Origin of the sequence: Micromonospora halophytica, from assembly GCF_900090245.1 — a bacterium.
GTDB classification, from domain to species: domain Bacteria; phylum Actinomycetota; class Actinomycetes; order Mycobacteriales; family Micromonosporaceae; genus Micromonospora; species Micromonospora halophytica.
In genome coordinates this window covers 178,845-231,516 of sequence record NZ_FMDN01000008.1, presented here as the reverse complement: position 1 = coordinate 231,516, position 52,672 = coordinate 178,845, and the positions used below count along the sequence as shown (strand labels likewise).

The window sequence follows — 52,672 nt, the reverse complement described above, 5'->3', positions numbered from 1 at the left end:
GCCTGGTACGTGCTGGTGAACCGGAACAGCGGCAAGGCGCTCGACGTGTACAACCTGGCCACGAACGACGGGGCGCGGATCACCCAGTGGTCACGCAACAACGGCAACTGGCAGCAGTGGCAGTTCGTCGACTCCGGCGGCGGCTACTACCGGATCAAGTCGCGGCACTCCGGCAAGGTCCTCGACGTCTACAACTTCTCCACCGCCGACGGCGCCGCCATCGTCCAGTGGGCCGATCACAACGGGACCAACCAGCAGTTCCGGCTGGCGGACTCGGCCGGTGGGTACGTGCGGCTGATCAACCGGAACTCCGACAAGGCGGTGGAGGTGCAGAACGCCTCGACCGCAGACGGCGGCAACATCGTGCAGTACGACGACTTCAACGGCAGCCACCAGCAGTGGCAACTCGTCCGCGTCGGCGACACCGGCACGCCTGGCGGCACCTTCACCAACCCGGTCGTCCGGCAGGACTTCGCCGACGTCGACATCATCCGGGTCGGCGACGTCTACTACCTGTCCGCCTCCACCATGCACTACTCGCCCGGTGCCCCCGTACTGCGGTCGTGGGACCTGGTGAACTGGGAATTCGCCGGTCACTCCGTGCCCAGGCTGGACTTCGGATCGAAGTACGACATGGCCAACGGCAGCCATGCGTACGTGGACGGGATCTGGGCCTCGACACTGAACTACCGGCCGAGCAACCGGACCTTCTACTGGGCCGGCTGCATCGACTTCGCCCAGACGCACATCTACACCGCGTCGGCCGTCGACAGCACCTGGAGCCGGCACGCCACCATCCCCAACTGCTACTACGACGCCGGGATGCTGATCGACGACAACGACACCATGTACGTCGCGTACGGAAACGGCACGATCAGCGTGGCCCAGCTGTCCGCCGACGGGCGTACCCAGGTGCGGGCCCAGCAGGTTTACCAGACGCCGTCGAGCATCGGCACGCTGGAGGGCGCCCGGTTCTACAAGCGCGACGGCGCCTACTACATCTGGCTCACCCGCCCCGCCAACGGCCAGTACGTGCTCAAGTCCACCAACGGCCCGTTCGGTCCGTACGAGCAGCGGCAGGTGCTGCTCAACCTGCCGGGTCCGATCTCCGGCGGCGGGGTGCCGCACCAGGGCGGACTGGTGCAGACCCAGAACGGGGCCTGGTACTACATGGCCTTCACCGACGCGTACCCGGGCGGTCGGATGCCGACGCTGGCACCGATCAGCTGGACCAGTGACGGCTGGCCGCAGGTGCAGACGGTCGACGGCTCCTGGGGCGTCAACTACCCCAACCCGCTGCCGCCGCGTCCGGTCAAGCCGCTCACCGGCACCGACACCTTCCCGGGCACCACCCTCGGCGTCCAGTACGAATGGAACCACAACCCGGACAACAGCCGGTGGTCGGTGAACAACGGCCTGCGCCTGCAGACCGCGTCGGTCACCAACGACCTCTACCGGGCCCGCAACACACTGACCCACCGCATCCAGGGGCCGACCTCGACCGGAACCATCGAGTTGGACTACTCCACGATGCGCGACGGTGACCGGGCCGGGCTCGCGATGCTGCGCGACACGTCAGCGTGGATCGGCGTCAGACGGGACAACGGTGCCACCCGCGTGGTCATGACCAATGGCCTGACCATGGGCACCGACAACTGGAACACCACCGGCACCGGAACCGAGATCGCCAGCGCGCCGGTGTCCGGCGGGCGGATCTGGTTGCGGGCCAACGCCGACATCCGACCTGGCTCGGGTCGGCAGGCAAGATTCTCGTACAGCACCGACGGGGTCACCTTCACACCGCTGGGCAACGCGTTGACCCTCAACCACGCCTGGCAGTTCTTCATGGGATATCGGTTCGGCATCTTCAACTACGCCACTCAGTCACTGGGCGGCGCGGTGACGGTGCACCGGTTCGCCCTGACCACACCGTGACATCGGGGATCTGGAGGCGTACGGGACCGCCCCGGAGTCGTCCGGGACGGTGATCCGGCTGTCGGACGCTACTTGTCGGGGTCGGACACACTGGGCGCCACCACCCGCCACTGCCGTCGGCGGGCTCTGCGACAGGAGTCGCCATGCGGGTCAGCACCATCATCTCAGCCGTCGCCGCGCTCGTCGTGACGCTCACGGTCACGTTGCTGCCAGCTGGTCCGGCGGCGGCCGACACCGCCCTGGACGGCTGCTACGACTCGACCACTGCGCAGCACCAGGACCCCGCCGCCTGGTTCGCGCCGGGGAACCGGCAGACGACGTGGACGTCGCCCATCAACATCATCCACGGGGACGCCTTCAGGGTGAAGGCGCAGGGCAGCGTCCGGATCGACGCGTGGGGCACCACCAAGAGCATCGCCGGCGAGCTACCGGCCGCGCCCGTCGCCGGCGGATGGCCGGCGCCCGGTGCCCCCCGGTACGCGCTCATCGCCCGGGTCACCGGGGGCGCGATGTGGGTGAAGAAGACCAGCCGGATGTACGGGTCCAGCTCCTGGTTCCCGGTCGGCACCGACAGCGACTGCATGTTGTTCTCCAGCAATGGCGATCCGGCGCCGCAGTTGGTCTTCACCTTCAACGACAACAACCTCGGCGACAACGGCGGCGGCGCGGCGGTGGTCGTACGGCAGTGGTTCTGAACCATGTCGTGCGGGTGCATCGAGCGGATCGGCGGGATCGGTCGGTAGACTCCCCGTCGCGCCAGGATGACCGTCCGTCGGTGGTCGTCGTGCTGCGCCCTGATCGGCGAAGGAAGTGGTGGCCCCAGGTGAGCACCTTGCCGGCACTCGCGGCGGACACCGCCTCCACCGCCCTGGCGATACTCGCCCCCGATGGTCGGTGTCTCTGGTGCAACCTGGCGGGTCGCCGGTTGGGCGTCGGGCTGGGGGAGTTGCCGCTGGGGCAGGTCGAGCCCGGCGAGTCCGCTGTGGAGCTACCCGTCAGAGGGTCCGACGGGGCGACCATGTGGCTGCAGGTGCGGTGCCACGGCGTGGAGCACGAGGGGCAGCCGGTGCGGCTGTACGAGCTGCGCGACGTCAGCGCCGAACGCCAGGAGCGCGATCGAGGGCGCAACTACCGGTGGCGGCTGGCCCACATCGAGCAGCTCGCGAAGGTGGGCACCTGGGAGTGGGACGTGCTGACCGGCGCGGTCGTCTGGAGCGACGTGCTGCTGCAGATGTTCGGTCTGCCACCCGGCACGAACCTCGACTACGAATCGTACCGGCAGATGCTGTATCCGGACGACGTCGCCATGATCGAGCAGACCCTCGAGACGGCGTTGCGCACCGGCGGGTCGTTCTCCTACACGCATCGGATGTACCTCGCCGACCGCGCGACGTTGCGCGTCTTCGAGTGCTACGGCGAGGTCTTCACCGACCCCACCGGCGCGCCGGTGCGCGTCCTGGGCACCGCCCACGACATCACCGCGATGCGGCGCATCCAGGACGAGTTGACCCGGCTGGCCGAGCGTGACCCGTTGACCGATCTGCCGAACCGGCGTGCCCTGCTGGCCCGCCTCGACGACCTGCTCGCCGAGCGGCGGGAGAGGCCCGGCGCGCTGCTGCTGATCGACATAGACAACTTCAAGGACATCAACGACGTGCACGGGCACGCGGTGGGCGACGACGTGCTGCGCGTCCTGGCCCGGCTGCTGCTGCGCGAGCTGCCACCCGCAACGGTGCTGGGCCGGTTGGGGGGCGACGAGTTCGCCGTCGTCCTGCCCGGGGCGCACGCCGAAGACGCCCTCGCCATCGCCGAGACGCTGTGCAACGCCACCGTCCGCACTCCCGTACCGTTGGCCGGCACCGGGCTGAGGGTGACCTTGAGCATCGGGGCCGCCTCGCTGGAACCCGGCGACACCCGCGACACGATGCTCGCCCACGCCGACCTCGCCCTGTACGAGGCGAAGAACGCCGGGCGCAACCGTGCCCGGCTCTACCTGCCGGAGCAGTACCGGCACGTCGTGCAGCGCGTCAGCGTCGTGACCCGGGTTCGCAAGGCCCTCGACGAGAACCGGATGCGTCTCGACGCCCAGCCGATCGTCGACCTCTCCACCGGGGACGTGGTCAGTCACGAGCTGCTCATCCGGCTGCGCGACGGCGAGGAACCCACCCTGTCGCCGGCCGAGTTCCTACCGCCGGTGGAACGCGACGACCTGATCGGCGAACTCGACCGGTGGGTGGTGGCCACCGCCACGACGGCGCTGGCCCACCCGGTGGCCATGACGGCACGGATGCGCTTCGACATCAACATCTCCGCCCGCTCCCTCGAGTCGCCGGGCTTCGGGGACTGGGTGGCGCGGACGCTGCGCGCCGCCGGGATCGAGGCGAGCCGGTTGGGTCTGGAGATCACCGAGACCGCGGCGATCACCAACGTCGCCGCGGTGCGGCACCTCGCCAGCACCCTGCGCGACGCCGGCTGCCGGCTGAGTCTGGACGACTTCGGCGCCGGCTTCGGATCGTTCGCCTACCTCAAGCACCTGCCCTTCAGCACCGTCAAGATCGCGGGTGACTTCGTGCGCCAGGCCGACCATGGCGGCGCCGACCCCGTGCTCATCGACGCGGTCGTCCGCGCCGCGCACGGTCTGGGCATGCGCACGGTCGCCGAGTCGGTCGAGCACGCCGCGCTGGTGCCGGCGCTGCGGGCGCTGGGTGTCGACGCCGGACAGGGCTACCACCTCGGCCGGCCGATCCCCCTGGACGAGCTGCTGCGTCGGGGCCCCGACGAGTGGCAGGGCAACAGCGCCGTCGCGAACGTCATAGGGCATCCTGAATCCTGATCAGCCGTCCGGTTAGGAGAATCAGGTGAACGCACCCCGCACATCACCGATCCCCGCCGGCGCCGAACTCGTCACGAGCGATCTCGACGCCGCCCGCACCTTCTACAACGACCTGCTCGGCTGGACCTACACCGCCACCGCCGACGGCTTCACCGCGTCCATGAACGGCGTTCCCGCCGCCGAGCTGCGCGCCGGCCCCGCCCCGGCCCGCTGGTGGGCCGTCTTCGGCGCCGCCGACGCGACGGCCGTCCAGGCTGCGGCCAGCCGGGCCGGAGCCCGCCTGACCGGCGACGAGGTGCACGACCCGCTCGGTGGGAGCTTCCGGCTGCGTACCGGCCTGACCGCGGTGTTCCCCGGCCCCGGCCGGCCCTGCTGGTACGAGTACATGACCAACGATCCGGCCGGGGCCGACCGGTTCCACGCCGATGCCCTGGATCTGCGCGCCGCCGTGCCGCCCGGCGCCCCCGACGACTCGTACGCCCTGCTCACCAACGGTGGTGCGCCCGTCGCCGGCCGTCTCAAGACGCCCCCGCCGCTGGACACCCTGCTACCCGCCGGCTGGATGGTCTACCTCGCCGTGGCGGACCCGGACGACGTCGCCGAGCGGGCCCAACGGCAGGGCGGGCGACTTCTGGTAGCACCACGGGACGTGGTTACCGGCCGGGTCTGCGCGCTCGCCGATCCGGCCGGGGCCGTCTTCACCGTCATCCGGCCGGGCCGGGCCGACGGCTGACAACCCGCACGCCGCCCGGTCGCGTTTCCTGAGCTGGGCCAACTCGCGTGGCACGACCGGGTGAGCCGCTCGGCCTGGCCACCGACCGGCTGCCGGGGTGCTGAGCGGCAGCTCAGGTGACCCGGCAGGGCTCGTCGGCCACCTGCTCCCAGGCGCGTCGTTCCGCGATGTCGCGCAGCCGGTCCATCGCGTCCCAGACGTCGACGAAGCGGGTGTAGAGGGGTGCGGGGCCGAGCCGGAGCCGGTCCGGGGTGCGGAAGTCGCCGACCACCCGGCCCTGCGTCGCCAGGGCGCGGGAGATGCGTAGTGCCTCCGGGTGGTGCAGGCTGACGTGGCTGCCGCGCCGTCGCGGGTCGCGGGGGGAGGCAACCCGGAAGCCGTGCGGTGTGAGCCAGGCGTCGGTCAGCTCGATGATCAGTTGGCCGAGGCGTTGCCCCTTCTCCCGTACCCGGTCGACCCCGGCCTCGTCGAGCACGTCCAGGGCGGGGTCGAGGGCGGCCAGCGCGAGGATGGGCGGGGTGCCCACCAGGAAGCGGTCGACGTCGGGGGCGGGATCGTAGTCCGCGGCCATCCGGAACTGGTCGCGCTGGCCGAACCAGCCCTGGATGGGTTGGCGGAGCCGGTGTTGCAGCTCCCGGCGTACGTAGAGGAAGGCGGGCGCGCCCGGACCGCCGTTGAGGTACTTGTAGGTGCAGCCGACCGCCAGGTCGGTCCCGGTGCCGTCCAGGTCGACCGGGATCGCCCCCACCGCGTGCGACAGATCCCACAGCACCACCGTCCCGGCCTCCCGGGCGGCGGTGTTGACCGTCGCCATGTCGAGCAGCGCCCCGGAGCGGTAGTTCACCGCGGAGAGCAGCACCAGCGCGATGTCGCCGTCCAGGGCCGCCCGTAGCTCGCCCGGCTGAAGCCCGTGGTCCAGGTCGGAGGGCATAGCCCGCAGCGTCATTCCGCGGGCGTCGGTCAGACCCTGCAGGACGTAGCGGTCGGTGGGGAAGTCCTCGGCGTCGACGAGGACCGTGCGCCGACCTGCCGGGGCGGCGTCGAGCGCCGCGCTGGCCAGTTTGTAGAGGTTGACGGAGGTGGAGTCCGAGACGGCCACCTCGCCCTCCCGGGCGCCGAGCGCCGTGGCGGCGAGCCGGTCGCCGATGCGGCGGCTCCAGTCGATCCAGCTCGTCCAGGAGCGGACGAGTCGGTCCCCCCAGCCGTGACGGATCACCCGGTCGAGGTGCGCAGGGGTCGCCGCAGGAAGCCGCCCCAGGGAGTTGCCGTCGAGGTAGATGAGGTCGTCGTCGGCGACGAAGAATCGGTCACGCAGATGCGCCAGCGGGTCGTTGGCGTCCAGTTCCTTCGCCAGGTACCGCGGATGGTCGTCGCTCATGGGCCGCCTCCTCACCTCCAGCTCTACCGGAGGCGGGGACGCGGCGCGGGGATCGATCGGATTGTCCGACCGGTCCGCCGCGGCCGAGCCGGTCGAAGGGGACGTCCGTCGCGGAGGACGGGTACCGCCGGGGTGGCCGCACGGGGGCGCGAACGGGCACTCCGATCGTCGCGGTGGCGCCGACTCGGACGGGCCACACGGGCGGGTATCGCCGCCGTGCCCGCGGCGGGACAGGCTGCGCTCGACGCCCGCGGCCGGGCGCCGCGCCGACCGCGGGCAGGGAGGGGCTGATGGAGGTGTCGAGGCAGACCGTGCGGCATGCGTCGATCGTCGGTGTCGGTGGCTACCTGCCCGAGCGGGTGGTCAGCAACCAGGAGGTGTGCGCCGGGATCGATTCGACGGACGAGTGGATCGTGCGGCGGTCCGGCATCCGGCAGCGACGCTTCGCCGGGCCGGAGGAGAGCCTGGCGGTGATGGGGTACGCGGCGGGCACGAAGGCGCTCGCGGCCGCCGGCCTGCCGGTGGAGCGGGTCGACTGCGTCATCGCCACGACGATGAGCCACCTGAGTCAGGCTCCGGCGCTGTCCACCCGGATCGCGCAGCTGCTCGGCCCGGGGGCGGACGTGGCGGCCGCCTTCGACCTGAACGCCGGCTGCGCAGGCTTCTGCTACGCCCTCGGCGTGGCGCGGGACCTGGTGGCCTCCCGTTCCGCCGAGCACGTCCTGGTGGTCGGGGCCGAGCGGATGAGCGACATCGTGGATCCGCACGACCGGTCGTCGGCCTTTCTCTTCGGCGACGGCGCCGGCGCGGTGGTGGTGGCACCGTCGCGGGTGTCGGGCATCTCGCCGGTGGTCTGGGGATCCGACAGCGGCCGGGGCGACGCCATCGCCCAGCCGCGATCATGGTCGGCGCTGCGGGAGGACCGTCACGCGGGTTTCCCCTTCCTGCGCCTGCAGGGTCCGGCGGTCTTCCGCTGGGCGGTCACGCAGATGCAGGGGGTGGCCCGGTCGGCACTGGCGGCGGCGGGGGTGGAGGTCGCCGAGCTCGCCGCGTTCATTCCGCACCAGGCGAACGACCGGATCACGGACGCGCTGGTGGAGGCGCTCGCGCTGCCGCCGTCCGTGGTGGTGGCGCGGGACGTGGTGGAGCTGGGCAACACCGCCGGAGCCTCCGTGCCGCTGGCGATGGACCGGCTGGTGGCCCGGGTACCGGAGGTGGGCGGGGGGTTGGCCCTGCTGCTCGGCTTCGGCGCCGGGCTGCTCTACGCCGGCCAGGTCGTCCGGCTCCCCTGACGGCCGCGGGTAGGACCGGCCAGCGGGCGACGGACACGGCCCTCGCGCCTACGGTCGCCCGGCCTGACCTGCCGGACGCGGGCCGCGCCACCGCGAGGTGTCGCCGTCCGTACCGACCGTGGGCGGTGGGACATCAGCGCTGTTGATCGCTCGGGCACGACTGCAATAGTTGCCGACTCAAGAATTCGGTGAGCCGAGCGTATTGTTGCCGGGGCGGGGCGGATGGCCATTAAAGCGGGTCTTGCCTTAACGGACGGTAAAGATTCTTGTCTCTTCCGGTAACGCGCCGTGAATGGGTCGGCGCAGCATGAGGAAACCGCGCAGTGACCCGGGTGCCCCGCGGCTGAGCAGTACCGAAGCTAGCACAATTTTCCACGTTAAATACCTCCCTGCTCAGCGGCCTCCAGGGTGCTTGCGGCAGGCCGCCGGGTCGCGACCCCGTCGATGTGCGAAACCGGTCAGCGGGCCCCGCGATAGCCGGCGGGCGGCTCGGTGCCCGACCAGGTCGGCCAGGGGGGCGGGCTGTCGGCCAGGAACGCGTGCACGACGGTCACGAACCGGTCCGGCCGCTCCAGGTGGAGCTGGTGGCCGCTGTCGTCGAAGTAGAGCAACCGGCTGCCCGGGACGCTCCGCCGGTAGTCGACCGCGAACGACCAGGGCAGGTAGTCGCAGCCTCCCTTGAGGACCAGGGCCGGTACGCGCACCCGACTCAGGGCGGGGCGGATGTCCGGAGCCGCGCGGGTGCTGCTCAGCGGCACCTGGTTGGCGTAGAAGCCGGGTCGGAGCGCAGTGGGCGGCGCCGGGCTGCCCGGGCACACCAGGCCGGGTGCCGACTGCCGGTGGAGGGTGACGAACCGGCTGTCCATCTCGTCGTCGCCGGAGAGCGCGTGCGCTGCCCGGGGGTCGGCCTTGACCAGGCTGTAGGTCAACATCGCCCGAGGTCGCAGGAGGGTGCCGAACACCGCCAGCCGCTGCCGGGGGTCCAGTCGCCCCACCATGCCGGTGCCGCTCACGTCTCCCACCTCGGGCACCAGCCGCCCTGGCGAGGAGAAGACCACCCGGGAGACGCGCTCGGGGTGGCGGGCCAGGTAGGTGGCGGCCAGCGTGGCGCCGTAGGAATGGCCGATCAGCGCCAGCCGAGGCGCGCCGATCAGGCGACGGACCTGCTCCAGGTCCGCCACGTCCCGCTCCAGCGAGTACCCGCGCGGGTCGGCCAGGCGGCTGGACCGCCCCGCCCCGACCTGGTCGTAGAGCCAGACGTCACGGCCGCTGTCGGCCAGCCGGGCCAGCACCGGAGCGTCGTGGTCCATGTCGGCTACGCCGGGGCCCCCGTGCAGGAACACCACCGGATCGGCGGTCGCCCGAGGACGCGCGGGCACCCGCAGCACGGCGATCCGGCTGCCGTCCGGCAGCGTCCAGAAGCGGGTACCGGCCGGCGCGGCCGGGACGTCGGGGTGCGCGGGGCGCAGGGCGGCCCACGCCGCCGGGACGAGCACCACGGCCGCCGCCACGGCGGCGGCCGTGACGCGCAGCCGTCCGGACGGCTCGCCGGCAGGGCGGCGGGTGAGCCACCAGACGGCCGGCGCCAGCGCGAGCGCGTAGCCCAACAGGCCGGCGGTGAGAAAGGCCGCCGGGCGGGTGGTGAGGCGCGCGGCGCCGAAGGTCGCGGCCCAGCCGACCCCGATCGCGATCGCCATCGATGCTAATGCACCTGCTGTGCGCAGAACGGTCATCATCGCCCGCCTCGTCGCGGAGTTCGTCGGCCCAACGCATGCTTGCACGCCTGGCTCCGTGGCGAAAGTCGCTAAGCGAGACCGGTCCCACCGAGCCGTCGCAGAGCCACCCCCAGTTCCATTTCACTTTTCTGGTGCGAACGGCCGATCGCCGTTAGCATTCGCTGAAATGATTGACGCGGACGGATATCTGTCCATGTCTGTTCGGTCAGTCGTGTTCCCACTTGGCAGTGTCGGCGAAACGCGGCCGGGCCCCCGGCCGCCGATGCCGCATGCCAGGTGCGTGAAGGGGCCACACCGGCCCGGGGGAGGAGAAGGATGCACGAGGTGAGCGAGGCGCGACCGCAGGCGGCCGACGTCGCGGTCCTGGTAGCCATCGACAACGAGTTGACCCGCTGCGGTCTCAGCCAGATGCTGGCTGACCTGCCGATGGTGAGGGCCGTGCACGCGGGCGGCGAGCCCCACGCCACGACCCGGCTGCTGGAGACGGGGAGGTACCAGATCCTGATCGTCGCGGTGGACGGGTCGGCGCAGGGCACGGACGCGATGCTCGCCGCCGCCGCCCGTGCCGGCACGTCGACGCTGTTCCTGCTGCGCCGGACCGAGGACGCGCTGCTGCCCGAGGTCGCGGCCCTGCCCGTGGACGGGTTCCTGCTCGAGCCAGGGCTGAACCGGGCGATCCTCGCCGACAGCCTGCGCAAGCTGCGGCACGGCGAGATGCCCATCCCCGGCTCGCTGGCGCGGCGCATTCTCGACGAGCTGCGTACCGCTGGCAAGCCCCGGTCGGACCCGCCTTTCATGCTCACGCCCCGTGAGCGGCAGGCCCTTAAGCTGCTCGCCGAAGGGCTCAGCAACAAGCAGATCGCCCGTCGGCTCGGCATCTCCGAGCACGGCGCGAAGCGGCACGTCGGCAACGTCCTGGCCAAGCTCAACTGTCCGAACCGGACGGTCGCGGTCACCGTCGCCCTGAACCACGGCCTGCTGGCCGAGGAGCGCGCTGCTCCTCCGGATCCTGCCGTGGTGAACCTGCGCCGTCGCATCGTGTCCGCGCCGGAGCAGCAGCAGTGGGGCAACGGAGGGAGAGCGTGATGACCGATGCCAGGGTGTGGCTGGACGGTTCCCTGGTCGACTGGGACGACGCGCAGGTGCACGTCAGCGCACACGGCCTGCACTACGGAATCGGATTCTTCGAGGGGGTCCGCTGCCACGGCACCCCCCAGGGGCCCGCCATCTTCCGGCTCACCGACCACCTGCGACGGCTCGCCCGGTCCGCCGGCACCTACCTGGTCCGACTGCCCTACAGCGTGGACGACCTCGCCGAGGCGTGTCGGGCGGTGGTCCGCGCCAACGGGCTCACCGACGCGTACCTGCGGCCGATCGTCTTCCTCGGCCCCGGACCGAGCCCGCTCACCGCGCCGTACCGGGTGGCGGTGCTCGCCTCGACCGACGGGCCGCTCGCCGGCGGCACCAAGGAGCACGGCGTGAAGGCCAAGGTGGCGAGCTTCCAGCGGATGCCCTCGCACGTCCTGCCGCCCGCGGCGAAGGCCACCGGCCAGTACCTCAACTCCTACCTCGCCCAGATGGAGGCCCTGACCAGCGGGTACGACGAGGCGATCCTGCTCAACACCGAGGGGCACGTCACCGACGGCTGGGCGCACAACCTCTTCGTGGTGCGTGACGGGGAACTGCGCACCCCGCACCTCGCCTCGGGCGCCCTGGAGGGCGTGGTCCGCGACACCGTCCTCACCCTCGCCGCGGAGACCGGCGTACCGGTCCGCGCCGACGTCCTGGTCCGCACCGACCTGTACCACGCCGACGAGTGCTTCCTCACCGGCACGGCCGCCGGGATCGTCCCCGTGCTCAGCGTGGACGGGCGCCCGGTCGGCAGCGGCAAGGTGGGCCCGGTGACCCAGCGGATCGCCACGGCCTACGCCGACCTCACGACCGGGCGTGACACCGCTCACCCGGAGTGGCGGGAGCTGGTGGGATGAGCTCGCCGGTGACCGCGACCGAGCGGAAGTACCGGGACTCGGTGCGTGCCGCGCTCACCGCCATCGGCCCCGACCCGCGGGACTGGGCGGTAGCCGGGCACCTCCCCCGGGAGGTGTTTCCCACCCTGGCCGAGCACGGGGTGTTCCGGGACCGGTGGCTGCCCGGCGCCGCGCCGGGCGTGCCGCGGCTGATCGCCATGGCGGAGGAACTGAGCGAGTTCGACAGCGGGCTGGCGCTCGCCGCGATGGGGCACAGCGAGGTCTTCATCGGGGCGTTGCGCTGGCTGGCCGCCGGCTCCACCCAGCAGGCGCTGCTCGACGACGCGCTCGACGGGCGGGCCGTCGGCTGCTTCGGGGCGACCGAGCCGCACGGCGGGTCGGACCTGTCGGGTCTGCGCACCACCGCAACCCCGCAGCCCGACGGCTGGCACCTGGTCGGCCGCAAACGCTACGTGTCGAACCTGGGCGCCGCGACGCACCTGCTGGCCGTGGCCCGGGTCGCCGGCAGCGGCCCCCGCGACCTCGCCCTGTTCCTGGTGCCGCTGGACGCGCCCGGCGTACGCATAGAGGGCTTCTTCGCCACCGCCGGCCTGCGCTCGTGCGATGTGGGCGAGGTCAGCCTCGACACCCCGCTCGGCCCGCAGGCGCTGCTCGGCGCGCCCGGCATGGGTCTGGCGTACGCCAGCCGGCTGCTGCAGTTCGAGCGGCTCTCCATCTGCGCGCAGCTGCTCACCGCCGGCCGGATGGCGCTGGGCCTCGCCGCCGCGTACGCCCGCCGCCGGATGATCGAGGGAAAGCCGCTGCTGGACAAGCAGGCGGTGCGGCACCGACTGGCCCACGCCCACGCCCGACTCGGCGTGGCCGCCGCCGCCTTGCGCGACACCGGCGCCCGGGCGGTCGCCGGGGAGGGATTCGCCCACGAGGTGGCCGCACTCAAGCTGGTCGTCTGCGACACGGTGGAGCGGGTGACCGACGACTGCCTCCAGGTCTTCGGGGCCCGCGGCTACACCACGAACTTCCCGCTGGAGGGCTGGTGGCGCGACGTGCGGCTGGCTCGCATCGGTGGCGGCGCCGACGAGGTGCTCACCGAACTGCTGGCCGGCCGGCTGTTCCGGGCCGACCCCCGCTTCGACGCGGAGCTGGACCTGCTGACCGCCGCCGACACCCCCCGGCTGTGAGCGCCGAGGGGGTGGGGCGCCCGGCCGCGCCCCACCCCCTCGGTCCGGTTCAGGCCAGCGTGGCCAGGACCCGACGCGGCGGCAGCTCACCGCCGAGCACCGCTTCCCGCAGCGCCGCCCGGCGCGGTTTGCCGGACGTGGTACGGGGAATCGCTCCCCGCTGCACCACCAGGAGCGGCGCCACCCGGGTGCCGAGCGTCTCGCTGACCGCCCGACGCGCCGCGCGGGCCAACTCCGGGGCGGCCTCCCGCGCGCGCGGGGAGATCTCCAGCACCAGTCCGAAGCGCTCGCCACCCTCGGACCGGTGCTTGAAGGCCGCGCAGCCCAGCAGCTCCGGGCCGCCCGAGGTGAGCGCCACCGCCTCGACGTCCTCGGCGAACACGTTGTGGCCGGAGACGGAGGCCACGTCGGCGCGGCGGCCGACCACGAACAGCTCGCCGTCGTGCACGAAGGCCGCGTCGTCGGTGTCGAACAGCCCTGCCTCCCGCCGCTGGAAGCCGTCGGCCGTCCAGTAGCCCTCGAAGAGCCAGTCGGAGTCGAGCAGCAGGCTGCCCGGGGCCGGCCCGGCGGAGACGGTGTACCGGTTGCCGGGCAGCGGCGGGCCGAGCGAGACGTGCCCGTCGGGCCCGAGCATCGGGCCACGGCCGCGCACCGTGCAGGACACGCCGACCGTTCCCTCCGCCAGCCCGTACGCGGGCATGACGGCCTCCCACCGGAACCCGAGCGGGCCGGCCACCTTGTGGAAGTCGAGCAGGTCCGACCAGACCACCCGCTCGGCGGCGTTCAGGCAGCAACGCATCGCCGACAGGTCCAACCCTTCGGGGTACGGCACCCGCGAGGCGAGCCGAAACCCGAAGTTCGGTGCGCCGCTGACCGTGGCCCGCTCCTCGGCGAGCAGCGTCAGCCAGCGGCTCGGGTCCAGCACGAACGCCTTCGGGTCGAGGTGCGTCTGGTTGGTCCGGGCGTAGAGCGCCGAGCCGAAGAAGCACACGAAGCCGAGGTCGTGGTACAGCGGCAACCAGGTGGCCACCGTGTCCCGGCCGGGTTCGAGGTCGAAGCAGCGGCTGATCATCTTGACGTGTCCGGCGAAGGCGTCGCCGCGGACCGCGACCCCCTTGGGCGTGCCGATGCTGCCCGAGGTGAACTGCACCAGCGCCGTACGGGGAATGGCCGGCTCCGGATCACCGACCCGCTCCTCACCCTGCAGGGCGGCGATCGGCAGGGGACGGACGCGGGCGGTCAGCGGCGCCGCGTCGGGCGCCTCGGTGAGGTGCAACCGGCACTCCATGGCGTCGAGCACCGCGCCGAACCGCTCCGCGTACCCCTCCCGGTTGCGCCGGGGCGGCGGCGGTAGCGAGACCAGGGTGCCGCCGGCGGCCCAGACCCCCAGCGCGGCGGTCACCGTCGGCAGGTCGTTGGTGAGGGTGACCGCCACCGGGTCACCCGGACGCAGACCGGCGGCCCGCAGCCGGTGGGCGGCGGTGGCGATCCGCCGGGCCAGCAGGTCGTAGCTGGCCGAGTCACGGGTGCCGTCGGCGGCGAGGAAGCTGACCACCGTCGACGACCCGTACGGCCGGACGATCTCTTCGAGGCTCAGGCCCGGTTCGGTGGCGTAGCTGTCGGGCCAGGTGATGGTGGGGGTGGGGGAGAGGTCGAGCTCGGTCATGGGGTCGCCAATCGTCGTCGAGGGCTACGGCGGGTCGGCCGGCCGCCCGGTGCGGGGCGCCGGCCGGGACGTCGGCTGCGCCCGCCGCGGCGGGCGCAGCCGGCACGACCTGGCGTCAGGCGGTCGCCGCCTCGGCCTCCAGTTCGGCCACGGCCCGCACGTCGGCCTCCTGGGCCCGCTCGATGATGTCGTGGACCCGCCGGTCCTCCCGGGCGCGTTCGAGCAGCGCCTCCTGGATGTAGGAGACGTGCCAGGCCTCGTCGCGGATGATGGCGCGCAGCGGACGCCGGACCGCCTGCGGCAGGTCCTCCTGTCCGACGTGCAGCTCGTACTCGGACAGGCCGCGCTGCTCCGACACCAGGGTCAGCGCCAGCATGTCGGTCAGCGTCCTGGGGATGCCGAAGTGCGCGGACAGACGCGCCTGGTAGGGCTGCGCCACCTCCACCACCTCACCGCCGAAGTCCTCGATGGCGCGGGTCCACAGCCAGGCGTGCACCGCCTCGTCGCGCAGGTGCCGCGACAGGTCGCTGCGCAGCCGAGCCGTGTCGGCGAGCCGGGCCATCCGCATGATGGCGCCCGCGCCGTGCACCTCCGCGGCGCGGTACTGGTTGAGCATCCACACCGGATCCTCGGGGTCGATGTGTCGGCCGGTGGCAGTGATCACGGGGTGGCCTCCTGATGGGTCAGCGCACGCCCGATGTCCCCGATCGTGCGCAGGTCGGACAGGTCGGACATGGGAAGGTGGGTGCCGGTCTCGGTGTGCACGGCCGCGAGCAGCTCCGAGGCGTCCAGGGAGTCGAAACCCAGGTCCTCCACCAGGTTCGTCGCGGGGCTCAGGGCCCGGGCGTCCACCCCCCGGCCCCGGGCCACCAACCGGGTGACCAGTTCCACCGCCTGTTGTTCGTCCATCGCACGCTCCCACCGGTCTGCCACACGCGGATACCTGTCGGCGTCCCGTTCCACTGCGGACGGGCCGCCGCGTCCCGGACGCTATGTCCGTCCCGGTCGCGGCGAACGCCCGGAAGAGGGACCCACTTCGTCGCCGCCGGTCGGCCGTGGCGGTCGGAGTACCCGACCAGGCCCGGTCGAGGTACCGGTTCGTGCCGACCCCGTCCGGGCGCGGTCGCCCGCCGGTGCCGCCACCGGCCGCGCGGAGCGCCACACCGGACGGTCCGATCAGGTACTGCGTCGCACCAAACCCCGGGTGACAGTCGCGGCATGGTCGGGTGTGAAGCGGAGATCGATCTTGCGGCCATCGGGCACAACGTCTCCGCGCTGCGCCGGCTGCGCGCCGCGGAGGTGATGGCGGTCGTCAAGGCCGACGGGTACGGCCACGGTCTGGTCCCCGTCGCCCGGGCGGCCCTCGCCGGTGGCGCGACCTGGCTCGGCACGGCGTACCTGCCGGAGGCGCTGGCGTTGCGGGCCGCCGGGATCACCGCCCCGGTGCTGTGCTGGCTGCCCCGGCCTGGCGAGGACCTCGCCCCGGCCGTCCGGGCCGGCGTCGACGTGTCCGTCTCCGACCGCTGGGTGCTCGACGAGCTGCTGGCCGCCGCCCGCCGGACCGGACGGGCGGCCCGGGTGCACCTCAAGGTCGACACCGGCTGCGCCCGGGCCGGCGCCACCCCGGCCCGTTGGCCGGAGCTGGTGCTCGCCGCCGGGAAGTCCGCCGGGGACGAGCTGGACGTCGTCGGCGTGTGGAGCCACCTGGCCAACGCCGACCAGCCGGGGCATCCGTCCACCGACCGGCAGGTGGCGCTGTTCGCCGAGGCGCTCGAGGTGGCCGCCGCCCACGGGATCACCCCCCGACTGCGCCACCTGGCGAACTCGGCCGCGGCGCTGTCCGTACCGGCGGCCGCGTACGACCTGGTCCGCCCCGGCATCGCGATCTACGGTGTCAACCCGCTGCCCGGACCGTCCCCGGTGGACCTGGTTCCCGCGATGACCCTGCGCGCCCCGGTCATGCTGGCCCGCCAGGTGGCGGCCGGCACCCCGGTCTCCTACGGCCACGAGTACGTCACCACCCGGGAGACCACCCTCGCCCTGGTGGCCGCCGGATACGCCGACGGCGTGCCGCGCGCCGCCGGGAACCGGGCGGAGGTCCTGCTCGCCGGACGGCGGCGACGGATCAGTGGGCGGGTCTGCATGGACCAGTTCGTGCTCGACGTGCCCGACGCGCCCGTGCTCGCCGGTGACCCGGTGGTCCTCTTCGGACCCGGCACCGGGGGCGAGCCGACCCTCGTCGAACTGGCCGAGGCCGTCGGCACCATCCCCAACGAACTGCTCACCCGGCTCGGACCGCGGGTGCGTCGGGTCTACCGCTGACCCGGCCCGATCGGGCCGGTCGACCCGGGCGGGCGGCGTGGCCCGATCGTCGTGGGCGTTGGTGGCTGTCCGCCGCCCCGCGGCGGTGCGAGATTCACGGCCGGGCGTCGGCGGCGGCCCACGCCGCCGACCGGGACGGAGAGGCGGTTCGCGGCGATGACCCTCCACCAGGACCAGCGCGCGGAGCCGAGGGGGGTCGTGCCCGCCCCGGCGACCGTCGACTACGGCTCCTTCCTGCACCTGGACGCTCTGATGGCGGCGACCGAACCGGTGCCGGACCACCCGGACGGGCGGTTCTTCGTGCTGGTGCACCAGGCCTTCGAGGTCTGGTTCGAGCTGATCGTGCACGAGTTGGTCGCCGCCCGCGCCGCGCTCCTCGCCGGCTCCCTGCCCGACGCGCTGCACCGGCTCCGCCGGGTGGTCGCGGTGGACCGGCTGCTGGTGACCCAGCTCGACACCCTCACCACCCTCACCCCGGCCGGCTTCGCGGGCCTGCGTCCCCACCTGGGCACCGCGAGCGGATTCCAGTCCATCCGCTACCGGGAGATCGAGTACCTGTCCGGGCTGCGGCACCGGGGACACACCGGGGTGGCCGCCCCAGGCAGCGCCGACGCCGTCCGGCTGGAGCGCCGGCTGCGCGAGCCGAGCCTCGGTGACGCCTTCCGGGCGGTGCTGCGCCGCCGGGACGTGGACGATCCGGTCCGGCTGCTGCGCGACGGCTGCGTCCACCGTGACCTGCTCGCCGTCGCCGAGGCGCTGCTCGACCACGACGAGGCGTGGGCGCTGTGGCGGTCCCGCCACGCCCTGGCGGTGGAGCGGCTGATCGGCCACCGGCCGGGCACCGGCGGCTCCACCGGCGTCGAGTATCTCCGGTCCCGACGCGACGAACGGTTCTTCCCGGAGCTGTGGGAGATGCGGACCCGGCTGTGACCGTCACCGTGGCCGCCCGGTCCGTCCGCACGGCACCCGCCGCCGGGTGGACTTTCGCGCGCCCGCCGGGTAGCCGTTCGGGCACCGCCGGCAGGCCCCGCCGGGACGTGCCCGGGCGGAGTCTCCGTCCGAGGGCGGCCGGGCCGCGTACCGGACGGCAACGTGACCCACGGGCGATATCGCGGCGACAGCGCCGCAGCCGACGGCATCCGCCCCGACCGGCGCGGGCACGGCGGAGAGGGGACCTGATGACTGAGACGCCGCGGCCCACCACGCAGGTGGACCGGCCCGGACCGGCCGGCGGTGTGGCACTCCACGGCACCCCGACCACTCCCCGCCGGCCCCGGCTGGTCTTCCTGTATCCCGGGCCGGCCGCCGTGGCCGCCGGCATGGGCCGAGCCGTGTACGACGCCGAACCGGCGGTTCGCGTCGAGGTCGACGCCGCGCTCGCCGCGCTGCCCGGACCCCTCGGCGACCGGGTCCGCGCGGCGCTGCTCGGCCCGCCCGGCCGGGCCGTGCCACCGGACTGCGCCGCCCCGGCGCTGTTCGTCCTGGAATACGCGCTGACCCGGCTGCTCGTCGCCGCCGGGCTGAACCCCGACACCGTGCTCGGTTACGGCGTCGGCGAGGTCACCGCCGCCTGCGTGGCCGGGGTCCTCGACCCCGCCGACGCGCTGCACCTGGCGACCGCGTACGGCCGGCTCAGCGCCGATCTGCCACCGGCCGCGACGATGACGGTGGGACTGCCCGCCGTCGACGTGACCCGGCAGTTGCCGCCCGAGGTCCGGCTGGTCGCCGTGGACACGCCGGAGTCCTGCGTGGTCGCCGGCCCCGGGCCGGAGCTGCGGCGGTGGGAACGCACCCTCGCCCAGCTGTACGTGACCTGCCACCGGCCGGCGGCGCCGGTGGCGGCGTACCCCGACGACGTGCCGTCCCGGCTCGGGCCGGTCGTCGCGGCGCTGCCCGTGACCACGCCCCGCCCGCCGCGGATCCGGTGGCTCAGCACGGTCAGCGGCCGCCCCGTCAGCGCCGACGAGGCGGTCGACCGGGAGCACTGGCTGCGCCTGCCGGGGCGACCCGTCCGCTTCGCCGAGGCGGCCGGGCAGCTCGCCGACCGGGACGTGGCGGTGGAGGTGGGACCCGGCAGCACCTTGACCGCGCTGCTGCGCCACGCCACCCCGGACCTGCCGGCGCTGTCCGTCCTGCCGCCGCGCCCCGAGCGCGAACCGACCGACCCGCGGCGTCACCCGGATCCCGTCGCGGCGGTGCGGGCGCTGCTCGCCGACCCCGCCTCCCGGCGGGACCGACCCCACCTGCCCGACCACACGCGAGCCGGCACGCCCCGGCCCGGGAGGAGAAAGTGATGGAGCTCGAGGGCATCGAGGACGTGTACGAGCTGTCCCCCATCCAGGAGGGGCTGCTGTTCCACAACCTGTACTCGCCGGGCAGCGGCATCTACCTGGAACAGGTCACCATGCGCATGCGCGGCCCGCTGGACGTCGCCGCGTACCAGGCCGCCTGGCAGAGCATCGTCAACCGGCACGCGGTGCTGCGTACCAGCTTCCACTGGGAGGGCATCGACAAGGCCCTGCAGGTGGTGCACCGCGACGTCACGTTCCCGATCGAGGTGCTGGACTGGCGCGACGCCGACCCCGCCGAGCAGCGCGACCGGTACGCCCGGTTCGCCCACGACGACCGGATGACCGGCTTCGACTACGCCACCGCCCCGCTGATGCGCGGGCGGCTGATCCGCTTCGCCGACCAGGAGTGGGAGTTCTTCTGGAGCTTCTCCCACCTGCTCATGGACGGCTGGTCGTTCGGCCTGGCCTTCGCCGAGCTGACCACCCTCTACAACGCGTACGCCACCGGCGGCACCCCCGACCTGCCGCCGGCCCGCCCGTACCGGGCGTACCTGTCCTGGTGGTCCCAGCAGGACAGGTCGGCGACGGAGACGTTCTGGCGGGAACACCTCGCCGGCTACACCGCCCCCGACACCCTGGAGCTGGGCCCGGGCCCGACGGAGACGGTGCCGACGGACGAACCCACCCACGCCGTGCTGCCGACGCCGCAGCTACTGGAGCAGATCCCCGCGCTGACCACCTTCGCCCGCGAACACGGCCTCACCCTCAACACCGTCATGCAGGGCGCCTGGATGCTCGTGCTCAGCCGTTACCTGGGCCGCGCCGACGTCCTCGCCGGCTCCACCGGCACCCAGCGCCCGGCGACCCTGGCCGGCAGCGAACGCATCATGGGGCCGATGCTGGCCACCATGCCGGTGCGCGCCCGGGTCCGCGACGACGCCCCGCTCATCGACTGGCTGCGCGAGTTGCAGACCGACATGGCGCGGGCCCGCGAGCACGCCGACATCTCCCTGACCGACCTGCGCCGGCTGGCCGACCTGCCGGGCAACCGCCCCCTCTTCGAGCTGGACCTGGCCTTCGAGAACGTGCCCGTGCCCGACCTCGGACTGCACGGCGTGCAGCTGACGGAGTCCACCTACGACGGCCGTCCGCACTTCCCGATCACGATGATCGTCATGCCGGGGGAGGCCATGCCGGTGCCCCGCCTGGTCTACGACCGGACCCGGTTCACCGAGACCGCGGTGCGCCGGCTGGTCGACCAGTTCACCACGACCCTGACCAACATGACCCTCTACCCGGGCCTGCGGCTGGGCGACATGGACATCATGCCCACCGAGCAGTGGCGCCAGGTCCTGCTGGACTGGAACACCACCGAGGAGCAGCCGGTCGCCGCGCTGCCCGAGCTGTTCGCCCGTTCGGCCACCGCCACGCCGGACGCCACCGCGGTGGTCTGCGCCGGACAGCGGCTCAGCTACGCCGAACTCGCCGCGCAGGCCAACCGGCTCGCCCACCACCTGCGCGCAGCCGGGGTACGCCCCGGCGACCGGGTCGGGTTGTGCCTGCACCGGTCGCTGGAGACCGTTGTCGGGGTGCTGGGGGTGCTCACCGCCGGGGCCGCGTACGTGCCGCTGGACCTGGGCCACCCGGCCGAACGGATGCGCTGGATCCTCGCCGACGCCGGCGCGAGCGTGCTGGTGACCCACCGGGCGGCGGCCGACGTCGTACCCGAGTTCGCCGGCCGGGTGGTCGACCTGGACGCCGAGGCCGATGCCATCGCGGCCCACCCGGCCGTCCCTCCGCCGGACGGCCCCGCCCCGAACGACGTCGCCTACCTGATCTACACCTCCGGCTCCACCGGCCACCCGAAGGGGGTGCTGGTCAGCCACGCCAACGTGGCCCGGCTGGTGGCCGGGGCGGGCACCCGGATGGAGCTGACCGGCGACGACGTGTGGAGCATGTTCCACTCGTACGCCTTCGACGTGTCGGTGTTCGAGATGTGGGGCGCGTTCGCCACCGGCGCCCGGCTCGTGGTCGTGCCCCACGAGTCGGTACGCGACCCGGAGGCGCTGCTGACCCTGCTCGCCGCCGAGCGGGTCACCGTGTTCAGCCAGACTCCGTCGGCGTTCCGCCAGTTCATGCCCCTTGCCCTGGCCGAGGACGCGCCCCGGCTGCCGCTGCGCTACGTGATCTTCGCCGGGGAGTACCTGGACATTCCGGCCCTCACCCCCTGGATCGACCGGTACGGCGACGAGCAGCCCCACCTGGTCAACATGTACGGCATCACCGAAACCACCGTGCACTCCACCTACCGGCGGATCACCCGGGCCGACCTCACCGGCCCGGTCCGCAGCAACATCGGCCGACCCCTGCCCGACCTGCGGGTCTACCTGCTCGACGAGCGCGGCATGCCGGTGCCCCCGGGCATGCGGGGCGAGATCCACGTCGCCGGCGCCGGAGTCGCCCTCGGCTACCGGAACCTGCTCGAGCTGACCGCCGCCCGTTTCCTGCCCGACCCGTACGCCGGCGAGGGCGAACAGCGCATGTACCGCTCCGGCGACCTGGCCCGGTGGACCGACGACGGCGAGCTGGAGTTCCTCGGCCGCGCCGACCAGCAGGTCAAGATCCGCGGCTTCCGCGTCGAACCGGGCGAGATCGAGGCGGTGCTGCGGGAGCGGCCGGAGATCGCCGACGCCGTGGTGCTGCCCCGCGACATCGCCGGGGACACCCGCCTGGTGGCCTACCTGGTGCCGGCGGACGGGGCGACCGTGCTGGACACCGAGGTGACCGCCGGGCTGCGCGCCCTGCTGCCGGAGTACATGGTCCCCGCCCACCTCGTCACCCTGGACCGGTTCCCGCTCACCCCGAACGGCAAGACCGACCGGGCCGCGCTGCCCGGCTTCGACGGGGCCCGCCCCGACCTCGACCGGGAGTACGTGGCACCGCGCACCCCCACCGAGGAGGCGGTGGCCGCGGCGTGGCGGGAGATGCTCGGCGTGGAGAAGGCCGGGGTGCACGACGACTTCTTCGCCCTCGGCGGACACTCCCTGCTCGCCACCCGGGTCGCTTTCAAGCTGCGCGGCAGCCTCGGCGTGGAGGTACCCGTCCGCGCGGTCTTCGACCACCCCGTCCTGGAGCGGCTGGCCACCGCGATCGACGACCTGGCGCAGCGCCCGGGCGCCGCCGCGCCGGTGATCACCCGCCAGCCCCGGCTGGCCCAGCGGGTCTGACCCCGACGGCCCGCGCGTCCCGGCCGACGCGCGGGCCCGCACCGTCCGTGCCACCACAGCGAGGAGTGTCCGCGTGAGCGTCGATGACAACCCGGTCAGCACCCGGGAGGCGTACCTGCTGCCGGCGTCGTACGGGCAGCGCCGACTCTGGTTCCTGGACCTGCTCGAACCCGGCAGCGCCGCGTCGTACACCGAGCACGGGGCGCTGCGCGTCACCGGGGAACTGGACGTGGACGCCCTCCGCGCGGCGGTGGCCGCCATGGTCCGCCGGCACGAGACCCTGCGCACCGGGCTGATCCTCGTCGACGGCGAACCCGTGCAGGCCGTCACCACCGAGCTGACCGTCGAAGTGGAGCAGGTCGACGCCACCGGCCGGGTCCCCACCGGCGCGGACACCGCCACCGTGCACGCCGCCCTGGCCACGGAGATCCGCGAACTGCTGCGCCGCCCGTTCGACCTGACCCGCCCACCGCTGTTCCGGGTGGTGCTCTACCGCCTCGGCCCGGCCGACCAGGTGCTCGTCGTGGCGTTCCACCACGCCGTGTACGACCAGTGGTCCGGCGCGGTCTTCGTCCGGGAACTGCTGGCCTGCTACGACGCCGCCCTGGCCGGGGCGCCACCGGCGCTGCCCGAACTGCCGGTGCAGTACGGCGACTTCGCCGCCTGGCAACGCCAGTGGGTCGGCGGCGACGAGGAGGCCGGGCAACTCGACCACTGGCAGCGGCGACTGGCCGGCCTGCCGCCGCTGGAGCTGCCCACCGACCACCCCCGGCCGAGCACCCAGACCTTCGACGGCGGCACCGTCGAGACGGTCCTTCCCGCCGAGCTGGTCGCCGACCTGGAACGGCTGGGCCGCGACCATCAGGCCACCCTGTTCATGACCGTGCTGACCGGCTTCGCCGCGGTGCTGGCCCGGCACTGCGGCCAGGACGACCTCGCCGTCGGCACCCCCGTCGCCGGGCGCCGCGCGCCCGAACTGGAACACCTGGTCGGCTTCTTCGTCAACAACCTGGTGCTGCGCATCGACGCGAGCGCCGACCCGGGCTTCACCGAGCTGCTCGACCGGGTCCGTGGCACCTGCCTGGACGCCTACGCCCACGCCGACGTGCCGTTCGAACGGGTGGTGGAGCGGGTGCGTCCGGAGCGGGACCTGGCTCGCAGCCCGCTGTTCCAGGTGATGTTCGTCTTCGGCAACGTGCCACTGCCCGCGCTCACCGCCACCGGGTTCACCGCCGAGCTGTTCCGGGTCGACCCGGGGACCGCCAAGTTCGACCTCTTCGTCACCTGCGTGCCCCGCGCCGACGGTGCCCTGACCGTCACCGTCGAGCACAACACGGCGCTGTTCGACCCGGACACCGCCCGGCGGCTGCTGGCTCATCTGTGCCAGGTGCTCGACGCGGCGGTCACCGACCCGCGCCGGCCACTGTCCGCGCTGCCGCTGCTCACCGACGCCGAGCGCAAGCTGCTCGTCGACCGGGGGCGCGGACGGCAGCGGGAGCTGCCCGCCGACACCCTGCCCGACCTGGTCGCGGCCCGGGCCGCCGCGCACCCCGAGCGCACCGCGGTGACCGGCGTCTCCGGCCGGCTCGGCTACGCCGACCTGGTCCGTCGCGCCCAGCGGATCGCCGCGGCCCTGCACGCCGCCGGGGTACGCCCCGGGCAGCTCGTCGGCGTGGCCGTGGACCGGGACGTCGACCTGCCGGCGGCGCTGCTCGGTGTCCTCGGCGCCGGGGCGGCGTACCTGCCGGTGGACCCGGCGCTGCCCGCCGAGCGGCTGCGCTTCGTGCTCGCCGACGGCGACGCCGCACTGGTGCTCGCCGACGCGACGACCGCCGCCGCCCTTCCCGACGGCCCGCCGGTGCTGCGCCTCGACGGCGACCTGCCGGACGCCGCCGACTGGCCGGCGCGGCCCGGACCGGACGACCTGGCGTACGTCATCCACACCTCCGGCTCCACCGGAACGCCCAAGGGCGTCGCGGTGCCGCACCGAGCCTTGGTCAACCTGCTGACCACCCTCGCCGAGCGCCCCGGCCTCGACGCGGACACCGTGCTGGCCGCGGTCACCACGCTCTCGTTCGACATCGCCGCACTGGAACTGCTCGGCCCGCTGCTCGTCGGCGGCCGGGTCGACGTGGTGCCTCGCGCCGTCGGCGCCGACGGGCCCCGACTCGCCGCCCACCTCGCCGAGGCCGGGGCGACCGTCGTGCAGGCCACCCCGGCCACCTGGCGGCTGCTGCTGGCCGCCGGCTGGCGCCCCGGCCCCGGTTTCGCCGTCTGGTGCGGCGGCGAGGCGTTCCCGCCCGACCTGGCCCGCGCCCTGACCGACACGGGCGCCGCCGTGTGGAACCTGTACGGGCCGACGGAGACCACGGTGTGGTCGGTCGTGCACCGGGTGTCGGGCGCGGAGGACCCGGTGCCGCTGGGATCGCCGGTGGCCAACACCGAACTGCTGGTGGTCGACCGGGCGGGCCGCCGGACCCCGCTCGGGGTGCCGGGGGAGCTGTGGATCGGCGGCGCGGGCGTGGCGGCCGGGTACTGGCAGCGCGACGAGCTGACCCGGGAACGGTTCGTGCCGCACCCGGAGACGCCGGGCGCCCGGGTGTACCGGACCGGGGACGTGGTCCGCTGGCGGCCCGACGGCCGGCTGGAGTTCCTGGGCCGGCTGGACTTCCAGGTGAAGGTGCGGGGGCACCGGATCGAGCCCGGGGAGATCGAGTCGGTGCTGCGCGACGACCCGCGGGTGCGCGACGCGGTGGTGGTGGTACGTGAGGACACCCCCGGCGACCAGCGGCTGGTGGCGTACCACGTGGGTGACGCCGAGCCCGACGCGCTGCGCGACGCCTGCGTTGCCCGGCTGCCCGGCTACATGGTCCCGGCGACCTTCGTGGCGCTGCCGGCGCTGCCGCTCACCGCGAACGGCAAGGTCGACCGGCGGGCCCTGCCCGCCCCCGATCCCGCGCAGCGTGCCGGACGATACGCGCCGCCGCGCGGTGCCGTGGAGGAACGACTCGCGAAGATCTTCGCCGACGTGCTCGGCCTGGACCGGGTCGGCCGCGACGACGACTTCTTCGCCCTCGGCGGGCACTCCCTGCTCGCCACCGCACTGGTCGGGCGGATCGCCGCCGACCTGGACGTCGAGGTGCCGGTCCGCGCGGTCTTCGCCCAACCCACCGTCGCCCGCCTCGCCGGTGTGCTCGACCTGGCCGGCCCGCCCGGCTCCCCGCAGCTCACCCCGGCACCCCGACCGTCCGACGCCGACGGCCCGGTCCGGCTGCCCGCCTCCTTCCAGCAACGCCGGGTGTGGTTCCTCGCCCAGTTCGAGCCGGACACCGCCGCCGCGTACCACCTGCACGGCGGGCTGCGGCTGCGCGGCCGGCTCGACACCGATGCGCTGCGCGCCGCGCTCGCCCTGGTGGTCCGCCGGCACGAGACGCTGCGCACCGGGTTCGCGGCGGTGGACGGCGAACCGGAGCAGGTGATCCACCCGTACGTGCCGACCCCGCTGTCCGAGGTGGACCTGACCGGGGCCGTGGACCGCGACGCCGCTCTGGCCGACCTGCTCCACGACACCGCCACCCGCCCGTTCGACCTGACCACCCCGCCGTTGCTGCGGGTGGTCCTGGCCACCCTCGGCGACGACGACGCCGCGCTGCTGGTCACCCTGCACCACGCGGTCGGCGACCGGCTGGCCGTGGAGGCGCTGACCACCGAGCTCTCCGCCGCGTACACCGCGCTGGCGGCCGGCGCGCAACCGGCGCTGCCCGACCTGCCGGTCCAGTACGGCGACTACGCCGTCGCCCAGCAGCGCTGGGCCGGCGGCCCCGCCGAACGTCGCCAGCTCGAACACTGGCGACGCCACCTCGCCGACCTGCCGGTGCTGGACCTGCCCACCGACCGGCCCCGCCCGGCGGTGCAGACCTACCGTGGCGCCACCCGGACCGCGCAGCTCCCGGCGGGCCTCGTCGCCGACCTCACCGCCCTCGCCGCCGGGCGCGGCGGCACGCTGTTCATGGCCCTGCTCGCGGGCTACGCGCTCACCCTGTCCCGGTACGCGCGCACCCTCGACGTGCCGGTCGGCTCCCCGGTCTCCGGCCGGTACCGTCCCGAGCTGGAGCCGTTGATCGGCTACTTCACCAACAACCTGGTGCTGCGGACCGACCTCACCGGCGACCCGACGGTGGGGGAGCTGCTGGACCGGGTCCGTGACACCTGCCTGGACGCCTACGCCAACGCCGACGTGCCGTTCGAGCGGCTGGTGGAACGGCTGCGCCCGGACCGCGACCTCGCGCACAGCCCGCTGTTCCAGGTGATGTTCATCGCCGCGCCGCTGCCGGCCCCGTCGCTGCGCCTCGGCGACGTGACCGGCACACCGCTGCGCGCCCCGGACAGCGCCGCCAAGTACGACCTGACCCTCACCGTCTTCCCCGCCGGCCCCGACACCACCGCCCAGCAGGTGGTCGCCGAGTACAACACCGACATCTTCGACGCCGCGACGGTGGACCGGCTGCTCGCCCACTACCGGTTGGTCCTCGACGCCCTCACCGCCGACGTCGACCGCCGGCTCTCCGCGCTGCCGGCGCTGCCCGCCGAGGAACGGGCCCGCCTCACCACCTGGGGTACCGGGGTCCGGCCGCCGGTGCCGGCGACCAGCCTCGACCGGTACGTCACCGCCCGGTTCCCGGCGTTCGCCGACCGGATCGCGGTCGCCGACGAGGCCGGGTCGCTGACGTACGCGGAACTCGACCTCCGGGCCCACCAGCTCGCCCAGCACCTGCGCGCCCTCGGCGTGACCCGTGGCGACCGGGTGGCGCTGTTCACCGAGCGTGGCTGCGACGTGCTGGTCGCGCTGCTCGGCGTGCTCCGCGCCGGGGCCGCCTACGTCCCCGTCGACGTGGCCTTCCCGGCGGACCGGGTGGCGTTCATCCTCACCGACTCCGGCGCCTCGGCGGTGCTCACCCAGGCCGACCTGGTCCACCTGCTGCCCGAGCTGCCCGAGTCGGTCGCGGTGGTCCGGTTGGACGCCGACCGCACGGCGATCGCCGCGCGCCCGACCGATCCGCTGCCCGACGGGCCCGGCCCCGACGACCTGGCGTACCTGATCTACACCTCCGGCTCCACCGGCCACCCGAAGGGCGTGGCGCTGCCGCACCGGCCGGTGGTGAACTTCCTGCTCAGCATGATCCGCGAGCCCGGCCTGGCCGGCACCGACGTGGTCGGCGCGGCCAACACCCTCGCCTGCGACATGCCGGTCCTCGACGTCTACCTGCCGCTGCTGGTCGGCGCGCGGATCGAGATGATCCCGCACGCCACCGTCGTCGACGGCGAGCGGCTGGCGGACCGGCTGCGCCGCAGCCGGGTCACCTACCTCCAGGGCACCCCGACCACCTGGCGGCTGCTCCAGCAGGCCGGCTGGCGGCCACCGGCCGGGTTCACCGCCCTGGCCGGGGCGGAGCGGGTCCCCGCCGACCTGGCCCACTGGCTGCACGCCGCCGGCGCCGGCGTCTGGCACCTCTACGGGCCCACCGAGACGACGGTGTGGTCGACGGTGCACCGGGTCGGCGGTGGGGAGGACCCCCTGCCGCTGGGCGGGCCGGTGGCGAACACCGAGCTGCTGGTGGTCGACGACGCCGGCCGCCGGGTGCCGGTGGGTGTGCCGGGCGAGCTGTGGATCGGCGGCGCGGGCGTGGCGGCCGGGTACTGGCGACGCGAGGAACTGACCGCCGTGAAGTTCGTCGCCCACCCGGAGGCACCGGGTGCCCGGGTGTACCGGACCGGGGACCTGGTGCGCTGGCGGGGCGATGGCACGCTGGAGTTCCTGGGCCGCATCGACTTCCAGGTGAAGGTCCGCGGCCACCGCATCGAGCTGGGCGAGATCGAGTCGGTGCTGCGCGCCGACCCGCGGGTACGCGACGCGGTGGTGGTGGTCCGCGAGGACACCCCGGGCGACCAGCGGCTCGTCGGTTACGCCGACCTGCACCACCCGGACGACGTCGACCGCGCCGCGCTCGTCGCCGCGCTGCACGCCGCCTGCCGCGAACGGCTGCCCGACTACATGGTGCCGTCGGCGTTGGTGCTGCTCGACGCGCTGCCGCTGACCGCCAACCGCAACAAGGTCGACCGGGCGAAGCTGCCCGCCCCGGACGGGATGCGCCCGGACGTCGGCGCGTACGCCGCGCCCCGCGGGACGGCCGAGCAACGCCTCGCCGCGATCTTCGCCGACGTGCTCGGCCTGGACCGGGTCGGCCGAGACGACGACTTCTTCGCCCTCGGCGGGCACTCCCTGCTCGCCACCCGGGTGGTCGCCCGTATCCGCGACGCCCTGACGGTGGACCTGCCGGTCCGAGCCGTCTTCGCCACCCCGACGGTGGCCGGCCTGGCCGCCGCCCTGCCGCAGGCCACGCCCGCCGCCGCGCCGGTGGGCGCCACGCCGGTCGGGGACGCCACCGCGCCGCCGATCCCCGCGCAGTTCCGGATGCCGCAGGTCGGCGGTGACCTCGCCGGCCGGTACGTGCTGCCCGCCTCCTCCGGCCAGCGTCGGCTCTGGTTCCTCGCCCAGCTCGATTCCGGCGGCGCGGGGGCGTACACGGTCGACGGCGCGGTGCGGTTGACCGGGCCACTGGACCGCGAGGCGCTGCACGCCGCACTGAACGCCGTGGTGGCCCGGCACGAGACGCTGCGCACCTCGCTGCACGAGACCGACGGGGAACCGGTGCAGGTCATCGCGCCCGCCCTCACCGTGCCGCTGGAGGTGGTCGAGCTGGCCGACCCCGGCCGGCTCGACGAGACCCTCACCGCGCTCTCCGGCGTCCCGTTCGACCTGCGGACCGCGCCGCTGCTGCGGGCCACCCTGATCCGGGTCGACGCCGCGCACCACGTGCTGCACCTGGCGCTGCACCATGCGATCTGCGACCGCTGGTCGGTGCAGGTCCTGGCCCGTGACCTGGTCGCCGCGTACACCGCCGGCGCGGACAGCGCCGCCCCGGCCGCCCTGCCGATCCAGTACGGCGACTACGCGGCCTGGCAACGGCAGTGGACGACCGGCCCGGAGGCGGCCGCGCAGCTGGCGTACTGGCGGCAGCGGCTCGCCGGGCTGCCGGCCCTGGAGCTGCCGACCGACCGGCCCCGCCCCGCCACCCGCGCCTGGCGCGGTGAGCTGTGCTGGCACCGGATTCCCGCCGACCTGGTCGCCCGGGTCACCGAGGCCGCCCGGCGCCGCTCCGCCACGCCGTTCATGGTGGGCCTGGCCGCCTGCCAGCTGATGCTCGCCCGCTACAGCGGGCAGCGGGACTTCGCGGTCGGCTCGCCGGTCGCCGGCCGCTCCCGCACGGAGCTGGAGGGCCTCGTCGGGTTCTTCGTCAACAACCTGGTGCTCCGCGCCGACCTCGACGGCACCCCGACCGTCGGTGAGCTGCTCGACCGGGTGCGCGCCGCCTGCCTGGACGCGTACGCGCACGCCGATGTCCCCTTCGACCAGCTCGTCGAAGAGCTGCGTCCGGCCCGCGACCGGGCCCAGACCCCGCTGTTCACCGTGCTGTTCGCGGCACAGAACACCCCGCCGGCCGCCCGGTCGATGGGCCCGGTCGAGGTGACCCCCGTCGACCTGCGCCCCGGCACCACCCAGTTCGACCTGTCGATCATGCTGGTCCCCGACCCCGACAGCGGTGACCTGCGGCTGCGCGTCGAGTACGACACCGAGCTCTTCGACGCCGCCACCGTGGACCGGATGGCCGACCAGTTCCGCCTGCTCCTCACCGAGCTGGCCGGCGACCCGGACCGCCCGGTACGCGGCCTCGCCCCGCTCACCGACGACGAGCGCCGGCTGCTGCTCGACGAATGGGTGCGGCAACACCCGCAGCCCGACCGTCCCGGCCTCATGGCGTCGTTCCGCGAGCAGGCCACCCGTACGCCCGACGCGGTGGCCGCCGAATGCGGCGACGACCGGCTCAGCTACGCCGAGCTGCTGGCCCGGGCAGCCGGCCTGGCCCAGCGGCTGCGGGCTGCCGGGGTCCGCCGCGGCGACCGGGTCGGCATCCACCTCGACCGCAACCTCGACCTGCTCGTCGCGGTGCTCGGCGTGCTGGACGCCGGTGCCGCCTACGTGCCGCTGGACCCCGGCTGGCCGCCCGCCCGGATGAGCTACGTCCTCGACGACGCCGGAGTGCGGGCGCTGGTCGCGGCGGTGCCGCCGCCCGGCTTCACCGGCCCCGTCCTCGCCCCGACCGGCGAGCCGGCCGCGCCGCAACCGACGGCGGACGAATCCGCCGGGCCGGACGACCTCGCGTACCTGATCTACACCTCCGGTTCCACCGGACGCCCGAAGGGGGTGATGGTCACCCACCGCAACGTGGCCCGGCTGGTCACCGCTGCGGCCACCCGCTTCGCGTTCCGAGCCGACGACGTGTGGAGCGTGTTCCACTCGGTCGCCTTCGACGTGTCGGTCTTCGAGATGTGGGGGGCGTGGCTCACCGGCGCCCGGGTGGTGATGGTGCCCTACCTGGCCGCCCGCGAGCCCGCCGAACTGCGGGCGCTGCTGGCCCGGCACCGGGTCACCGTCCTCAGCCAGACCCCCACCGCGTTTCGCCAGCTCGCCGCCGCCGACGCCGCCGCGCCGGACCGGTTGACCGCGCTGCGCTACGTGGTCTTCGCCGGGGAGGCCCTCGACGTGCCGGCGCTGACCGGCTGGTTCGACCGGTACGGCGACGACCACCCCGAGCTGATCAACATGTACGGCACCACGGAGACCACCGTGCACGCCACCTTCCACCGGGTCCGCGCCACCGAGCTGGCCGAACCCGGCCGGCACCGGGTCGGTCGACCCCTGCCCGACCTGCGGATCGTGCTGCTCGACCCGGACGGGCAGCCGGTGCCGCTCGGCGCGCCGGGCGAGGTCGCCATCGGCGGCCCGGGCGTCTCCCTCGGCTATGCCGGCCGGCCCGAGCTGACCGCCGAACGTTTCGTCGCCAGCCCGTACGCCGGCCCCGGCGGCCGGCTCTACCGCACCGGCGACCTGGCCCGCTGGCTGCCCGACGGCACACTGGACTTCCTCGGCCGCGCCGACTCGCAGGTGAAGATCCGCGGCTTCCGGGTCGAGCCGGGTGAGGTGCAGGCGGTGCTCCGGGAGCACCCCGACGTCGCCGACGCGGTGGTGGTGGCCCGGGCCGGCCGCGCCGACGACACCGAACTCGCCGGCTACGTGGTGCCCCGCCCCGGCGCCGCCCCGTCGCCGGGTGACCTGCGTGCGCACGCCCGCCGGTTCCTCCCCGAGTACCTGGTGCCGGCCAGCCTCACCCTGCTCGACGCGCTGCCCCGCACCGGCAACGGCAAGCTCGACCTGCGCGCCCTGCCCCGGCCCCGGCGCGGTGCCGACGAGGCGGGCCACGTCGCCCCCCGCGACCAGGTGGAGGCCACCCTGACGGAGATCTGGCGGCAGGTGCTCGACGTCGACACCGTCGGCGTGCACGACGACTTCTTCGATCTCGGCGGGCACTCGCTGCTGGCGACCCGGGCGATGAGCCGCGCCCGGACCGCCCTGCACGTCGACGCCGGGGTGCGGGACCTGTTCGACCAGCCGACCATCGCCGGGCTCGCCGAGCGGCTCCGTCACCGGCTCGGCGGCCCGAGCGCCGAACCCGTGCCGGCCGCGACGCCTCGCGACGGGCTGCTGCCCGCCTCCCCGGCGCAGCGCCGGCTCTGGCTGCTGCACCAGCTCGACCCGGACAGCGCCGGGGCGTACGTCATCGGCAGCGCGGTACGGCTACGCGGTCCGCTGGACCCGGCGGCGCTGCAGGCCGCGTTCGCCGACGTGGTCGCCCGGCACGAGGCGCTGCGGACCAGTTTCGCCACCGTGGACGGCGAACCCGCCCAGCGGATCCACCCCGGACTGGACGTGCCGGTGCAGCGGGTCGACCTGAGCGGTGACCCGGCCGCGCTCGCCGCGCTCACCCGGGACCGGCTCACCGCGCCGTTCGACCTCGCCGAGGCGCCACTGGTCCGCACGACCCTGGTCCGGGTCGCCGACGACGAGCACCACCTGCTGCTGGCCCTGCACCACGCGGTCGGTGACCAGTGGTCCACCCAGGTGATCGTCCGGGACCTGGTCGCCGCGTACCGGGCCCGCGTCGCCGGGAACGCCGTCGACCTGCCGGTCCCGCAGCTGCGCTACGCCGACGTGGCGGCGTGGCAACGCGACCGGCTGGAGCGGGGCGGCCTCGACGAGGACCTGCGCTGGTGGACCGACCGGCTGGCCGGGCTGCCGGTGCTGGACCTGCCGACCGACCGGGTCCGCCCGGCCACCCGCCGCCACCGGGGCGGCCAGCGGGCGGCCGAGGTGCCGGCGGGGCTCGTCGACCGGCTGACCGAGGTGGGGCGCCGCCACGACGCCACCCCGTTCATGGTGGCGCTCGCCGCCTACCAGCTCATGCTCTCCCGGTACGCCGGGCAGACCGACTTCGGTGTCGCCGTACCGGTGTCGGGGCGGGACCGGCCGGACACCGAGGATCTGGTCGGCTTCTTCGCCAACACCCTGGTGCTCCGCGCCGACCTGGCCGGCGAGCCGGGAGTAGGTGAGCTGATCGGCCGGGTCCGGCAGACCTGCCTGGCCGCGTACGCCCGCGCGGAAGCGCCGTTCGACGTGCTGGTGGAGCGACTCGGCCAGGCTCGCGACCTGTCCCGTACCCCGCTGGCCCAGGTCGGTTTCGCGCTGGTGGAACGGGTCGCTTCCGGCGACCGGGAGTTCGCCGGGGTGCGCGCCGAGCCGCTGCCGTTCGACCCGGGCACCGCCAAGACCGACCTCACCGTGACCCTGATCCCCACCGACGACGGAGGCTGGCGGCTGCTCGCCGAGTACGACGTCGACCTGTTCGCCCCGGCGACCGTGGACCGGATGCTGGCCCACCTGAGCATGCTGCTGGCCGAGTTCGCCCAGGACCCGCAGCGGCAGGTCACCGCGCTGCCGGACCTGCCCGCCGAGGAGGCCGCCCAACTGGAGTCGTGGGGGCGGGGCCCGGTGCGGGAGCTGCCGGACGCCACCTGGCCGCAGCTGTTCGCCCGCCAGGTCGCCGCCAACCCGGACCGGCCCGCCGTGCTCTTCGGCGCCGAGACGGTCACGTACGCCGAGCTGAACGCCCGGGCCAACCGGCTCGCGCACCGGTTGGTCGAGCTGGGTGTCGGGGCGGACGTGCTGGTCGGGGTGCTCGTGGAGCGCTCCGTGGAGATGGTCGTCGCGGTGCTCGCCGTGCTCAAGGCCGGCGGCGCGTACGTGCCGATCGACCCCGGCTACCCGGCCGACCGGGTGGCGTTCATGCTCTCCGACTCGGGCGCGCCCGTGCTGCTCACCCGGTCCGCCCGCGTCGACGGGCCGACCGGCGCCACCGCCACCGTGGTCGCGGTGGACGCCCCCGACCTGGCCACGCTGCCCGACACCGACCTGCCCCGCCGCAGCGGCCCCGACGACCTGGCCTACGTCATCTACACCTCGGGCTCCACCGGCACCCCGAAGGGGGTGGCGGTGACCCACCGGTCGGTGACGAACCTCTGGCTGACCCGCTACCTGGTCGGGTTGCACTCCGAGAGCCGGGTGCTCCAGTTCGCCCCGTTCAGTTTCGACGTCTCCGTCTTCGAGATGGTGCTCTCCCTGCTCGGCGGGGTGCCGCTGGTGGTGCCCGCCGCGCAGGACCTGGCCGGTGGGGTGGAGATCGTCGGCCTGATCAGCCGGCAGCGGGTCACCTTCACCTTCATGCCGCCGTCGCTGCTGGCCCACCTCGACCCGGAGCACCTGCCCACGGTGGAGGTGCTGGGCTCCGGCGGGGAGGACTGTCCCGCCGAGGTCGCCGAGCGGTGGGGCGGCCGCAAACGCTTCCTGATCGGGTACGGCCCGACCGAGGCCACCGTCTACGCCACGGTCACCGACGAGATCGTCGGTGGCGGGCACCCGCCGATCGGCCGTCCCGTGGTCAACACCGTCCTGCGGGTGCTCGACGAGCGGCTCCACCCCCGCCCGATCGGCGTCCCCGGTGAGCTGTACATCGGCGGGGCGGGGCTGGCCCGCGGCTACCTGCACCGGCCGGAGCTGACCGAGGCGGCCTTCATCACCCATCCGGCCACCGGGGAGCGGCTGTACCGCACCGGCGACCTGGTCCGCTACCTGCCGGACGGCAACCTGGAGTTCCTCGGCCGGCTCGACGACCAGGTCAAGCTGCGCGGCTTCCGGATCGAGCTGGGCGAGATCGCGGCGGCGCTGCGCGGCGCCCCGGGGGTGGCCGAGGCGGTGGTGGTGGTCCGGGAGGACCGCCCGGGGGACAAGCGGCTGGTCGGCTACGTCGTCCCCGCCACGGACGCCCCCGACGACGACCTGGTCCGCGCCGCCCGCGCCGCGGTCGCCGAGCGGCTGCCGCAGTACATGGTGCCGGCCGCCGTGGTGGCGCTGCCCGCCCTGCCGCTCACCCCGAACGGCAAGGTGGACCGTCGGGCGCTGCCGGCCCCGGCCGGACCGGTCGACGAGACCGGGTACGTGCCACCGCGCACCCCGAGCGAGCACCGGCTCACCCGGCTGGTCGCCGAGGCTCTCGGCGTGGAACGGGTGGGCCTGGACGACGACTTCTTCGCCCTCGGCGGGCACTCGCTGCTCGCGGCCCGACTGCACGCCACCATCCGGCGGCTCTGGGGCGTCGACCTGCCTGTGCGGGTGCTGTTCGAACACTCCCGGATCGGGGCGCTCGCCGACCTGCTCGACGAGCAGGGCAGCATCGACGTGGCCGCCGCCGAGGAGCAGCACGCGGCAGCGCTGCGCGCCGACGTGGCGCTGCCCGACGATGTCCGGCCGGTCGGCGCGCCCCGGTCCACCGAGCGGCCCGGCACCGTGCTGCTCACCGGTGCCACCGGGTTCCTCGGGGCGTACCTGCTGCGGCAGCTCGCCGAGGCCGGGACCACCGTGCTCTGTCTGGTGCGGGGTGGCGACGAGGCGGACGCGCACCGCCGACTCGTGGCGCAGCTGCGCCGCTACCGCTGCTGGCGCGAGGAGTGGACGGACCGGGTCCGGGCCCTCCCCGGTGACCTCGCCGCGCCCCGCCTCGGCCTCACCCCGGACCGGTTCGCCGCGCTGGCCCGCGAGGTGGACGAGATCTACCACTGCGGCGCGGTGGTGCACTTCCTGCGCCCGTACGCGATGCTCCGCGACGGCAACGTGGCCGGCACGGTGGAGATCCTGCGCCTGGCCACCCTGGACCGGCCGGTGCCGGTGCACTACGTCTCCACCATGTCGGTCTTCGGTGGGCTCGCCGCGACCGGCGCCGACCCCGCCACCGCGGTGCTGCGCGAGGACGAGCTGCCGGACGTTCCGCCGCCGGCCACCGACACCGGCTACAACCACAGCAAGTGGGTCGCCGAGCAGGTGGTGGCGCTGGCGCGGGCCCGGGGCGTCCCGGTCACCGTCCACCGGCCGGGCCGCATCGCCGGGGACACCCGCACCGGCACCTGGCGCGCCGACGACCTGGTCTGCCAGGTGATCCGGGCCTGTGTGGCCACCGGAGCGGTCCCCGACACCGGGCTCGCCACCGACCTGGTGCCGGTCGACCACCTCGCCGCCGCGATCACGGCGCTGGCCCGACGCCCGGAGGCGCTGGGCCGGACCTTCCACTTCGCCCTCGACACCAAGGTGCCGCTGGTGCTGCTGGCCGACGCCCTCGCCGAGAAGGGCTGGCCGGTTCGCCGGGTGCCGCTCGCCGACTGGTACGACGCCGTCGGTGCCGCCGCCCGTGCCGGCGACGACCAGCTCGGTCCGGTGCTCGCCATGTACGCGCCGTTGGCCGAGGGACGGGTCACCGGTGCCGGCGAGCCCACCTTCGACGACCGCAACACCCGGGAGCTGACCGGCGACCTGCTGCCACCGCCCCGGGTCGACACCGCACTGCTCGGCCGCTACCTCGACGCGCTGGTCGCTGACGGGTTCCTGCCACCGCCGCCCGGCGCGAGCGCCGACACGCCGGAGAGCGGCCCGAGACACCCGGACGAAGGGAGCACCGATGGTTCCGCGTAGGCCGATCGTCGTCGCCGGGGCGGGGGTGGGCGGCCTGACCACCGCGCTCGCCCTGGCCCGTCACGGCCTCCCGGTCGAGGTGTACGAACGTCGCACCGCCGAGGAGATCCGTACCGCACCGGGCAGCGGGTTGACGCTGTGGAGCAACGCCTCCACCCCGCTGGGCTGGCTGGGGCTCGGGGGTCGGCTGCTGGCCGCCGCCGAGCGGGTGGTGGAGATCCGTAACTTCGACTCCCGGGAGCGGATGCGGTTCGCCATGCGCACCCACCCGTACATCCGGCCGGACGCGCTGCCGTCGTTGTCCATCGGGCGGATGGACCTGGCGGACATCCTGCTGGCCGCCTGCGCCGAACGGGGCGTGCCGGTGCACCACGGCCGTCGGGTCACCGGCTACCGGCAGACCGCCGACGGCGTCGAGGTGCAGGCCGACGGTGACGCGGTGACCGGGACGGCGCTGGTCGGCGCGGACGGGGTCCGCTCCACCGTGCTCCGCCAGCTGCGCGGCGACGTGCCCGCGATCTACCTCGGACGTAGCACCTACCGTGGGGTGTGCGCCGGCACGCAGGGCCTGGTCCCGGAGGTGCCGCTGCTCTTCCACGACGAGGCCACCCGGGTCGGCGGTGGCGTCTACCCGATCGGCGGGGACCGGGCCGCGTGGACGCTGTCCTGGCACGCCCCGGCCGGGGAGCGCGAGCAGCCCGGTGGGGAGCGCGAGCACGCCGTCCGGCTGGCCCGGGTGCTGCCGCCGGTGCTGCGCGACCGGGTCACCCGGACCCCCACCGAGGCGATCATCCGGACCGACATCTGGTACCACGAATGGCACGAGACCTGGGGCGACGGGGCGGTCACCCTGGTCGGGGACGCCGCCCACGCGATGCCCAACGACCTCGGTCAGGGTGCCTGCCAGGCGGTCGAGGACGGCGTCGTGCTCGCCGACGCCCTGGCCGCCGGTGACCTCGGCACCCCGGCCGGCGTCGCCGCCGCGCTGCGCGACTACGAGCGCCGCCGCCGGGACCGGGTGAAGTGGGTACGCCAGCAGTCCGTGCAGGTCGCCACCGCCGCCGAGCCGCGTACCGCGGTGGCCCGCTGGGCGATGGGCAAGCTCACCCGCCTCTACCTCGCCGTGGCCGAGAAGGGCATGTGGCAGCGGATGCAGCAGCCTCCCGAGCTGACCGTCCAACCGGCCGCTGTCGCCTCCTGAGAAGGAATGGCCCGGGCTGGCGCCTGCGGGCACAGCTCGGGCCCTTTCATCGCGTCCGGGCGCTGCCGCGTGCCCCCGTCGTGCCGGCGCAGTGGGTTCGTCCACCGGACCGTTGATCTACCCAGGCGTTGATCGGGGCCCTTCCCCGGCTCGGCCCGGGGTGCCCGACCGGGTACCCCGGCGGGGGTGGGAGGTGCGGGCGGGACGGAGGGTGCCCGGGCGGACGGTCCGTTGGAGGGCCGTTCGGCAGCGCCGCCGTTGGCACGGTGGGAGAACCCCGCGAGATCACCAGTCCTCCGGCGCGGCGTGCCCACCGCCGCCGCGCCGACGGGCGCCGGGGCACCGACCGCGCCGGACCGACCGACTTCCAGCCAGGAGCGCGCATGACCGACCTTGCCTTCGACGGCGGCATCCAGGCGACCACCCTGATCGACATCCTCCGCGCCAACGCCGCGTCGGATCCGGGGGCGGTCGCCTTCGCGCAGCTGACCTACCCCGCCGGCACCGACACCTCCGACGGGCGCGGTGTCGCCCGGGAACTCACCCGCAGCGCGTACGACCGACGCTCAGCGGCCCTCGCGGCCGCCCTCGCCCCGCACCTGGGCCCGGCCGGACGGGTGCTGGTGCTGCTCGCTCCGGGCCTGGACTTCCTGGTCGGCCTCACCGGAGTGATGTACGCCGGCGGCGTCGCCGTGGCCTGCCCACCCCCCGTCGACGGCGCCGGCGACCCGCGCACCGAGCGGGCCGTGCAGATCGCCGGCAACGCCGAGGTCAGCGTGGTGGTGACCACCGCCGAACTGGCCGACCGCCTCACCGAGCTGCGCGGACGGCTCGGCCCCGACGTGCCGTGGCTCGCCGTGGACCGGATCGACGAGGCCACCGCCGACGGCTGGAGCCCGCCGGAGCTGACCGGGGACGACCTGGCGCTGCTGCAGTACACGTCCGGCTCCACCGGCGCGCCGAAGGGCGTCATGGTCAGCCACCGCAACCTGCTGCACCAGATCGACCAGACGGTGACGCTGGCCGGGCTGCCGGCCGGGGCGAACGTGGTCAGCTGGATATCCCCGTACCACGCGCTGGGGGTGGCCGGGCACCTGCTGCTGGCCCAGTACCTCGGTGGCCGGGCGGTCTTCCTCACCCCGGAGGACTTCGTCGCCGACCCGCTGCGCTGGCTGCGGGCCATCTCCGACACCCCCGGCCCGGTCTTCGGCTGCGCGCCGAACTTCGCCTTCGAGCGCTGCCTGGCCCAGGTCCCCGCGCAGCGCCGGGCCGGCCTGGACCTGTCCGGCTGGCACACCACGTTCAACGCCGCCGAGCGGGTCCGCGCCGCGACCATCGCCCGGTTCACCGAGGAGTTCCGCCGCTACGGCTTTCGGCCCGAGACGATGGCGCCCGGCTTCGGGATGACCGAGGCGATGCTCTTCCTCACCGGCCGGCACGCCGACCCGGAGCCGCTGGTGCTCCGGGTGGACGCCGCCGAGCTGGAACAGGGCCGGGTGGTGCCCGTCGACGGCGACGACCGCAGCCTCACCCTGGTCGGTGTCGGTCCGGCCGGGCCGCACAGCGAGATCCTGGTCGTCGACCCGGCCACCCGTACGGTCTGCGCGAACGACCGGGTCGGTGAACTGTGGGTCCGCGGCCCGGTCGTCTGCCAGGGCTACTGGCAGCGTCCCGAGCTGACCGAGGAGACCTTCGGCGCCCGGCTGGCCGACGGCACGGGCCCGTTCCTGCGTACCGGTGACCTGGGCTTCCGGCACGAGGACGACCTGGTGCTCTGCGGCCGGCTCAAGGAAATGATCATCATCCGGGGCCGCAACCTCTACCCGCAGGACGTCGAGATGACCTGCGAGCGGGTCCACCCGGCACTGGCCGGGGCACCCGCGGCGGCGTTCGCGGTCGACACCGACGGGGAGGAACGCCTGGTCGTGGTGCAGTCCATCGCCGACACCACCGGCGTCGACCCCGACGACCTGGTCGCCCGGCTGCGCGCCGCCGTCACCAACGAGCACGAGGTCGAGGTGCACGAGGTGGTGCTGGTCGGCCCGGAGGGCGTCGCGAAGACGGTCAGCGGCAAGGTACAGCGCGGCGCCTGCCGCGACCGCTACCTGGCCGGGGAACTTCAGCCCCTGGCCCGGGGCGGCCGGCCCGCCGCCGACGCCCCGGCCGGCCCGGCACCGGTCGCCGCCCCGATGCGGGACATGCTCCTCGCCCTCGACGAGACGCTGCGAACCCCGGTGCTCGTCGCCGAGCTGCGTCGCCGGCTCGCCACCCTGCTCGGCACCACCGCCGACCGGGTCGCCACCGACCTGCCGCTGGCCGGCCTCGGCCTGGAGTCGCTGCGCGCCATCGAACTGCGTCGCGACCTGGAACGTGACCTGGGTGTCGGCATCCCCATCGCCGAGTTCATGCGTGGCACGGTGACCGGCCTGGCCGACCTGGTCACCGGGCAGCTCGACGCCGCCCCGGGCGGCCGGGACATCGCCTGGCGGCCGGTCGTCGCCGACCCCGAGCACCGGCACGAACCGTTCCCGCTCACCGAACAGCAGTACGCCTACTTCGTCGGCCGCAGCGCCGGCTACGACCTCGGCGAGGTCTCCATCCACATCTACGTCGAGATCGACGCCACCGAACTCGACGTGGACCGGCTGACCCGCGCCCTGAACCAGCTCGTCGCCCGGCAGGAGATGCTGCGCGCGGTGGTCCGCAGCGACGGCACCCAGCAGATCCTCCCCGCCGACCAGGTGCCCCCGATCGACATCGCCCTGGCCGACCTGTCCGACGCGGACCCGGCGGAACGGGATGCTCAGCTCGCCAAGACCCGCGACGAGCTGAGCCACCAGGTGCTGCCGATGGACCACTGGCCGATGTTCGAGGTCCGGGCCAGCCGGCTGCCCGGCGGTACCACCCGGGTGCACGTCAGCCTCGACCTGCTGGTGGCCGACGTGGCCAGCGTGCGGCTGTTCTTCCTGGAGTGGGGCGACCACTACGCCCACCCGCACGCCCACCAGGACCCGCTGCCGGTCTCCTTCCGCGACTACGTGCTCGCCCTGGACCAGGTCACCGGCTCCGAGGCGTACCGGCGTTCCCGGGACTACTGGCTGGCCCGCATCCCGGACCTGCCGCCCGGCCCGGAGCTGCCGCTGGTCTCCGGGGCGGACCGGCGGCGCCGGCGGCGCCGCTCGCACCTGCTCGACGCCGACCGCTGGGCGCGGCTGCGGGCCCGGGCCGCCCGGCGTGGCGTCACCCCGTCGGTGGTGCAGCTCGCCGCGTTCGCCGAGGTTCTCGGCCGGTGGAGCCGGACCGGACGGTTCACCGTCAACGTGCCGCTGTTCAACCGGATGCCGCTGCACCCGCGCATCGACGACGTGATCGGCGACTTCACCGCGGTCACCCTGCTGGAGATCGACGTCACCCCCCGCGACGGCCTCGGCGGGCTGGCCGAGCGGATCCAACGGCAGCTCTGGCAGGACCTGGAGCACCGCTACTTCTCCGGCGTCGAGGTCATGCGCGAACTCAGCCGGCAGCGCGGCGTACGCCCCGGCACCTTCGCCACGGTGGTCTTCGCCAGCGCCCGGGAACAGGGCCGGGACCAGGAGGGCGCGCAGGGCGCGCTCGGCGCCGCCTGGCTCGGCGAGACCGTCTCGGTGATCTCGCAGACCCCGCAGGTGCTCTTCGACCACCAGGTCTACGAGGACCACGGCGCGCTGTCGTACCACTGGGACGTGGTCGAGGACCTCTTCCCCGACGCCATGCTCGACGACCTCTTCCACGCCTACACCGACCTGCTGGAGCGGCTCGCCGCCGGCGACGAGGCGTGGGCGCCCGGCGCGCTGGACGCGCTGCCGGCCGCCCAGCGGCAACTGGTCGCCGACGCCAACACCGCCACCGTCGAGATCCCCGACGAGCTGCTCTTCACCGCCATCGGCCGGCAGGCCGCCGCCCACCCCGAGCGCACCGCCGTGGTCGGTGCCGACGCGACCCTGAGCTACGGGCAGCTCTGGCGGCGGGCCAGCGCGCTGGGCCGGGCGCTGCGCGCCGACGGGGTACGCCCCAACCAGCTCGTCGCGGTCGCCGCGGACAAGAGCGCCGCCCAGCTCGTCGCCGCCCTCGGCGTGCAGCTGGCCGGCGGGGCGTACCTGCCGATCGACCCGGACCTGCCGCCCGCCCGGCAGGACCACCAGCTGCGCCGCGCCGAGGTGAGCACCGTGCTGGTGCGCGCCGGTGGCCCGGACCGCGACGACTGGCCGGACGGCATCCGGGTGGTGCCGGTCGACGCCACCGCCGACCCGGCGGGCGAGGCCGCCGAGCTGGAGCCGGCGCAGCGGCCGGAGGACCTGGCGTACGTGCTCTTCACCTCCGGCTCCACCGGCACGCCGAAGGGGGTGATGCTCTCCCACCGGGCCACCCTGGCCACCGTCGCCCAGGTGCGGGAACGCTGCGGTCTCGGCCCCGACGACGTCGCCCTGGGCCTGTCCGCGTTGAGCTTCGACCTGTCGGTGTGGGACGTCTTCGGCGTCCTCGGCGCCGGGGCGACGCTGGTGCTGCCCGAACCGGCCGCCGCACGCGACCCGGGCCGCTGGCTGGAGCTGATGGCCACCCACGGGGTCACCTGCTGGAACTCCGTGCCCGCACTGGCCCGGATGCTGGTCGAGCAGGCCGAACCGGACGGCGGGCACCCGGGGCTGGCCAGCCTGCGGCTGATGTGGCTCTCCGGCGACTGGATCCCGGTGGACCTGCCGGAGCGGGTCCGGGCGCTCGCTCCGGACGTCCGCTTCGTCGCCTCCGGCGGCCCCACCGAGACGGCCATCTGGTGCGTCGCGTACGACGTGGAGAACGTGGACCCGGACTGGGAGTCCATCCCGTACGGCCGACCGCTGGCCAACCACCGCATCCATGTGCTCAACGACCGGATGCAACCCTGCCCGGTCGGGGTGCCGGGGGAGATGTTCATCGGCGGCGCCGGCCTGGCCGACGGCTACTGGCGCGACCCGGACCTGACCGCCACGTCGTTCGTCACGCACCCGGAGACCGGGGAACGGCTGTACCGCTCCGGTGACCTGGGCCGGTGGCTGCCCGACGGGACACTGCAGATCCTCGGCCGCACCGACCACCAGGTGAAGATCGGCGGATTCCGCATCGAGCTCGGCGAGATCGAGGCCACTCTCACCCGGCATCCGCAGGTGCGCCAGGCCGCCGTGCTCGCCGCCGGCCCGGACCGGCACCGCCGCCGCCTGGTCGCCTTCGTCGTGCCCGACGGAACGGGCGGTGCCGCCGGCCCGGCGGGCACCGACCTGGACCCGAAGGTCGCCGAGAAGAAGGTCCTCGGCGACGTGGAGGCCGACCCGGTACGCCGGACCGAGTTCACCCTGGCCCGCAGGGGGCTGCGCACCGACCTCACCGGCACCCCCGTCGACCTGCCGTCCACCCTGGACGACAACCGGGCCGAGGAGGTATGGGCCCGGCGGGCCAGCCGACGGGTCTTCGCCGACCGGCCGGTACCGCTGACCGACCTGGCCCGGCTGTTGGAGAACCTGCGCAGCCGGGACGGGGAGGTGCTGCCGAAGTACCGCTACGCCTCGGCCGGCGCGCTCTACCCGGTCCAGACGTACGTGCACGTGCGCCCCGGCCGGGTGGACGGGCTCGCCGGCGGCAGCTACTACCACGATCCGGTGGCCCACCGACTCGTCCCGGTCCGCCCGGACGTCGACCTGGACCGTGGCGCGCACGTCTCCACCAACCAGCCCACCTACGACGGCAGCGCCTTCCAGATCTTCCTGGTCGGCCGGATGTCCGCGATCGAACCGCTCTACGGCACCCGGGCGCTGCACTTCTGCCTGCTGGAGGCCGGTGAGATGAGCCAGCTGCTCGACGAGAGCGCCCCCGGGCTCCAGCTCGGGCTCTGCCAGCTGGGCCTGATCGCCGACGAGCACGCCGTGCGGGACCTGCTCGCCCTCGACGACGACGACCGGGTGCTGCACAGCCTGCTCGGCGGGGTGCTCGACCCGGCGCCCCGCCCGGCCGGGGGCGGCACCCTCGCCGACCGGCTGCGCGCGCACGCCGCGGCGACCCTGCCGCACTACATGGTCCCGGGCACCGTGGTCACCCTGGACCGGCTGCCGCTGTCGGCTCGGGGCAAGGTCGACCGGGCCGCCCTGGAGCGGCTCGCCGGCTCCGCCGAGACCGGCGGCACCGGCACCGCCGCGTACGTCGCGCCGACGTCGGAGGTGGAGCGGACCGCGACCGAGGTGTTCCGGAGGGTCCTCGGTGTCGACCGGATCGGCGTCGACGACCGCTTCTTCGACCTCGGCGCGGACTCGGTGACCATCGTGAAGATCTACCGGGAGCTCTGCGCCGCGCTGGAGCGCACCTTCCCCCTGATGCACATGTTCGAGCATCCGACGATCCGGCGGCTCGCCGCCGGGCTCGACGGCGGTGGCGGGACCGCCGGCGACGCCGTCGACGAGGCGTTCAGCCGGGCCGCGGCCCGCCGCGGCCGGCGCGCCGGCCGGCCCGCGGAGGCGGCCCGATGAGCGGGGTGAGCGGCGACATCGCGATCGTCGGCATGGCCGGCCGGTTCCCCGGCGCCCCCGACGTGGCCACCTTCTGGCGCAACCTGCGCGACGGCGTCGAGTCCATCACCTTCTGGGACACCGACACCCTGCGCGCCGGGGGGATCGCCGAGGAGACGCTGGCCGACCCGAGCTACGTGCGGGCCGCCTCCGTCCTGACCGGGATCGAGGACTTCGACGCCGCGTTCTTCGGCTACCACGCCCGCGAGGCGGCGCTGATCGACCCGCAGCAGCGGCTGTTCCTGGAGTGCGCCTGGCACGCCCTGGAGGACGCCGGGTACGCCCCCGGCGCCGTCGACGCCACCGTCGGCGTGTACGCCGGCAGCGCCCTGTCCACGTACCTGCTCGGCAACGTGCTGGCCGGTCGGGTCGCCGGCACGATCGGCGAGACGCTGGAACTGTTGGTCACCAACGACAAGGACTACCTGCCCAACCGGGTCAGCTTCAAGCTGGGCCTGGGCGGGCCGGCGGTGGCCGTGCAGACCGCCTGCTCGTCGTCGCTGGTCGCGGTGCACGTCGCCGCCCAGGCCCTGCTGGAGGGGGAGTGCGACGTCGCGCTGGCCGGCGGCGCGGCGATCCGGCTGCCCCAGCCCAGCGGCTACCTCTGGCAGGAAGGGCTGATCTTCTCCCGGGACGGGCACTGCCGGCCGTTCGACGCCGCCGCCACCGGCACCGTCTTCGGCAGCGGCGTCGGCGTGGTGGTGCTCAAGCGGCTGGAGGACGCCCTCGCCGACGGCGACCACGTCGAGGCGGTGATCCGGGGCAGCGCGGTCACCAACGACGGTTCGGCGAAGGTCGGCTACACCGCCCCGGGCGTGGACGGGCAGGCCAGGGCCGTGGCCACCGCCCTCGGCATCGCCGGGGTCGACCCGGCCACCGTCACCGCGATCGAGGCGCACGGCACCGGCACCCCGCTCGGTGACCCGATCGAGGTGACCGCGCTGAACAAGGTCTTCGCCCCCCGGATGCGCCGGCGCGGCGGGATCGCCCTGGCGTCGGTGAAGTCCAACGTGGGCCACCTGGACACCGCCGCCGGGGTGACCGGCCTGATCAAGGCGGTGCTCCAGCTCAAGCACCGGGAACTGGTGCCCAGCCTGCACTACGACAAGCCCAACCCGGAGATCGACTTCGACAGCTCGCCGTTTCGGGTCAACACCGAACTGCGTGAGTGGACGGCCAGCGACGTGCCTCGCCGGATCGGGGTCAGCTCCTTCGGCATGGGCGGCACCAACGCCCACGTCGTCGTCGAGGAGGCGCCCACGCCCGCCCCGCTGCCGCCGCCGGCCCGCGCCACCCAGGTGATCACGCTGTCCGCGCGTACGCCCGAGGCGCTGGACGAGGCCGCCGCGCAGCTCACCGCGGCCCTCGCCGCGCCGGACGCCCCGCCGCTGGCCGACGTCGCCTGGACCCTGCACCGCGGCCGGGGCCCGGCCCGGTACCGCCGTACGGTGGTCGCCACCGACGCCGCCGACGCGGCCGTCGCGCTGGCCGACCCGACCCGGACGGTCACCGGCACCGCCGTCGACCGGCCCCGGCTGGTCTTCCTCTTCCCCGGCCAGGGCAGCCAGTACCCGGGCATGGGCGCCGAGCTGTACGCCACCGAACCGGCCTACCGTGACGCGCTCGACGCGGTCGCCGCCGACCTGGAACCGCACCTCGGCCTGGACCTGCGCACCGTGCTGCACCCCGCCGACGACGTCGACCCGGCCGAGGCGGCCCGCCGGCTGGAGTCCACCGACCTGGCCCAACCGGCCCTGTTCGCCGTCGAGTACGCCACCGCCGCGCTGCTGGCCGCGCACGGCATCACCCCGGACGCGATGATCGGGCACAGCGTCGGCGAGCTCACCGCCGCCTGCCTGGCCGGCGTCCTGGACCGGTCCGACGCGGCCCGACTGGTCGCCGCCCGGGGCCGGCTGATGGCGGCGATGCCGCCCGGCGCGATGCTCTCGGTGGCCCTCGGTGAGGACGAGGTGCGCCCCCTGCTCACCCCGGCGCTCTCCCTCGCCGCCGCGAACGCCCCCGAGCTGTGTGTGGTCTCCGGTCCGGACGACGACGTCGCCGCGCTGCAGCGGGTGCTCGCCGAGCGCGGCGTGTCGCACCGGCGGCTGCACACCTCGCACGCCTTCCACTCGGCGATGATGGACCCGGTTCGCGACCCCTTCACCGCCGAACTGGCCGGTATCCGGCTCGCCCCGCCGAAGCTGCCGTTCGTCGCCAACCGCACCGGTGAGTGGATCACCGACCGGGAGGCCACCGACCCGGCGTACTGGGCCGGGCACGTCCGGGACACCGTGCGCTTCGGCGCCTCGGTCGCGCTGGTCGCCGGCCCCGACGCGGTGCTGCTGGAGGTCGGCCCCGGCAGGACCCTGGGCACCCTGGCCCGGCAGGTCAGCCGGGACGCCACCGTGCTGGCCAGCATGCCGGCCCCGGGCGACGTGCCGGCCGGCACGCATCCCGGGCCGACCCTGCTCGGCCGGCTCTGGGCGGCCGGCGTCGACGTCGACCTCGCCGCCGACGGTCCGCGCCGCCGGGTGTCCCTGCCCGGGTATCCGTTCCAGCGCCGCCGCTACTGGATCTCCCCGGGCGGCCAGGCCACGGCCCTGGACCTCGCCGGGCTGCACGGCGGCGGAGCGGACCCGGCCGCCGACCCGAGCGCCGGTCTGGACGGGCGGCCCAACGTGCAGACCGCCTACGTCGCCCCCCGCGACGACCGGGAACGCCTCGTCGCCGCGATCTGGCAGGACCTGCTCGGCGCGGCGCCGATCGGGGTGGACGACAACTTCGTCGAACTGGGCGGGCACTCGCTGCTCGCCACCCGCGTCGTCGCCCGGGTCAACGAGGCGTTCGGCATCCGCATCGGGCTGCGCGAGATGCTCGCCGCGCCGACCGTGGCCGGGGTGGCCGCCCTGGTCGCCGCCGGCCGGGCCGCCGACACCGGCATCGACGAGCCGGACCCCGGCCTGCCGCCGGCTGTTCCCGCCCCGGACCAGGCGCACGAGCCGTTCCCGCTCGCCGAGATCCAGCAGGCGCAGTGGCTGGGCCGGCTCGGCAGCGTGGAGGGCGGCAACGTCGCCGCCCACGTCTACTGGGAGGTGGAGACCGGTGAGGTGGACCTGGACCGGCTCACCGCGAGCTGGCAGGAGGTCGTCCGCCGGCACGGCATGCTCCGGGCGGTGATCGGCGAGGACGGCCGCCAGCGCATCCTGCCCGACCCCGGCCCGTACGTCATCGAGGTCACGGATCTGCGCGACCGTCCCGCAGACGCGGTCGAACGGAGCCTCGCCGAGTTGCGCGAGACGCTGTCGCACCAGATGCGGCCGGTGGACGTGTGGCCGCTGTGGGACGTCCGGGCCACCCTGCTGCCCGGCGGGCGGACCCGGCTGCACCTCGGCTTCGACCTCATGATCGCGGACATCGGCAGCATCCGGCTGCTGTCCCGGGACTGGCGGCGCATCCACCAGGGCGTCGGCGACCTCGCCCCGCTCGACCTGTCCTACCGCGACTACGTGCTGGCCACCGAGGAACTGCGCGGCAGCCCGCTGCACCGCCGCTCGCTGGACTACTGGCGGCAGCGGATCGCCGAGCTGCCACCGCGGCCGGACCTGCCGCTGGCCGTCGCCCCGGCCGCGGTCACCCGGCCGGAGCCGGTCTCCTTCGACCTCAAGCTGGACCGGGACACCTGGCGGCGGATCACCGAACGGGCCGGCGGGTACGGCCTGACCCCCTCGTCGGTGCTGCTCGCCGTGTACGCCTACGCGCTGGGAGCCTGGTGCCGGTCGGGTCGCTTCACCGTCAACGTCACCGTCACCAACCGGCTGCCGGTGCACCCGCACGTCGGTGACCTGGTCGGCGAGTTCGCCTCGTTCGACCTGCTCCCGGTCGACCTGGCCGCGGCCGGCAGTGTGGAACGGCTGGCCCGGCACCTGCAGGAGCAGAGCTGGCAGGACCTGGAACACCGGTACGTCAGCGGGGTCGAGGTGCTGCGCGAGATGGCCCGGGCCCGCGGCGGTGCAGCCGGCGCGGTGACGCCGGTCGTCTTCACCAGCACCGTCGTGCAGGAGAGCGAGCCGGGCGACGAGACCTGGTTCGGCTGGCTCGGGGACATGGTCCACGAGGTCGCCCAGACCCCGCAGGTGTGGCTGGACTTCGCCCTGCTGGAAACCGCCGACGGGGTCCGGATGAGCTGGCACGGGGTGCGCCAACTCTTCCCCGACGGGGTGCTCGACGCGGTCTTCGCCGCGTTCAGCCGGCTCACCACCGCCCTCGCCGAAGGCGAGTCCGCGTGGCGGGAGGACCCGGGGGACCTGCGTCCGAGTGCCCAACGCGAGCTGGTGGCGGCGGCGAACGACACCGCCGGGCCGCCCGCCGCCGGGCTGCTGCACGACCCGCTGCTGGGCTGGGCCCGCCGCGAGCCCGACCGCCCGGCCGTCATCGACGCCGACGGGGTGGTGGTCAGTTACGGCGAGTTGTCCCGGCACGCCCACGCCGTCGCCCACCGGCTGCGCGCCCTCGGCGTGGAACGCAACGAGCTGGTCGCCGTGGCGGTGGACAAGTCCGCCGCGCAGGTCGCCGCCGCGCTCGGGGTGCTCCTGGCCGGTGCCGCGTACCTGCCGGTGGACCCGGACCTGCCCGCCGAGCGGCAGGACCACCTGGTCACCTTCGGCCGCTGCCGGGCGGTGCTGTCCCGGGTGGACGGCCCGCGTCGCACCTGGCCGGACGGGGTCACCGAGCTGACCGTCGACCTGACCGCCGAAGCGCCGGCCGGGCACGACGAGCCACTGCCGGCCGCCGACCCCGACGACCTCGCGTACGTCATCTTCACCTCCGGCTCGACCGGCACGCCGAAGGGCGTGATGATCCGGCACCGGGCGGCCCGCAACACCGTCGACGACGTCACCGAACGCTGGTCGATCGGCCCGGACGACGCCGCCCTCGGCCTCTCCTCGCTCAGCTTCGACCTCTCCGTCTACGACGTGTTCGGGCTGCTCGGCGCGGGTGGTCGACTGGTGCTGCCCCGGCACGGCAGCAACCGCGACCCCGGCCACTGGGTGGACCTGGTCACCGCTCACCGGGTCACCGTCTGGAACTCGGTGCCGGCGCTGGCCCAGATGCTCGCCGACCACGTCGCCGGCCACGGCCCGGCGGACGCGCTGGCGGCGGTCCGGCTGTTCCTGATGTCCGGCGACTGGATCCCGGTGGACCTGCCGGAGCGGTTGCGGGAGCTGGCCCCGGCCTGCCTGCCGGTCAGCCTCGGCGGCGCCACCGAGGCGTCGATCTGGTCGATCTGCCACGAGATCCGCGAGGTCGACCCGTCCTGGGAGTCCATTCCGTACGGCCGGGCGATGCGCAACCAGAGCTTCCATGTGCTCAACGACCGGTGGCAGGAGTGCCCGGTCTGGGTGACCGGCGAGCTGTTCATCGGCGGCGTCGGTCTGGCCGACGGGTACTGGCGGGACGAGGAACGCACCGCAGGTCGCTTCGTCACCCGTCCGGCGACCGGGGAGCGCCTCTACCGCACCGGCGACCTGGGCCGGTGGCGACCCGACGGCACCATCGAGTTCCTCGGCCGGGAGGACTTCCAGGTCAAGATCGGCGGCTACCGGATCGAGCTGGGCGAGATCGAGGCGGTCCTGGGCCGCCACCCCGGGGTCGCCGCGGCCGTCGCCGCCGCCCCCGGCGACCGGCACCACCGCCGGCTCGTCGCCTACCTGGTGCCCGCCGACCCTGCGGCCGACCGCGACGCCCTCGTCGAGGAGGTCCGGGCGGAGGCGGCGAGCGCCCTGCCGTCGTACATGGTGCCGCAGGCGCTGCTGACCCTCGACCGGCTGCCGCTGTCGGTCAACGGGAAGGTGGACCGGGCGGCCCTGCCCGACCCTGCCCGGTCGGCCGGCGAGGCGAGGCCGACCGGCGAGGCCACCCCGACCGCCCTGCTGCTGGCCCGGCTCATCGGTGAGGTGCTCAACCAGCCCGAGGTGGGCCCGTTCGACAACTTCTTCGCCGTGGGCGGCGACTCGATCACCGGCATCCAGATCGTCAGCCGGGCCGCCGCCGAGGGCCTCGAACTCACCCCCGCCGACCTTTTCGCCCACCAGGTGGTGGCCGAACTGGCGGCGGTGGCCGACGCCCGATCGCCCGGCGGCCGGGCCGGCGCCGACGCCGGCTTCCCGCTCACCCCGTGGCAGCGGACCCTGGTCGGCCCGGACGGGCCGGCCCGCCCGCTCGGCGTGCAGGTGCTCGACGTGCCGGTGGCCGCCGGACTGGACTCCGACGCGGCGAGCCGGGTGCTGGGGGCCCTGGTCGCCGCGCACCCCGCACTGCGGGTGCGGCTGGTTGCCGACCCGGACGGCTGGCGGCAGCGCGTCGGCGTCGAGGACGAGCCGTACGTGCCGCTGATCGACCTGGCGCCGCTGCCGGCGGCCCGGCGGGACGCCGCCCGTACCCAGATGGTCGCCGACATCCGCGCCGAGCTGGACCCGGTCGACGGGCCGCTGACCCGGGCCGCCCTGTTCGACCTCGGCGACGGAGAGCGCCGGCTGGTGTGGCTGGTGGCCGACCTGGCGGTCGACGCCCGCTCCTGGCCGACGCTCTGCGCCGACCTGCGGCGCGCCCTGGTCGCGGTCGCGGCCGGCGGCGACCCGCAGCCGGCCGCGCCGCCGGTGCCGCTGGCCCGCTGGGCCGAGCGGGCCGCCGGGGAGACCGCGCCGGACGGGTCGGAGCCGGTGGACGAGACCGACTCCGGGGCGACGTCGGTCGAGGACGTGCTGTCGCTGCCGTCCGGCCCGGCCGGACCTGGCGACGGCTGCCGGCGGACCGTGACCGTACCGGCGGAGCGGGCGTCGGCGCTGCTGGACGCGGCATCCCGGACGTACCGGCTGACCGCCGACGAGGTGGTGCTGGCGGCGCTGGCCGCCGCGCTGCACGCCACCGGCGCCCGCCGGGCGGTGGTGGACGTCGAACGCGACCTGCGTGCCGACGGCGTTGCCGAGCTCGACGCCACCGGCGCCGTCGGCCCGTACGCCACCGTCGTGCCGGTGCGCCTGGCGTTGACCGACGACCTGGCCGAGCTGGTGCCGACGGTGAAGCGCCGGCACCGGGCGGCCACACCGGTGTCCGGTGCCCGGCCGGCTCAGCTGCTGCTGCGGCACCTCGGCGACCTCGACGGCACGGCCGAGGAGCCGGCCATCGCGCCCCGGGCCCACGACGGCCCTGGACACCGGCTCGTGGTCACCGGCCACCTCGCCGGCGGGGCACTGCTGGTCGAGGTGTACGCCCCCGCCGCCGGGGAGGCCGACGTGGCCACCCTGGACGCGCTGGCCGACGCGCTGGCCGACGCGCTGACCGGGCTCGCCGCGCACTGCGCCCGGCCCGACGCCGTCACGGTGGACCCCAGCGACTTCCCCCTCGCCGGGCTGGGCCGCGACGACCTGGCCGCCTTCCTGACCGCCGTGACCAGCCGCCGGCCCGCCGCCGGCCGGTCCGTGCCGGACGCCGACCCGGAGGGAGCCGTACGATGACCGAACCCGCCCTGAAGGTGCCGCCCCCGGTCACCTGGCTGCCGCCGGAGGACCGGACCTGGCGCGACACGGTCGCCGGGTTCGCCGCCCGGGCGGTCGCGTCCCGGGTACGGGCGATGGACGAGGCCGCCCGGATCGACCCCGCGCTGGTCGAGGAACTCTTCACCGCCGGCCTGATGGGGGTGGAGATCCCCGAGGTGTACGGCGGCGGCGGCCGGGACCTGTTCGCGGTGGTGCTCGCCATCGAGGAGATCGCCCGGGTCGACCCGGCCGTCGCCGTCCTGGTCGACGTGCAGAACGCCCTGGTGGCCAGCGCCCTGCTGCACCACGGCGACGGCGACGCCCGCCGCCGGCACCTGCCCCGGCTGGCCAACGGCACCGTGGGCGCGTATGCGATCAGCGAGCCGGACGCCGGCAGCGACGCCTTCGGCGGCCGGACCAGCGCCGTCGCCGACGGCGGGGGGTACGTTCTGGACGGGGCGAAACGCTGGATCAGCAGCGCCGCCGAGGCCGGGTTGTTCGTGGTCTTCGCCCGGCTCGCCGACGCCGGGCTCACCGCGTTCCTGGTCGACCGGGACACTCCCGGGCTGACCGTCGGGCCGCCGGTGGCCAAGATGGGCATCCGGGCCAGTTCCACCTGCGACGTCACCTTCGAAGGGGTGCGCGTCGGACGCCGGGACGTGCTCGGCCGCCCCGGCGCGGGGGAGCTGCTGGCCGTGGAGACCCTCAACGTCGGCAAGGTCGGCATCGCCGCGCAGCTGGTCGGGCTGGCCCAAG

At 74.5% G+C, this 52,672-nt stretch carries 22 protein-coding genes (1 of these 22 running past the window's edge); 17 read left to right on the top strand and 5 right to left on the bottom strand.

Annotated elements, in window-relative coordinates:
* The 4 genes from GA0070560_RS14340 to GA0070560_RS14330 all read left to right on the top strand — a co-directional run.
* A partial coding sequence (locus GA0070560_RS14340; protein ID WP_170839401.1) for a family 43 glycosylhydrolase occupies positions 1-1,935 on the top strand: 1,935 nt, incomplete at its 5' end.
* 143 nt (positions 1,936-2,078) lie between these two features.
* On the top strand, positions 2,079-2,630 hold the full coding sequence (locus GA0070560_RS28710) for a hypothetical protein (protein WP_170839400.1): 552 nt from the start codon (positions 2,079-2,081) through the stop codon (positions 2,628-2,630).
* A gap of 128 nt (positions 2,631-2,758) precedes the next feature.
* Positions 2,759-4,768 (top strand): putative bifunctional diguanylate cyclase/phosphodiesterase, encoded by a 2,010-nt coding sequence (locus GA0070560_RS14335; protein WP_170839399.1) that lies wholly within the window; start codon positions 2,759-2,761, stop codon positions 4,766-4,768.
* Positions 4,769-4,793: 25 nt separating this feature from the next.
* Entirely contained in the window at positions 4,794-5,501 is a 708-nt protein-coding gene (locus GA0070560_RS14330; protein WP_091296465.1) for a VOC family protein, read from the top strand.
* A 112-nt stretch (positions 5,502-5,613) separates the two neighbouring features.
* Here the strand turns inward: GA0070560_RS14330 and kynU are convergent, their stop codons facing one another.
* Positions 5,614-6,879 carry a kynureninase gene (kynU, locus tag GA0070560_RS14325; RefSeq protein WP_091296461.1) on the bottom strand — a complete coding sequence of 422 codons (1,266 nt, stop codon included), beginning with the start codon at positions 6,877-6,879 and terminating at the stop codon, positions 5,614-5,616.
* Between the two features lie 290 nt (positions 6,880-7,169).
* Here kynU and GA0070560_RS14320 point away from each other — a divergent pair, with 290 nt between their 5' ends.
* A complete protein-coding gene (locus GA0070560_RS14320) occupies positions 7,170-8,171 on the top strand; it encodes a beta-ketoacyl-ACP synthase 3 (RefSeq protein ID WP_091296458.1) in 1,002 nt (333 codons plus the stop codon).
* 458 nt (positions 8,172-8,629) lie between these two features.
* On the opposite strand, the gene GA0070560_RS14315 is transcribed toward GA0070560_RS14320, so the two are convergent.
* Positions 8,630-9,868, bottom strand: a complete 1,239-nt coding sequence (locus tag GA0070560_RS14315) for an alpha/beta hydrolase (protein WP_091296456.1) — start codon at positions 9,866-9,868, stop codon at positions 8,630-8,632.
* 363 nt (positions 9,869-10,231) lie between these two features.
* Here GA0070560_RS14315 and GA0070560_RS29795 point away from each other — a divergent pair, with 363 nt between their 5' ends.
* The 3 genes from GA0070560_RS29795 to GA0070560_RS14300 are packed head-to-tail and all read left to right on the top strand — an operon-like array spanning position 10,232 to position 13,073.
* A complete protein-coding gene (locus tag GA0070560_RS29795; protein ID WP_281184224.1) occupies positions 10,232-10,993 on the top strand; it encodes a helix-turn-helix transcriptional regulator in 762 nt (253 codons plus the stop codon).
* On the top strand, positions 10,993-11,895 hold the full coding sequence (locus GA0070560_RS14305) for a branched-chain amino acid transaminase (RefSeq protein ID WP_211565838.1): 903 nt from the start codon (positions 10,993-10,995) through the stop codon (positions 11,893-11,895). Before GA0070560_RS29795 ends, GA0070560_RS14305 begins: the two co-directional genes overlap by 1 nt.
* On the top strand, positions 11,892-13,073 hold the full coding sequence (locus tag GA0070560_RS14300) for an acyl-CoA dehydrogenase family protein (protein ID WP_091296446.1): 1,182 nt from the start codon (positions 11,892-11,894) through the stop codon (positions 13,071-13,073). Before GA0070560_RS14305 ends, GA0070560_RS14300 begins: the two co-directional genes overlap by 4 nt.
* Before the next feature lie 49 nt (positions 13,074-13,122).
* Here the strand turns inward: GA0070560_RS14300 and GA0070560_RS14295 are convergent, their stop codons facing one another.
* From GA0070560_RS14295 to GA0070560_RS14285, 3 genes are all read right to left on the bottom strand, one after another.
* Positions 13,123-14,739, bottom strand: a complete 1,617-nt coding sequence (locus tag GA0070560_RS14295; protein WP_091296444.1) for an AMP-binding protein — start codon at positions 14,737-14,739, stop codon at positions 13,123-13,125.
* Between the two features lie 115 nt (positions 14,740-14,854).
* Positions 14,855-15,403, bottom strand: a complete 549-nt coding sequence (locus tag GA0070560_RS14290) for a ferritin-like domain-containing protein (RefSeq protein ID WP_091296441.1) — start codon at positions 15,401-15,403, stop codon at positions 14,855-14,857.
* Positions 15,400-15,648, bottom strand: coding sequence for an acyl carrier protein (locus tag GA0070560_RS14285; protein WP_091296438.1), 249 nt, complete (start codon positions 15,646-15,648; stop codon positions 15,400-15,402). Before GA0070560_RS14285 ends, GA0070560_RS14290 begins: the two co-directional genes overlap by 4 nt.
* Before the next feature lie 309 nt (positions 15,649-15,957).
* Here GA0070560_RS14285 and alr point away from each other — a divergent pair, with 309 nt between their 5' ends.
* From alr to GA0070560_RS14240, 9 genes are all read left to right on the top strand, one after another.
* Positions 15,958-17,061, top strand: a complete 1,104-nt coding sequence (alr, locus tag GA0070560_RS14280) for an alanine racemase (protein ID WP_091296435.1) — start codon at positions 15,958-15,960, stop codon at positions 17,059-17,061.
* A gap of 156 nt (positions 17,062-17,217) precedes the next feature.
* Positions 17,218-17,991 carry a tryptophan 2,3-dioxygenase family protein gene (locus tag GA0070560_RS14275; protein ID WP_091296433.1) on the top strand — a complete coding sequence of 258 codons (774 nt, stop codon included), beginning with the start codon at positions 17,218-17,220 and terminating at the stop codon, positions 17,989-17,991.
* 248 nt (positions 17,992-18,239) lie between these two features.
* Positions 18,240-19,355 carry an acyltransferase domain-containing protein gene (locus tag GA0070560_RS14270; RefSeq protein WP_091296384.1) on the top strand — a complete coding sequence of 372 codons (1,116 nt, stop codon included), beginning with the start codon at positions 18,240-18,242 and terminating at the stop codon, positions 19,353-19,355.
* A complete protein-coding gene (locus tag GA0070560_RS14265) occupies positions 19,355-22,579 on the top strand; it encodes a non-ribosomal peptide synthetase (protein WP_091296381.1) in 3,225 nt (1,074 codons plus the stop codon). The genes GA0070560_RS14270 and GA0070560_RS14265 overlap by 1 nt, the downstream gene beginning before the upstream one ends.
* A 73-nt stretch (positions 22,580-22,652) precedes the next feature.
* On the top strand, positions 22,653-36,611 hold the full coding sequence (locus GA0070560_RS14260; protein ID WP_091296377.1) for a non-ribosomal peptide synthetase: 13,959 nt from the start codon (positions 22,653-22,655) through the stop codon (positions 36,609-36,611).
* On the top strand, positions 36,598-37,812 hold the full coding sequence (locus tag GA0070560_RS14255) for an FAD-dependent oxidoreductase (RefSeq protein WP_091296374.1): 1,215 nt from the start codon (positions 36,598-36,600) through the stop codon (positions 37,810-37,812). The genes GA0070560_RS14260 and GA0070560_RS14255 overlap by 14 nt, the downstream gene beginning before the upstream one ends.
* Positions 37,813-38,195: 383 nt before the next feature.
* Complete coding sequence (locus tag GA0070560_RS14250; RefSeq protein ID WP_091296371.1) at positions 38,196-44,342, top strand: non-ribosomal peptide synthetase; 6,147 nt, start codon at positions 38,196-38,198, stop codon at positions 44,340-44,342.
* Positions 44,339-51,895, top strand: coding sequence for a hybrid non-ribosomal peptide synthetase/type I polyketide synthase (locus GA0070560_RS14245; protein ID WP_091296368.1), 7,557 nt, complete (start codon positions 44,339-44,341; stop codon positions 51,893-51,895). Before GA0070560_RS14250 ends, GA0070560_RS14245 begins: the two co-directional genes overlap by 4 nt.
* Positions 51,892-52,672: the 5' portion of an acyl-CoA dehydrogenase family protein gene (locus GA0070560_RS14240; RefSeq protein WP_245675514.1), read on the top strand. 404 nt of this gene lie beyond the right edge of the window; the window shows 781 of its 1,185 coding nt (coding positions 1-781); its start codon is at positions 51,892-51,894; its stop codon lies beyond the right edge, outside the window. The genes GA0070560_RS14245 and GA0070560_RS14240 overlap by 4 nt, the downstream gene beginning before the upstream one ends.

Coding starts and splice junctions, on each gene's coding strand:
- GA0070560_RS14265 (WP_091296381.1), top strand. CDS start 19,355: ATGGAGCTCGAGGGCATCGAGGACGTGTACGAGCTGTCCCCCATCCAG.
- kynU (WP_091296461.1), bottom strand. CDS start 6,879: ATGAGCGACGACCATCCGCGGTACCTGGCGAAGGAACTGGACGCCAAC.
- GA0070560_RS14275 (WP_091296433.1), top strand. CDS start 17,218: ATGACCCTCCACCAGGACCAGCGCGCGGAGCCGAGGGGGGTCGTGCCC.
- GA0070560_RS14320 (WP_091296458.1), top strand. CDS start 7,170: ATGGAGGTGTCGAGGCAGACCGTGCGGCATGCGTCGATCGTCGGTGTC.
- GA0070560_RS14305 (WP_211565838.1), top strand. CDS start 10,993: ATGACCGATGCCAGGGTGTGGCTGGACGGTTCCCTGGTCGACTGGGAC.
- GA0070560_RS28710 (WP_170839400.1), top strand. CDS start 2,079: ATGCGGGTCAGCACCATCATCTCAGCCGTCGCCGCGCTCGTCGTGACG.
- GA0070560_RS14295 (WP_091296444.1), bottom strand. CDS start 14,739: ATGACCGAGCTCGACCTCTCCCCCACCCCCACCATCACCTGGCCCGAC.
- GA0070560_RS14285 (WP_091296438.1), bottom strand. CDS start 15,648: ATGGACGAACAACAGGCGGTGGAACTGGTCACCCGGTTGGTGGCCCGG.
- GA0070560_RS14315 (WP_091296456.1), bottom strand. CDS start 9,868: ATGGCGATCGCGATCGGGGTCGGCTGGGCCGCGACCTTCGGCGCCGCG.
- GA0070560_RS14250 (WP_091296371.1), top strand. CDS start 38,196: ATGACCGACCTTGCCTTCGACGGCGGCATCCAGGCGACCACCCTGATC.
- alr (WP_091296435.1), top strand. CDS start 15,958: ATGGTCGGGTGTGAAGCGGAGATCGATCTTGCGGCCATCGGGCACAAC.
- GA0070560_RS14300 (WP_091296446.1), top strand. CDS start 11,892: ATGAGCTCGCCGGTGACCGCGACCGAGCGGAAGTACCGGGACTCGGTG.
- GA0070560_RS14255 (WP_091296374.1), top strand. CDS start 36,598: ATGGTTCCGCGTAGGCCGATCGTCGTCGCCGGGGCGGGGGTGGGCGGC.
- GA0070560_RS14270 (WP_091296384.1), top strand. CDS start 18,240: ATGACTGAGACGCCGCGGCCCACCACGCAGGTGGACCGGCCCGGACCG.
- GA0070560_RS14245 (WP_091296368.1), top strand. CDS start 44,339: ATGAGCGGGGTGAGCGGCGACATCGCGATCGTCGGCATGGCCGGCCGG.